We start from the raw sequence: 57,671 nt of genomic DNA on the forward strand, positions 1-57,671 counted from the left end.
CATTGCTAAAGTGCGGTAAATTTTTGAGCTGTTTTAATTAGTGACCGCCACAACCACAGCTGCCGTGATTATGTTCGTGATGATGACCGCTACAGCCACAACTGTGGCCTTCTTCGTCATCATCGTGGCTGTGCGCACCGTGAACGTGACCGTGTGCGATTTCTTCTAACGTTGCCTCACGTGTTGCGACAACTTCAACGGTGAAGTGTAATTCTTTACCCGCTAACATGTGATTTCCATCAACTACAACTTCATCGCCATCGATTTCAGTAATCACTACTGGAACTGGGCCAATGTCAGTATCCGCTAAGAAACGCATGCCCACTTCAAGTTCATCGGCACCTTGGAATACATCTTTTGGTACACGTTGAACCATATTTTCGCTGTATGCACCGTAACCTTCTTCAGGTTGAACGCGTACTTCAAATTTGTCGCCTACTTCTTTACCTTCAAGTGCTTTTTCAAGACCGGTTACTAAATTATTGTGACCTTGTAAATATTCTAGTGGTTGATTCGCTGGTGCTTCATCGACCAATACGCCATCTTGTGTGCGAACTTGGTAAGCAATGCTCACCACTACATTTTTTGCTACTTTCATTATGTTTTCCTTATAAAAAATCGGTTAAAAAAGTCGTACCATTGTAGCGAAAATTATTCCGCGCGCAAGGCTTTAAGGATTAATGCACACGAGTCTCTTCTTCTTCATCATCATCAAAAAATTCCCCATCATCGCCGTATTCATCGTCATCAGCATCAAAAAATTCCACATCATCGCCGTATTCATCGTGAGCAGCATTTGGGTCTTCAAAATAAGTTCCCCAACCATCATAAATGCCTTTATGTTTTTCTAATAATGGAAGGATTTTTTTTTGTTGAGCATCAATAATTTCCGCTTTTAATTCTACTTCACTGATAATGTCAAAGCAGAAAATTGGGCTGCCATCATCATCTTTAAATTCTTCTGCTTCGGACACTTCATAACCAGCTTTAAACGCATCTACGGCGATTTTTTCTAACAAATCAAAATCGTGGTGTGCGATGTGATGCTCAATAATGTAAAGCGCATTTGGATCACTGCCATCATTAAGTAAATCTTCGATAATTTCACGGGTTTCTGCTTGTAATTCAGCCAATTTTGACATAATAAAATCCTTCAACAAGAACAAAAGTGCGGTTATTTTAGTGGATAAATCACGAAAAGTCGCATAGAATTTCGCACAATTATTTTCGATAAAAAAGAGCCCTTAACTATGCTCGAACAACTCCCTTATTTGACATTAAAAACTCCGCCAAAAACCACCGCACTTTTAAAGGCTGAATGCGCGGATTTTATTGTAAAAGAGCATTTAGGCTATGAAATGTCGGGCGATGGAGAGTTTGTTGCGTTGTATGTACGTAAAACAGATTGCAATACCTTATTTGTTGGCGAAAAATTAGCTAAATTTGCCGGTGTTTCTGAACGCAATATGGGATATGCAGGGTTGAAAGATCGTCGAGCGGTGACAGAACAATGGTTTTGCTTGCAAATGCCAGGAATGAAAACGCCCGATTTCAGTCAATTTGAATTAGATGGCGTAGAGATTTTAACGGTTACTCGACATAACCGAAAAATTCGCACGGGTAGCCTTGAGGGAAATTATTTCGATATTTTATTACGTGGTGCAGAAGAATCTGATGAGCTTAAAGCGCGGTTGGATTTTGTGGCAAATTTTGGTTTCCCCAATTATTTTACGGAACAACGTTTTGGTCGGGATGGTCACAACCTCACGCAAGCATTGCGTTGGGCTCAAGGGGAAATCAAGGTAAAAGATCGCAAAAAACGCAGTTTTTATCTTTCCGCCGCACGTAGTGAAATTTTTAATTTAGTTGTGGCAGCACGTATTGCAAAGGGCGCAACAAATCAAGTTTTACCAAATGATATTGTGCAATTAGCAGGTTCGCATAGTTGGTTCAAAGCGGATGAAAAAGAAGACTTAAATGCCTTGCAAGTGCGGTTAGAAAATCAAGATATTTTGCTTACTGCCCCTTTAATTGGCGAAGATATTTTGGCAGCAAGCGATATTGAAAATGAAATCGTAAATCAACATTCAGTTTTCGATCCTTTAATGAAACAAGAAAGAATGAAGGCTGCGCGTCGCCCATTATTGATGAAAGCAAAAGGGTTTTCTTGGGCATTTGAGCCAGAAGGCTTACGTTTAAAATTTTATTTGCCAGCAGGCAGTTATGCCACGGCATTAGTTCGTGAGTTAGTAAATTACACAGAAGCATAAGGAAGTACAATGCGAATTTTAGTCAGTAATGATGATGGTTTTCACGCGGAAGGCATTCAGGTTTTAGCAACGGAATTAAGAAAAATTGCAAAAGTCATTGTTGTTGCCCCTGATCGTAATCGAAGTGCAGCATCTAGCTCGCTCACATTAGTGGAGCCACTTCGCCCACGCCATTTAGACAATGGCGATTATTGTGTGAACGGCACACCAGCAGATTGCGTACATTTAGCGTTAAACGGATTTTTATCTGGTCAAGTAGATCTAGTGGTGTCAGGCATTAATGCAGGTTGTAATATGGGCGATGATACGATTTATTCTGGCACTTTGGCTGCTGCCCTTGAGGGGCGTCATTTAGGTTTGCCCGCTATTGCGGTTTCGTTAGATGGTCGTCAGCATTATGAAACAGCAGCGCGAGTGGTATGTGATCTTATTCCTAAATTACAGCATCAATTATTAAACCCTCGTGAAGTGATTAACATCAATGTACCAGACTTACCTTTTGAAGAATTAAAAGGGTATAAAGTATGTCGATTGGGTTATCGTTCATCTTCCGTTGAAGTGATTAAACAAAGAGATCCGCGTGATGAAACCATTTATTGGATTGGTCCTTCAGCATTACCCGAAGATGAAAGCGAGGGAACAGATTTTTATGCAGTGAAGAATGGCTATGTGTCTATTACGCCAATTCAAGCGGATCTTACCGCGCATCATTCATTGCTTTCTTTACAAAATTGGTTAGATCAGGAATTTACCAAATAGAGAAAAATATGAAAATTTTCAGCACGATGTACGATAAAACGATGGAATGGTCAAAACATCGTTTTGCTGTTTTTTGGCTCTCTTTTGTCAGTTTTATCGAGGCGATATTTTTTCCTATTCCGCCCGATGTGATGTTGATCCCAATGTCTATGTCAAAGCCTAAAAGTGCAGTTAAATTTGCATTTTATACGGCAATTGCTTCTGTCATCGGTGGAGTGATTGGTTATGCAATTGGTTTTTATGCAACGGACTGGGTGGAAAACATTGTACAACAATGGGGATATGCTGTGCATTGGGCAAAAGCCGTCAGTTGGTTTAAGCAATGGGGCGTATTAGTTGTGTTTGTGGCAGGTTTTAGCCCAATTCCTTACAAGGTGTTTACGCTCTGCTCTGGCGTGATGCAAATGGCATTTTTCCCTTTTGTCATCACCGCATTTATTTCACGTTTAGCGCGTTTCTTGCTGGTGGCAAAATTAGCCGCATGGGGTGGGGAGAAATTCGCAGCAAAATTGCGAAAATCTATTGAGATTATTGGCTGGTCAGTGGTTGTACTGGCTGTCATCGCTTACTTTATACTGAAAAACTAGGATAGAAAATGAACAAATTAAGTCTTGTTTTAGTAGCTGGATTTCTTTTGGTTGGATGTGCATCAGAACCAGTTAAAGATCCAGATGCATTACCAAATGGCATTATGCAACCAGTAGAAGGCACAGGTGCCGTTGCTGGCGGTAGTTTTATGCCAGAAATTCAAAAAAATACGATACCAACACAAATGAAATAATAACGGAACAATAAGGAATAACTATGAACAAATCGTTTCTCTTACTCCCTTTAAGTCTTGTTGTATTATCGGCTTGTACCTCTAATTCTCCTGCACCTATTTCTGATGCAGATGGAAATCTTTCCCCTAGTGTAGTGCAATCTGTAAATGGCAGTAATGTAGGTGGTGCTTGGCAACCTGAAATTCAAAAAAATTCATTACCTACAATGGGAAATATGGTCACGCCACAACCAAATTTTCAACCGATTAATCAACAACCAGCAATGCCAACAGCACCTGCGCAACCTGCATTTCAACCCTCTCCGAAAACGGTAGTTAGCGTGCCGACAGTACAAACAAAAACAGTTACCAAAACAATTGCTGATTGTGTAGATGGACAGCATATTAATATCCCACGTAATCCAAATACCAATGCGCCAGATTACAGCAAAATTTCAAAAGGCTCTTACAAAGGCAATACCTATAAAGTAAACAAAGGCGATACAATGTTCTTGATTGCTTACTTAGCAGGAATTGATGTAAAAGAATTGGCAGCGTTGAATAACCTATCCGAACCTTATAATTTAAGTTTAGGGCAAGTTTTAAAGATTTCTAATTGTGGCACAAAAACGGTTACTACAACGGTTTCTGTAAAACAACCTGCAGTCACGGCATCAACAGCAATGCCAGCTAAACCAGCCGTCACTTATACTCCGGGCGCAAACGGTACTCAAATAGGATCTGACGGTACTATTATTGGCCCCATTAAATCAGAGGCTGGCATATCGTCTAGTGTATCTGTGGCAACTTCATCAACACAGGTTACATCATCTGTAAATAATGCGAATAGCACACCGATTAATGCAAATGTCGTTGCACCAATCGCCTCAAATGTTGCGTGGCAATGGCCGACTTCAGGTAATATTATTCAAGGTTTCTCAAGCACAGATGGCGGTAACAAAGGGATTGATATTAGCGGTTCACGAGGACAAGCTGTAAAAGCGGCTGCAGCAGGGCGAATAGTGTATGCTGGCAATGCTTTACGTGGTTACGGTAATTTAATCATCATCAAACATAATGATGATTTCTTAAGTGCTTATGCGCATAACGACAAAATTCTTGTCGCTGATCAACAAGAAGTCAAAGCTGGTCAAGACATCGCAAAAATGGGTAGCTCTGGTACAAATACCGTGAAACTCCACTTTGAAATTCGCTACAAAGGCAAATCAGTAGATCCAGTGCGTTATCTACCAAAACGTTAAGATCTCTTTAAAAAGTGCGGTAAAAAATCTCAACAAATTTTTACCGCACTTTTTTATTAAAAATATTCTGTGAGGAGTATCACAAAATCAAAAAATAATAGATGACAATGTTAAATTTTATATTATTCTGATAATGCTTCGTAGTTAGAAGTCAGTGTTAAGTTTTATTAAGTTTCTCTTCTCTTAAAAGGAGTTTAATATGCTCAACTTGCTCTCTCCTAACCAAACTTGGGTTCTTGTTGATCCAAGATTATCTTTTTATTTTCCCATAATTTATTAATCCTTTCTTATTAACCATCAAAGTGTTTTCATTTTAGAAAATCATTTTTTATTTAAACTAAGCAAATTAATTTTTGGGGATTTTGCTATGGAAAATTTTAAACATTTACCTGAACCTTTCCGCATTCGTGTTATTGAACCAGTAAAAAGAACTACTCGTGAGTATCGTGAGCAAGCGATCTTAAAATCAGGCATGAATCCATTTTTATTGGATAGTGAAGATATTTTCATTGACTTACTTACAGATAGCGGTACTGGTGCCGTTACACAAGATATGCAAGCTGCAATGTTACGTGGCGATGAAGCCTATAGTGGCAGTCGCAGTTATTATGCGTTAGCTAAAGCAGTGAAAGATATTTTTGGTTATGAATATACAATTCCTACTCATCAAGGCCGCGGTGCTGAACAAATTTATATTCCAGTATTGATTGCTAAACGTAAACGTGAGAAAGGTTTAGATCGCAGCAAAATGGTGGTTTTCTCTAACTATTTCTTTGATACCACACAAGGACATAGCCAAATTAATGGGGCAACGGTTCGCAATGTTTATATCAAAGAGGCATTTGATACAACAGCAAAACATCCATTTAAGGGTAATTTCGATTTAGAAAAATTAGAAAAAGGCATTCAAGAGGCGGGAGCACATAATGTACCTTACATTGTATGTACAATTACTTGTAACTCTGCGGGTGGTCAGCCAGTTTCTATTGCAAACTTAAAAGGCATGTATGAAATTGCGCGTAAATACGATATTCCAGTCATCATGGATTCAGCTCGTTTTGCAGAAAACGCCTATTTTGTTCAACAACGTGAAGAAGCTTATAAAGACTGGACTATTGAACAAATTACTTACGAAAGCTATCGCTATGCTGATGGTTTAGCGATGTCCGCCAAAAAAGATGCTATGGTGCCAATGGGAGGTATTTTAGCGTTTAAAGATAAATCAATGGAGGAAGTCTATCACGAATGTAGAACGCTTTGTGTTGTGCAAGAAGGGTTCCCTACTTATGGGGGTTTAGAAGGGGGGGCAATGGAACGCTTAGCTGTTGGCTTGCATGATGGTATGCGCCAAGAATGGCTGGCTTATCGTATCGCGCAAATTGAATATTTGGTTGCAGGCTTAGAAAAAATTGGTGTGCTTTGCCAACAACCAGGTGGCCACGCGGCGTTCGTAGATGCGGGTAAATTATTACCACATATTCCAGCCGACCAATTCCCAGCACAAGCACTTTCTTGCGAACTTTATAAAGTTGCAGGTATAAGAGCGGTAGAAATTGGCTCATTTTTATTAGGGCGAGATCCGAAGACGGGTAAACAACTACCATGTCCAGCAGAGCTTTTACGCTTAACTGTACCACGTGCAACTTATACGCAAACTCATATGGATTTCATTATTGAGGCGTTCCAAAAAGTGAAAGAAAATGCGGAGAATATTAAGGGTTTAACCTTTACTTATGAACCAAAAGTTCTCCGCCACTTTACGGCACGTTTAAAAGAAGTTGAATAATATCACGAAAAATGCAGTTCATTTTGAACTGCATTTTTTTATCAACAGCTAACTCAATAATTTGTTATTGATAAGGATGTTCTATGAAAAAACAACCTTCCATTTTTGGTGGTGCCTGTATTATTGCTAGTGTTTGTGTTGGGGCAGGAATGCTTGGTTTACCAACATCTGGTGCTGGAGCTTGGACAATATGGTCAGCATTAGCAATTTGCTTAACGATGATAATCATGACATTATCAGGCTGGTTATTACTTGAGGCCTATTCTACTTATGATTTAAGAGCATCATTTAGTACCGTAACTAAAGATATGCTCGGTTCAACTATCAATTCTATTAATAATCTTGCGGTGTATTTTGTCGGGGGTATTTTACTTTATGCTTATACCACTGCATCTGGAGGTATACTAGAAAACCTTATTAAACCGTGGATTGATTTTGGTTCATCTACATTGGCAATTTGCTCCACTGTATTTGTATTAGTCTTTTCCTTCTTTGTTTGGCATTCCACTCGCATTGTAGACAGAATATCTGTTTTATTGATTGTATTCATGGGGTTTACTTTTATTTTTAGTACTTATGGATTAGCAACTAATATTAGTTTAGATACTTTATTAGATATTGGTGGAAAAGATACAAACTATGCAAAATATGCGGTAGGGATGTTTCCTGTTGCATTAACATCTTTTGGTTACCATCATTCTGTTTGTACTATGCGAGCCTATTATGGAGACGAGAAAAAAGCTAAATATGCCATTTCAGGTGGAACAGCCATTGCTCTTACTCTTTATTTACTTTGGATTTTTTCAATTTTCGGAAATTTGCCTCGCAATCAATTTGCACCTGTAATAGCTAGTGATGGCAATCTAGATATATTACTTAACGCTTTAGGTAGAGTAATAGAATCTAACACGGTTAAACAAATGATTAATGCCTTTTCTATCGCCGCAATTTTGTCATCTTTTATTGGCGTAGGATTAGGCGTATTCGATTATCTCGCTGATTTCTTCAAATTTGATAATAGCAAAATTGGACGAACAAAGTCATGGGCTGTGACTTTCCTACCTCCACTAATTATGTCAATTTTATTTCCATTGGGTTTCTTAAAAGCCATTGGATATGCCGGTGCAGTAGCGACAATTTGGACTTGCATAATTCCAGCACTTCTTGCTTATAAATCTCGCAAAATAAATGCAGCAGCAACAACATTCCGAGTTTTTGGTGGAAATGGCTTAATAATCTTCATTGTATTATTTGGTGTTTTTGTGGCTATTTTCCATTTTCTAGCAATGTTTGACTATTTGCCTGTCTTTAAAGGATAAATATCAACTGAAAGTGCGGTAAAAAATCTCAATAAATTTTTACCGCACTTTTTTTATCTAGCTTTTTCCCCTTTCGGCACCTAAAATAGCCGCCACAAAACCTATCTTTATTCAGTTTCAAAGCAGGTAATTAGATGATTTCCGAAGAAAATTTCCAACAGCACACGCCAATGATGCAACAATATCTAAAACTCAAAGCAGAGAATCCAGATATTTTGTTGTTTTATCGTATGGGGGATTTTTACGAGTTGTTTTATGACGATGCGAAAAAAGCGGCGGCATTGTTGGATATTTCTTTGACGAAACGAGGGCAATCTGCAGGACAGCCCATTCCAATGGCAGGAATGCCTTATCACGCGGTGGAAGGTTATTTAGCAAAATTAGTGCAGTTAGGCGAATCTGTGGCGATTTGTGAACAGATTGGTGATCCATCTACAAGCAAAGGTCCTGTAGAACGTCAAATTGTGCGAATTGTTACGCCCGGTACGGTCAGTGATGAAGCACTGTTGCCAGAACGCCAAGACAATCTGATTGCTGCGGTATATCAAGAAAAAGAAAAATTTGGATTAGCCACTTTAGATATGACTTCTGGGCGTTTTCAGCTTTGTGAACCTGCAGATAAAGAAACATTGCGTGCGGAATTTCAACGTATTGCACCTGTGGAATTGCTGTATTGTGAAGAATTTAACGAAATGGCTGCGATTGAACATTGCAAAGGATTACGCCGTCGCCCGATTTGGGAATTTGAACTTAGCACTGCCATTACGTTATTAAATCGTCAATTTGGCACAAAAGATTTACGCGCCTTTGGTGTAGAAAAATCCCCTCTCGGCTTAAGTGCGGCAGGTTGTTTATTGCAATATGCAAAAGAAACACAACGTACTGCATTACCCCATATTCAAAGCATTAGCTTAATTCAAAATCAAGACTGCATTCAGTTAGATGCCGCCACGCGCAGAAATCTTGAATTGACGCAAAATCTTTCGGGTGGCACAGAAAATACGTTAGCCTCTGTCTTGGATAAATGCGTTACGCCAATGGGCAGTCGTTTGCTGAAACGTTGGATTCATCAGCCTATTCGTGATGTGGAAAAATTAAAACAACGCCAACAAGCGATTGCGGAAATTCTGAATTTTGATTTAGTCGATGAACTCCAACCTTATTTGCAATTAGTCGGCGATATGGAACGTATTTTAGCGCGTGTGGCTCTGCGTTCTGCTCGCCCTCGCGATCTCACTCGCTTACGCACAGCCTTAGAACAAATTCCTGCATTACGCACGATTGTTCAACAAAAAACACCGCCATTTTTAACCGCACTTTTCAGCCAAATTGCCGATTTCAGTGAGCAATGGGATTTATTGCAACGTGCATTGATTGAAACGCCTCCGCTTTTAATTCGGGATGGCGGCGTGATTGCTGAAGGTTACAATACCGAGTTAGATGAATGGCGTATGCTGTCTGATGGTGCAACGCAATATTTGGAAAATCTTGAAAAAAGAGAACGTGAAAACACTGGCATTGACACCTTAAAAATCGGTTTTAATGCAGTGCATGGTTATTACATTCAAATTAGCCAAGGCCAAGCGCATAAAGCACCCATTCATTATGTACGTCGCCAAACCCTGAAAAATGCAGAGCGTTACATTATTCCTGAGCTCAAAGAATATGAAGACAAAGTACTGAAATCGAAAGGTGCGGCGTTAGCATTAGAAAAGCAACTTTACGATGAATTATTTGATTTATTATTACCGCACTTAGGTGCGTTACAGCTGGCTAGCCTTGCACTTTCTGAATTGGATGTATTGGTCAATCTTGCCGAGCGCGCAAATACCCTCAATTACGTTATGCCAACATTCTGTGATGAAGTGAGTGTGAAAATTGAAAATGGTCGCCATCCTGTTGTGGAACAAGTATTGAAAGATCCTTTCATCGCCAACCCTGTGGAGTTAAATCACAACCGTCATTTGTTAGTTATTACCGGGCCAAATATGGGTGGTAAAAGTACTTATATGCGTCAAACCGCATTAATTACATTGCTTGCGTATATCGGCAGCTTTGTGCCGGCAGACAGTGCGCGAATTGGGCCGATTGATCGTATTTTTACTCGAATTGGTGCTTCCGATGATTTAGCCTCGGGGCGTTCAACCTTTATGGTGGAAATGACCGAAATGGCAAATATTCTTCATCAAGCTACTGAGCAAAGTCTCGTGCTTATTGATGAAATTGGTCGTGGCACATCCACTTATGATGGCTTATCCTTAGCTTGGGCTTGTGCAGAATGGTTAGCCCAAAAAATCCGCTCGCTTACATTATTTGCCACCCATTATTTTGAATTAACCGCATTGCCAGAACAGCTCGAAGGCATAGTCAATATTCATTTAGATGCCCTTGAGCATAACAACAGCATCGCCTTTATGCACGCCGTACAAGATGGTGCCGCAAGTAAAAGTTATGGTTTGGCAGTAGCGGCTTTGGCTGGCGTGCCACAATCTGTTATTAAACTGGCAAAACAGAAATTGACACAATTAGAAAAAAACTCAAGCCATTCAGCCGATCAACAAATTCAAGCATTGCGTGAAGCCAATCACAATCAGGGCGAATTATTGTTTGAACAAGAAACGGATGCACTAAGAGAGGCAATCGAAAAACTTGATCCTGATGATTTAAGCCCTAAACAAGCATTGGCATATTTGTATCAGTTAAAGAAAATGGTGGGGTAAATATTATATCCCAGCGATAAGTTCAAAGGCTTACGGTGCTTTATCCACCATACGCAATGATAAAGAGGTGTGTACACTGGGTTTTGCTGGTGGATTGTTTACGTGGATTTATGCAGGTTTATATGGATTGGCGTAGGGAATGGGAGTTGAATTTGAGTTGTAACTTTATGAAAAATAAGGATATTATTTTTTAGCATTAAAATTATGGTACAAAATATAGTACTAAAAAATTTTTTTGTTGATTTTTGATTGTTTTTTAATCAAGTTTGAAAGCACTCCTAAATGATGATTTGATAGTGTCCAAAATCAAACTTTAAACATCTTAAAGCCACCAGAAAAAAAGAAAAATGCGATCAATTTGACCGCACTTTATTGTTTGATATTTGCCTTAGCTGTTTTCCTTAATCCACGTTTGAAAATATGGGCTGTTTATTTTTATTGTGCCGTTTGCGTTACGTGTAATAAGCTCTTTTCTTTCTAGCTTTCTCACTTTCCCTTGTATTGTGCTTGAGCTAATATCTTCTATCCCTAACGCTTTAGCAAAATAGGCGCGTTTTTCTTTGCTATATAGTGCATTTTCGCCATTTACAACGCTCTTTAATATTTCCCGTTCTATTGAGCTTAATTCTTGCCATATCTTCACGCTGTCGCCTAATTCACTCATTTGAGTAATCCTATATTCTGATGCTTGCTTAAGTGATAGATTAGGGTTGATAATCATATCTTGAGCAATTGAACGCATATAAAGAGGGGTAAAATTAAATCGTTCAAAGAGTTCATAAAATTGATTCTTGTCGATTTCTTGCCCTGTTCTGCTGTGATAAATATCGGCTAGAAAATCCGTAAAATCTTTGCCTAAATTTGGAAAATATAAAGGATGTGCAAAATGAAAAAACGGTGCTTTGTTGTCATTAAACATTGCCCGCAATCCATTTGTGCTACTTCCTGTGAAAATCACTTTTATCTTTTGTTGATTTATATCTAAACCAGTACGCAATGAACGGATTAGCCCTATAGTATGGCTCACTCTTGCCAGTTCTTGAACTTCATCAAGTAACATTAAAACGGGTTTATCGCTAGATTCTGTAATGGCATTAATAATCTGAACAAGGCTTAGTTCATCAAGTTTAGTTTGATTTTTATCTTGTAATTCAACGCTTACGCCCATTAAGTCAATGGCTTTTAGTTTATCAAACAAGTTATTGGTTTTGCCGTCCACCACATCAAGAAAGTGTATTAGCTCACGTGTAAAAACATTGCTCAACTCGTTACTAGTCCTATCCATAAAACTAAAATAGAACACATTAAACCCTAATTTCTCTGCTTTCGGCTTTACGTCATTAAGTAAAAATTGGGTTTTCCCCATTCTGCGGGGTGCAAAAAGGGTTATGGCGTGTAATATTCCATCTTTTAGGCTTGATAGTAATCGTTCTGCTAATTCAGAACGGGGGAAATAAAGGGGATCTGCCTGTGTCATTTTTAGCCTCTTTATATTGTTTTATACTCTCTTTGTATAATTATACTTTTAATGTATAAAAATGTATAAGCCTTTATTCTGTTTCTGTTGGCTGTCGTGTGATCATGATGAAAGATGATTATCGCTAGTAGTTAGAAATTAAAAGGCTTGCGATGCTTTATCCACCATACGCAATGATAAAGAGGTGTGTACACTGGGTTTTTCTGGTGGATTGTTTACGTGGATTTATGTAGGTTTATATGGATTGGCGGAGGGGAATGGGAGTTGAACCCACCCAAGAACGCTGGCGTCCCCAACAGGATTTGAAATCCTGCCACCTCACCGGAGATGACGCCCCTCCGTGGTTGAAATTGCAGTTACTTTAGCGTAAATTAATCGGCAGTTCAACGTTATTTTAAACGGATTCAAAAATGACCGCACTTTTTCAACAACTCCCTTCCGTTGATAAAATTCTCAAAACATCTCAAGGCTCACAACTCATTACCGAATTTGGTCACACTGCTGTCGTGGCAACGTGTCGAGAATTATTAACGCAAGCTCGTCAATTTATTCAAAAAAATAATCAACTTCCTGAATATTTTTCTAATTTTGACCGCACTTTTGTAGAAATTCATTCTCGCCTACAAAAACAAAACCAAGTACAAATCAAAGCGGTGCATAATCTGACTGGTACGGTGTTACACACAAATCTTGGGCGGGCGCTTTGGTCTGAAGCAGCACAACAGGCAGCCCTTTCTGCGATGCAAAAAAATGTTTCGCTTGAATATGATTTAGATGAAGGTAAACGTAGTCATCGCGATAATTACATCAGTGAATTATTATGCAAACTCACTGGTGCTGAAGCAGCCTGTATAGTGAATAACAACGCCGCTGCGGTGTTGTTAATGCTGGCAACCTTTGCTCAAGGTAAAGAAGTAATTATTTCTCGTGGCGAATTAATTGAAATCGGCGGTGCATTTCGTATTCCAGATATTATGGAACAAGCTGGATGCCATTTAGTGGAAGTGGGCACCACTAATCGTACTCACCCGAAAGATTATCGTAATGCTATCACTGAAAATACGGCTTTTTTAATGAAAGTGCATAGCAGCAATTATCAAATTTGTGGTTTTACCTCTTCAGTTTCAGAAGAAGAACTATCAGAACTAGGGCGAGAAATGAATGTACCCGTAGTAACTGATTTAGGCAGCAGTGCATTGATAGATTTAAGCCAATATGGCTTGCCAAAAGAACCGACCGTGCAAGAAAAAGTCGCCCAAGGTGTAGATTTGGTCTCTTTCTCTGGCGATAAATTGCTTGGCGGTGTGCAAGCAGGCATTATTGTGGGTAAAAAAGAATGGATCGAACAATTACAAGCACATCCACTCAAGCGTGCATTACGTTGCGATAAAGTCATTTTAGCAGGCTTAGAAGCCACATTACGTTTATATTTAAATCCTGAAAAATTAACTGAAAAATTACCAACTTTGCGATTACTCACGCAACCATTAGAACAACTCAAAATAAATGCTATGCGTCTCAAAGAGCGGTTAGAATCTCGTTTAAATTCACAATTTGAGATTCAAATTGAAGCTAGCCAAGCACAAATCGGTAGTGGCTCACAACCAATGGAAAGAATCCCTTCTGTGGCTGTCACTATTGCAGAAAAAACAAACGTAAAACTTTCCGCACTTTTAGCTCGTTTTAAACAACTTTCTCAACCTATTATTGGGCGAATGGAAAACGGAAAAATTTGGCTAGATTTACGTAGCCTTGCGGATATTGAAACATTATTAAATACATTGGATGAACTATGATTATTGTTACTTCAGGTCACGTTGATCACGGCAAAACAGCATTATTAAAAGCATTAACTGGCAAAAGCACCGCCCATTTACCAGAAGAAAAAAAACGCGGCATGACCATTGATTTAGGGTATGCCTATCTGCCGTTAGAAAACAAAGTGCTTGGCTTTATTGATGTACCGGGACACGAAAAATTCTTATCAAATATGCAGGCAGGCTTAGGGGGTGTGCATTATGCAATGTTAATTGTCGCTGCCGATGAAGGCGTTGCAGCGCAAACAAAAGAACATTTAGCAATCTTACGCCAACTTCAATTCCACGAAATTATTGTTGTCATCACAAAAGCAGATCGTACAAATCTAGAGCAAATAGAATCGTTAATCCAAGAAATTAAACAAAATTATAGTTTTTTACGTGGTGCTAATTACTTCGTTACCTCAGCAGAAACGGGACAAGGAATTAATGAATTACGTCATTACTTAGCTAATCTATCTGAATTAGCTGATACCCAGAAACCTTTTCGATACGCAATAGACCGAGTATTCAACGTAAAAGGGGCAGGTACCGTCGTGACAGGCACAGCCTTTTCAGGAACAGTGAAAGTAAACGATGAACTTTACCTTTCCACTGGACAGAAAGTTCGTGTAAAAGCGATTCACGCACAAAATACATCAAGCGAACAAGGTATTGCGGGGCAACGTTTAGCGTTAAATTTAAATGCTGATTTAGACCGCACGCCAATGAAACGAGGCGATTGGTTATTGCAGAATGAGCCTCTTCCACCAACAGATCGCATTAGTGTACAAATTTTGGCTGAAGTACCATTAAATGAAAGCCAACCTGTGCATATTTATCACGGCGCAAGTCGCACTACGGGTAAGCTCACCTTATTACAGGGAAAAAATGCCGCAAAAAATGACCGCACTTTAGCTGAAATCATATTAGATTCGCCATTATTCTTGACTTTTGGAGACAAACTTATTTTACGCAGTGGCGATACAAAAACCTTAATTGCCGGCTCACGAGTATTGGAAATAAACTCGCCAAAACGTCATAAACGCACTGAAGTGCGGTTAAATTCCCTAGCAAATTTAGCATTGGCAGAGAACGCTTCGCAACGTATTGCACTTACCCTTCTACATAATGCGACAACAGCACGCCAATTAATGTGGACGGAACAACTGACTTCCTTGCAATTAGATAAAGCACTCGTCGAGCGAGACGCCGTACGTTATCAAGATTGGTGTTTTAATACTAATTACATACAAGAAAAAACACAGCAAATTTTAACCGCACTTAATACTTATCACGAGCAACATAATGATCAACTTGGAGTAAGCAAAGCCAGATTATATCGAATGACTGCCTTAAACCAGCCTGAAAACTTGATCAATCATTTTATTGATGAAATGTTAGAAGAGGGAAGATTACAGCAAACTCGAGGTTGGCTTCACTTACCCGAACATAAAATCCAATTTAGCCAAGAAGAACAAAAATATTGGTCAAGTGTACTCGATGAATTTGAAAAAGCCCAAGGTCAAGCCATTTGGGTACGTGATATGGCAAATGCTCTCGCTATTGATGAATCAATTATGCGTAATTTTATGTATAAAGCTGGGAAATTGGGTTACCTCACGCCAATCGTGAAAGATAGATTTTTCTTAACTGAAACCATCTATGCTTATGCGAGACTCATCAAACAAATCGCACAAGAACAAGGAAAAGTTTCCGTAAATGAAGTACGTGATAAATTGAATTTCGGACGCAAACTTACCGTTCAACTGATGGAATATTTCGACCGAATGGGATTTTTACGTCGCAAAGGCAATAGCCATATTCTACGCGATAAGAATGTTTTTGATTTATGATTTAAAAAGGAAAAAAGTATGAAAAAAACGCTCGTTGCTGCATTAATTAGTTCTGTCATCTTACTCACAGGCTGCCAAGATAAAGATACTGAAGCAAAAATAAAACAACTAAATCAAACAGTAGCACAACTTAGTGCTGAAAATACCAAATTAAAAGAGCAAATAGAAAAAACAGTCCCAGCAATTTTTGTGGAAAATGATGAAATATTTAATCAATCTGAAATTATTAAACATCCTAAATCGAAAGAAGATTACCAGCCTGAAGAAACCAAAATTGAGTATTCAATTTCAACAATAAAAACCAATATTGATTGGCTTAATGATCTATTGTGGAAAAAATTGACTGAAAATGAAGAAACGAAAAATATTTCTCGCGAACAATTTGTAGCACGTTATCAAACCGCTTTTGAGGAAGACAAAAAAGAGGCGAAAGAAACACCATCTTTTGGAATTTCTCATTCTATATGGACAAATTTTATCGGGCAAAAAGAAAAACTTGCAACCTTTGCGATTAGTTTTTATGACTATGAAGGCGGTGCGCACGGTATTGAAGGTAATCGCTATTTCACAATTGATCTAACTACACGCCATATTTTGACATTAAATGATTTATTTAATGAAAAAGATTTACCGAAAGTAAAAACGCTTTTATGGGAACAATATAATAATAGCAATAAGGAATATGAACCTATTATTGAAGCCGATAGTTTTAATTTATCGAACAATATTTACTTAGATTCAAAAGGTGTACATTTTATTTATGATGTTTATGAAATTGCCCCTTACGCAGCAGGAGAGCAAGATTTAATGCTCCATTTTGGGCAACTAGAAGAATTATTTAAACCAGAATTTAGACAGGGTAATGATATTTAAATCCTTTAACTTTTGAATAGCAATCAAAATCCCTAATTACATTAAAAATGAGAGACTATAGATTTTGCACTTCATTTTTATTATAATAGTCTTTCAATGTAATACTAGGGAGAAAAATTATGGCACTTACGAATTCCTCTATCAGCTTTAGAACAGTTGAGCAAACAAAATCAGAAGCTTATCAAGTTATTGAACAATATGGACTTACCCCATCACAAGTATTCAATATGTTTTTGGCTCAAATTGCCAAGACTCGCTCTATCCCTATTGATTTGAATTATCTTCGCCCAAATAAAGAAACCTTAGCAGCTATTGATGAATTAGATAGTGGTAACGCAGAGAGCTTTTTTATTGAAGCTAGTGAAAATTATTCTGCCGAAGAATTTACAAAACGCATTCTTAATGGTGGTCAATAATGTCAGAAGAGAAGCCATTAAAAGTAAGCTATTCAAAACAATTTGTAAGAGATTTAACTGATTTAGCTAAACGCTCCCCCAATGTGTTAATTGGCTCAAAATACATTACTGCAATATACTGTTTATTAAATCGTTTACCTTTACCCGAAAACTACCAAGATCACGCATTAGTAGGAGAGTGGAAAGGTTATCGAGATTGCCATATTCAAGGCGATTTGGTACTGATTTACCAATACGTTATACGCGATGAATTTGATGAATTGAAATTTTCTCGTTTAAATACACACTCACAAACCGCTTTAAAATAGAAGTAATCTTAAACAATAATCCGCACGTAAAATGTGCGGATTATTTTTTACATAGGATTAAAATTCAAACTGAACAGACATTCTGTAATTTCTGCCAGGTGCGTAGAAGCGGTTTAAGCCTTTACCTGTTTCTGTTTTTACTCGGTTAATCGTGCCGATATGACGAATAGAACGGGCAGAGTCCCAAGTGAGATATTTTTTATTGGTTAAATTATATACACCAGCGGTAAATGTAAGATTTTTAATTGGTTTCCAATAGGCAATCGTATCGATCACTGTATAGCGATTATTACGCCATAATCCGCGAGAATCTTTTACTTCTTTGCCGTTTGCTGTTGATGCTTTTATATCTGTTATGTCGGTATATTGCTTTTCTTTTCGTTCGACCATACTCGTCCATTGAGAATTAAAGCTATCTTTTGCTTTTTTGGCTGCAACATTAGTGATATACATATCCACGCCCCATTTTTGGCTTGGTGCATCATAGCCAATATTGTATACCGATGTGGTTGGTTGTAAGGCATTCATTGGTTGAGGTTTACGAGCAATGGCTTCGTATTCTGGATGTGTATCTCTATTCAATTCCAAAAATTCTTTATATTTTGGATGTAATCCATTGTCTTTAATTCTGCCTTTTTGATAGGTAAATTTATAGCCTAAATGGAAACCTTGTAGTTTTTCAAACAAATCACCCATTTCAAGACGTGAAGCAATTTCGATACCTCTGACTCTTGCTCGATCTCGATTTTGGTTTTGATGGAACGGATATTTTATTGCAGAGCCTTCTTCAATAGGACGTTCGCCTACTTCTACTAAGTCAATAAAATTACGGTAATCGTTTTGGAATGCATTTAACGTAATATAACTGCTATTTTTATAAAAAGTGAACGCGACTTCTTTTGTTTTAGAGGTTTCAGCTTTTAAATCCGTGTTAGGCTGAATGGAAAATTGCGGATGTTTAAATGTCATATAAATTTCATCAGAGGTTGGCGCACGAAAACCATTGGCGTATTTAAGCTGTACACGAAGCCAATCTGTGGGATCAAGATTTAACCCTAAATTGTAAGAATGATGTTTATAGTCAGTTTTGCGTAATAACAGGGCAAGATTGTCTTTAAAATTTTGTTGATAACAAGGTGTGGTGTAAGTGCAATTTTCATATCCTTTAGGCGTCGAATTTTTATTACCATAAACATAGTCGTTTTGGCGAAATTTCTTAAATAGCCCAGCAATTAATCCATTAGGAACGGGGATTTTTTCGTCATAACTAGGTAAATATTTTACGTGGTCATAGCGATAATTTAAATCTAGCCCTAGCCAAGAGGTAAGTTGCACATTATCTCCAAAATACAACACATTATTTTTAGTGGTAACAGGGATTAAATAGGTCTCTTTGCCTTTATCGGAATGAATTGGTGTACCATTGGCACAACCAGCTACGCTGATATTAGGTTGTGGTTTTTTCTCCACGCCAAGCTTTCCACCATCTGCTCTAGCACAGAAAAAGTAGTCAGCCCACCATTGCACATTGGCTGCAGTGTTGTATTGATGATTCACCATACTTTTTAGTGTTTTTTCATAAAAACCACCATATTTTAAACTGTGTTGGGTATGCCAAAGGCTAAATTCTTTATCTAAATCAAGTTTAATTTGTTGGGTGTTAGTGTTTAAATCACGATCATTGACGAAGTCTGTACTGTAGCCATGGCTTTTTGGAAAGAGAAAACGAGCTATTTCTTTTTGTAATTCACCTAGAAATTCTTTTTTCCCTTTTTTTAGTTCAATTTCCCCATATTTTTTACCATTGAAAGTTTTAATTTTAATCTCTCGGTCTTCATACTTATATTGGTCATCCCACTCTCCATCTTTTTCTTGATAAATTCTAAATTTTTTCCCTTCACAATTTAATTTTTCGCAATTAATTAAAACAGAATCAAGTGAACCGCCTTCTGAAATATCATTATCAGCATCTTCATCCTTACTATTCTTAAATTTACGAGACCAGCCACTTTCTTCGCTTTTAAGTTCATCTCCATATTTATCCTTAATTTTATAAACTCCACCTTCTTCTACTAAATTTAGCCCTTGCGGATTAAGTACACCAGGACAAGTGGATTGATGACAATATTCATCAGAACGTGCTTTATTGGTAATTTTTTGTGAGGAATAACTTAGTTTAATATGATCCCAAAAAGGGGTTTGACTGAAATTTTCATAACTAAATTGGATATTTTTTCTTTTAGATTGATCGTTAATAATACGCTCACCGTGTGTTTCCGCGCATGATGTAACCTTGCATGGCCTAAAAACATAAGACAAATCCATTCCTTTAGTTTCTAAAGTAGAATCATCTAATGCTACGCTCAAGCGATGGTTTTCATTAGGCTGAAAGCCCAGTTTTATTAATGTGCTTTGGCGGGTAATTTGATAAGGATCAGCTTTTTCACGGGTAGGACCAACCGCACTTAAATCCGCCTGTTTATTGGGATAAATTTTATAATCGTAGTTTTCTATTTCGTGCCCATCACGTTTTGTATCAACGACTAAAATATCAAATTTTTTAGAACGTCCTGCTAATGTAAGTGTCTTAAGGTTTTGATTATTCATTGTTTGATAACCACGTTTATAGGAAAGATAATAATCTTTATCTAGCAGATAATCTCGAGCATCTTTAGTTTCAAATATAACAGAGCCACCCAATGCACCACTACCAGATTTTAAGGAGTCAGCACCTTTGGTAATAGTTGCTGTTTTAACATTTTCAATTTCAATGCTATTACGAGTATTATTAAAATTGCCATAGCCTTCAAATAACTCTTTAAATCCTTGAGAGCTTAAGGTTTCAGCTTGACGAAGCCCATCAACCATAATACCTACACGGTTTTCATCAACCCCTCGAACTGCATAACCACTTGCGCCCGTTCTACCTGTTTCAACCACCGTAATACCTGTTTCATAGCGAACGAGATCACGAGAATCAGACGCCTGCTGTTTCGCTAATTTTTTGGCAGAAATTTGGGTTTCCCCGACTTTTTTCTCTTTCACATTAATTGTTTCTGTGCTTCCTGAAACATTAATTTGTTCTAGTTGTTCAGAAACATTACTATTTTGGTTGGTTGGTTGGTTGGTTGGTTGGTTGGTTGGTTGGGCTGCATAGACTGTGCTTGCATTTAATGCAAATGCAATAGAGCAAGCAAGCAGGCTGAATTTAAAGTTGGTCATAGGTTTCCTTATTTTTTAATGATAATAATTATTATACATATTAAATAATTGAATTTATTTAATCAATATCAAAAAAAAGTATAATAAGTACAAAATCCGAATTGCTTTGTATGAGCAGAAAAGAAAATCATTTTTGACCGCACTTTTGTTTGTAAGTCATATTTTAAAATCATCAAAATTTAATTTTTAATCACTCTTTTATCGACTGCGTAGATTTCTTTCGTTATAATTGAGTGTCTTTTTATTTAACAAACGTGTTCGGTGTGGATTTGACCGAGTGCAAATTAATTGAGGTAACAAATGTCATTAAATATTGAAACAACTCAAGGTTTAGAACGCCGCGTAGCGATTACCGTTCCAACTGAAATTGTCTCTAAAGCCGTTCGTGAAGAATTTAAACGTGCTGCAAAAAATGTGCGCGTAGATGGTTTCCGTAAAGGCCATGTTCCTGCCCATATCATTGAACAACGTTTTGGTGCGTCAATTCGTCAAGATGTATTAAACGATTTATTACCACGTCATTTTTTTGATGCTGTTATTGCAGAAAAAATTAATATTGCAGGTCGTCCAACTTTTGCTATTGAAACTTTTGAAGAAGGTAAAGACTTAGTTTTCACTGCAACTTTCGAGGTTTATCCAGAAGTTAAATTACAAGGTTTAGAAAATATTAAAGTTGAAAAACCAACTGTTGAAATCACGGAAGCTGACATTGATAAAATGATCGATGTGTTACGTAAACAACAAGCTACTTGGGCTGAAAGTCAAGATGTTGTAAAAGCAGATGATCGTGTCACTATTGATTTTGTTGGCTCTGTAGATGGCGAAGAATTTGAAGGTGGTAAAGCTACTGACTTCGTATTATTTATGGGTCAAGGTCGTATGATTCCAGGTTTTGAAGAAGGAATTGTTGGTCATAAAGCAGGTGAGCAATTTGATATTGATGTGACTTTCCCAGCGGAATACCACGCAGAAAACTTGAAAGGTAAAGCAGCAAAATTTGCGATCACTTTGAAAAAAATCGAAAATATGGTGTTGCCTGAATTAACAGATGAATTTGTTGCTAAATTTGGCCCTAATACTAAGTCTGTTGCTGATTTGCGTGCAGAAATCCGTAAAAATATGGAACGTGAATTGAAAAATGCGTTAGTTTCTCGTGTTAAACAACAAGTAATCAATGGTTTAATTGAACAAAATCCGATTGATGTGCCAGCTTCTGCAGTAGAAGAAGAAATTAATGTATTACGTAATCAAGCAGCTCAACGTTTTGGCGGTAATGCACAACAAACTGCACAGTTACCACGTGAATTATTTGAAGCGGAAGCAACTCGTCGTGTACAAGTGGGTTTATTATTCTCTGAAGTGATTAAATCTAATGAATTAAAAGCTGATGAAGAACGCGCTAAAGCAATGATTGCAGATATTGCATCAGCTTACGAGCAGCCAGCAGAAGTTGTGGAATATTACAGTAAAAACGAAGAGTTAATGAATAATATTCGCAATGTAGTATTGGAAGAACAAGCTGTTGATGCAGTACTTGCAAAAGCACAAGTAACAGAAAAAGTTTCTTCATTCGATGAAATTATGAATCCACAAGCATAATAAGTAATATTATTATGATTGAATAAAAGTGCGGTCGCTCTTTTTAATAAAAGCGATCGCATTTTTATTTGTGGGTTATTTACGATAAAATAATTAGCAGTTTTAATGAAAAAGGTAAGAAAATGAGTGTAATTCCTATGGTCGTTGAACAGACTTCGCGTGGCGAACGTTCGTACGACATTTATTCCCGTTTATTAAAAGAACGAGTGATTTTCCTAAGTGGAGAAGTGGAAGATCGTATGGCAAATTTAATTGTGGCACAGTTGCTTTTTTTAGAATCGGAAGATCCAACTAAAGACATCAATATTTATATCAACTCTCCAGGCGGTTCTGTGACCGCAGGTATGGCAATTTACGACACAATGCAATTTATTAAGCCAGATATTCGCACTCTTTGTATTGGTCAAGCTTGTTCAATGGGCGCATTCTTGCTTGCTGGCGGAACTGCTGGCAAACGAGCTGCATTGCCTAATGCGCGAGTGATGATTCATCAACCTTTGGGTGGTTTCCGTGGTCAAGCATCGGATATTCAAATTCACGCACAAGAAATTTTGAAAATTAAACACACCTTAAATGATCGTTTAGCATTCCATACTGGACAAAGTATTGAGCGTATTGAGAAAGATACCGACCGCGATAATTTTATGTCAGCTGAAGAAGCACAAGCGTATGGTTTGGTGGATGAAGTCTTAGTTAAACGTTAAGGGTATACAATGACAGACAAAGATAAAGATTTGCACTGCTCTTTTTGCGGAAAAGAAAAAGACGAAGTAGATAAATTAATTGCTGGCACAGACGGTTATATTTGTAATGAATGTATTGAACTTTGTCACTCAATGCTTGAAGAAAGTAATGATGAAAATTTAGAGGAAAGTGCGGTCGAAAATAAAGATAAATTGCCAACGCCTCACGAAATTCGCGCCCATCTGGATGATTATGTTATTGGTCAAGATTATGCGAAAAAAGTGCTTTCTGTAGCGGTTTATAATCATTATAAACGCTTGCGAACTAACTATGAAAGCAATGATGTAGAGCTTGGCAAAAGTAATATTTTACTTATAGGGCCTACAGGTAGCGGAAAAACGTTACTTGCGCAAACATTAGCTCGTCGTTTAAATGTACCCTTTGCGATGGCGGATGCAACCACATTAACGGAAGCTGGTTATGTGGGAGAAGATGTGGAGAATGTATTACAGAAACTTTTGCAAAATTGTGAATACGATACTGAAAAAGCAGAGAAAGGCATTATTTATATTGATGAAATTGATAAAATTAGCCGTAAATCGGAAGGCGCATCAATTACTCGAGATGTTTCAGGGGAGGGGGTGCAACAGGCTTTATTAAAACTTATTGAAGGTACAATCGCTTCAATTCCACCTCAAGGCGGTCGTAAACATCCACAACAAGAAATGGTAAAATTGGATACGTCTAAAATTCTCTTTATTTGCGGCGGTGCATTTGCAGGATTAGATAAAATTATTGATAAACGCACTCAAACCAGTACGAGTATTGGTTTTAATGCCAAAGTTGAAAAAGATGAAAAAAAACAATCTCTTTCTGAATTATTCCGTCAAGTTGAACCTGATGATTTGATGAAATTTGGTTTAATTCCAGAATTTATCGGACGCTTGCCAATGATTGCCCCATTAAGTGAATTAGACGAAGATGCACTGATACAAATTCTCACAAAACCAAAAAACGCATTAATTAAACAATATCAAGCCTTATTTGGATTGGAAAAAGTAGAATTGGATTTCACACCAGAAGCATTAAAAGCAATGGCGAAAAAAGCACTTGAAAGAAAAACAGGTGCGCGTGGCTTACGTTCTATTGTAGAAGCAGTGTTGTTAGATACAATGTATGATCTACCGTCTCTTGAGAATTTACAAAAAGTTATCGTTGATGAATCGACAATTGTAGATAATCTTGCACCAAAATTAGAATATTAGATTTAATCGCAAAAGTGCGGTTGTTTTCGCCAGATTTTCTATGTTGATGCTTATTTTCAATAGGCAAGGCGAAAAGAAAATGCTACAATCGCACGTTCTTATGGCATTATTCTTACATTTCCATTTAAAACGGATTCAATTCTATGGCAACCGAAATTGTTGATAAAAAGAAAAATACGCAAGAAGTGATCGTTGAAGGCAAGTCTAAAGGTTTAAATACATTCCTTTGGGTTTTAGCTGTGATCTTTTTTGCTGCTGCGGCAATTGGGAATATTTATTTCCAACAAATCTATTCTTTACCGATTCGTGTTATTGGTATGGCTATTGCATTAGTCATTGCATTTATTTTAGCGGCAATTACTAATCAAGGAACAAAAGCACGCGCATTCTTTAATGACTCTCGCACAGAAGCGCGTAAAGTCGTATGGCCAACCCGTGCTGAAGCACGTCAGACAACATTGATCGTTATCGGGGTAACAATGATTGCTTCTCTCTTCTTTTGGGCAGTAGATTCGATTATTGTGACAGTAATTAATTTCTTAACTGATTTGAGATTCTAAAATGACTGAAGAAACAACAGTATCAAAAAAACGTTGGTATGTATTACAAGCGTTTTCTGGCTTTGAAAGTCGTGTAGCTCTAACTTTACGTGAATACATCAAACAACAACAAATGGAAGATCAATTTGGTGAAGTTTTAGTGCCAACTGAAGAAGTGGTGGAAAATGTAGCAGGAAAACGTCGCAAAAGTGAACGTAAATTTTTTCCAGGTTATGTACTTGTAGAAATGGAAATGAATGATGAAACTTGGCATCTAGTAAAAAGCGTGCCAAGAGTGATGGGTTTTATCGGTGGTACACCAGATAAACCTGCGCCTATTTCTAAACGTGAAGCGGATACTATTTTAAATCGCCTTGAACAAAATACTGATAAACCTCGTCATCGAAATGAATATCATCCAGGCGAGGAAGTTCGTGTGACTGAAGGTCCATTTGCTGATTTTAATGGTACAGTAGAAGAAGTAGATTATGAAAAAGGTCGCTTAAAAGTGTCTGTATCAATTTTTGGTCGTGCAACACCAGTTGAGCTTGAATTTGGTCAAGTTGAAAAAATACACTAAGAAATAATTAAAAGATAACCGCACTTTTATAGTGCGGTTTTTTGTTTTTATTTAACAAATTAGGTAGAATAATCCCATATTTATGTAAGGATCAAAAATGAAAACAAAGGCAATTTTGACCGCACTTTTGGGTGCCATTGCACTAACAGGTTGTGCAAATAACAACGACACGAAACAAGCGAGTGAGCGTAATGATTCTCTTGAAGGCTTCAATCGAACTATGTGGAAGTTTAACTATAATGTGCTAGATCGCTATGTATTAGAACCTGTTGCAAAAGGTTGGAACAACTATGTGCCTAAGCCGATTTCTTCTGGTCTTGCTGGCATCGCAAATAATCTTGATGAGCCAGTCAGTTTCATAAACCGCTTAATTGAAGGCGAACCGAAAAAAGCATTTGTTCACTTTAATCGCTTTTGGATTAACACTGTATTTGGACTAGGTGGTTTTATTGATTTTGCGAGCGCAAGCAAAGAATTACGCATAGATAATCAACGTGGATTTGGGGAAACTTTAGGTAGCTACGGCGTAGATGCTGGCACTTATATTGTGCTACCGATTTATAATGCAACAACGCCACGTCAATTAACAGGAGCTGTGGTTGATGCGGCTTATATGTATCCATTCTGGCAATGGGTTGGTGGCCCATGGGCATTAGTGAAATATGGTGTGCAAGCAGTGGATGGCCGTGCGAAAAATCTCAATAATGCAGAATTGTTACGTCAAGCTCAAGATCCATATATCACGTTCCGAGAAGCTTATTATCAAAATTTACAATTCAAAGTAAACGATGGGAAATTAGTCGAAAGCAAAGAATCACTTCCCGATGACATACTAAAAGAAATTGATTAATAAACAGAAAAGTGCGGTAAAAAAGAACCGCACTTTTTATCAACTAAGGAGAAAATAATGACTCAAATTATTCATACTGAAAAAGCACCTGCGGCCATTGGTCCTTATGTTCAAGCGGTTGATCTTGGCAATTTAGTTTTAACCTCAGGGCAAATTCCCGTGAATCCTGCAACAGGCGAAGTGCCTGCGGACATCGTTGCACAAGCACGCCAATCTTTAGAAAACGTGAAAGCGATTATCGAGAAAGCGGGTTTAACCGCCGCAGATATTGTAAAAACAACGGTTTTTGTGAAAGATCTTAACGACTTTTCAGCAGTTAATGCAGAATACGAACGTTTCTTTAAAGAAAATAATCATCCTAACTTCCCTGCTCGTTCTTGTGTGGAAGTTGCGCGTTTACCAAAAGATGTGGGATTAGAAATCGAAGCGATTGCAGTGAGAAAATAATTTTCTATTTTGAACCCTTGTTTAAAAGTGCGGTCATAAACTCGCAAGTTTTTGACCGCACTTTTTGTTTATCTGCTGATAACAAAAATTTTACATTACACCTTGAATTTTTTGTGAATTTTCCCCACAAAGGAAATACTTAACCCTAACTTTGAGAGAACACATTATGATGCGAATTCTTCTTTTCTTGGCAACCAATATGGCTGTAATGCTGGTATTGGGGATTATTTTAAGTGTGACTGGTATTGCAGGAAATAGCACTGGCGGCATTTTAATTATGGCTTTGCTATTTGGTTTTGCTGGTTCATTAATTTCCTTATTCCTGTCTAAAACAATGGCATTACGTTCTGTAGATGGAGAAGTGATTACTCAACCTCGTAATCAAACTGAACGTTGGTTAATTGATACCGTTAGTCGCCAAGCACAGAAAGCGGGTATTCCCATGCCAGACGTGGCAATTTATCATTCACCCGATGTGAATGCTTTTGCTACAGGCGCGACAAAAAGCAACTCTTTGGTAGCAGTGAGTACGGGATTATTAAACAACATGACGGAGGCTGAAGCTGAAGCTGTTTTAGCACACGAAATTTCTCATATTTCCAATGGCGATATGGTGACGATGGCGTTATTGCAAGGCGTATTGAATACTTTTGTAATTTTCTTGTCTCGCGTTATCGCAACGGCGGTAGCAAGTTCGCGTAACAATAATGGAGAGGAAACGCGCAGTTCAGGTATTTATTTCTTGGTTTCTATGGTATTGGAAATGCTCTTTGGTGTGCTTGCGAGTATTATCGCAATGTGGTTCTCACGCTACCGCGAATTTCGTGCAGATGCTGGTTCCGCAAGTTTAGTAGGCAAAGAAAAAATGATTATGGCACTGCAACGTTTGCAACAACTTCACGAACCACAAAATCTCGAAGGTTCTTTAAATGCCTTTATGATTAATGGTAAACGCAGTGAACTCTTTATGAGCCATCCACCACTCGAAAAGCGTATTGAAGCCTTACGCAATCTTTAAAAATTATAAAAAATAACCGCACTTATATATCAAAGTGCGGTTATTTTTTGAGTTATTTTCAGTTTATATTAGAACAATAAAAACGGTGCTATTTCAGCACCGTTCTTTGTTATTGCATCACATTTTAAAGAATAATGTGAGAAAGACCTAAACCGATTAACAAACAGAAAAGCATACTTAATAAACCCGGAAGCATAAAGCTGTGGTTTAAAATGTATTTACCGATTTTGGTTGTTCCAGTGGTATCGAAGTCAAGAGATGCGATGATTGGACCGTAGTTAGGAATAAAGAAGTAACCATTTACAGCAACAAATACACCGATTAATACTGGCGCAGGAATACCTAATGCAATACCAAGTGGGAACAATGTTGCTACTGTTGCACCTTGGCTGTTTACTAATACAGAAAGTACAAATAGCGCGAAAGCAAATGCCCATGGTGCAGTTTCAACTAAGCCTTTTACCATTTCTTTTACTTCAGTAATGTGTGCCTGCATTAAGGTGTCACCTAACCAAGCAATACCGAAGATTGCGATTACTGCGCGCATACCTGCATGGAATACAGAACCTTTGGTAATCGCTGTGCCATCTGGTTTACAAGTTAAGATAATCAATGCACCAATTGAAAGCATAATAATTTCAATGGTATGTGCCATTCCCATTGGTTTTCCATCAAAAACAGGTCGAATAGAAGGAACTGCCCCCATTAACACGACAAGTAAAGCACCAAATAAGAATAAAGAAACGGAAATTTTAGCTGTTTTGCTCACTTCTACTTCTTTGACTGAAGTGGTAGAAGCAAAAATATCTGCATATTTTGGATCATTTAAACGACGTTGATATTCTGGATCATCTTTTAACTCTTTACCCATTTTATTAACAAATAAGCAAGCAAGGAAAAGTCCTAGAATAGTTGAAGGAATGGTTACCATTAAAACATCGCCAAGATGAATGCCTTGTGGCTCAAGGTAAGCAACCACAGCCACCACCGCTGCAGCGATTGGGCTTGCTACGATAGCAAATTGTGATGCAATTACCGCCATTGACATTGGGCGTTCAGGACGGATACCGTTTTGACGGCTCACTTCAGCGATAACTGGCAATACAGAATATGCCACGTGACCAGTACCCGCTAAGAGAGTGAATAACCAAGTTACTGCTGGTGCAATAAACGTAATGTGTTTAGGATTACGACGTAAGATTTTGGTTGCGATTTTGATCATGTAGTCTAAACCGCCAGCTGCTTGCATTGCTGCCGCGGCTGCCACTACAGCCATAATCATAAACATAACATCAATAGGTAAACCTGCTGGTTTCAAGCCAAAGCCAAAAGAAAGAATGGCAAGACCTAAACCACCAAATACACCTAAACCGATACCACCTACACGCGCACCCACAAAGATACACAATAATACGATGGCAAATTGTAGTAAAAACATTGCAGACATACTGCCCCCTAAGTTAATAAAAAAACACTTTGTTTTATTTGTTGAAACGGCGTGTAATATAGCAACAAATAGGTAGAGATTCCATAACTTGGATCAATAAATTATGGTCAAAAGTGCGGTTATTTCGAGCCGCACTACCGTTACTATTAATCTTAAAAGTCTTCGAAATATTGTTGAATTACGTTTGGATCTTTAGTTTGAGTTAAAGCTAATTGTAAGAGAACTCGTGCTTTTTGTGGATTTAAAGTACCTGATGCTACAAAGCCATATTTACTATCATCAACTTCAGCGTCACGAGTTGTATAGCCAGTTGGTACACGAGAAGAACGAACTACAACGACGCCATCTTTCGCAGCTTTTTCTAAGCGATCTAAGTGTGCAGCATTAACATTTCCATTGCCAACTCCAGCTGATACAATCCCTTGATAGCCAGCATCTAGCAATGCGTTTAATGGTTCAACTGGTGCATTTGAATAAGCATAAATAATCCCCACTTTTGGTAGGTGGTCTAATTTTTCTATGTTAAATGGAGTGTTGATGGTATGTTTGCTTTCTGGGGAACGTTCATAGTCCACTTTGCTGTTATGAATATAGCCTAGAGAACCATAATTTGGCGAATGGAAAGTTTGCACTGCGGTAGTACTGGTTTTTGTGACATCACGAGCACCTAGTACTTCATTATTCATTGCGACTAAAACACCACGACCACTCGATTTTTTGTCTGCCGCGACGACGACAGCATTGTAAAGATTTAATGGGCCATCAGCGCTTTTTTCTGTCGCAGGACGCATAGCCCCTACGAGAACAACCGGTTTTTCACATTTTACGGTTAAATCTAAGAAATAAGCCGTCTCTTCCATGGTATCTGTACCATGGGTAATGACAAATCCATCAGTACTTTTACATTGAGCATTGATGGCTTTTGCCAGTTTTAGCCAGACTTCGTCATTCATGTCTTGTGAACCTATTTTTACAATTTGCTCACCTTTAATGTTGGCAATATTTTTTATTTCTGGTACGGCTTCAATTAAAGTATCAATACTTAATTGTCCAGCTTTATACGCAGAATTTACTGAACTTTGCCCGCTTCCTGCAATGGTACCACCCGTTGCCAAGATTGTAATATTTGGCAAGTCTGCTGCATTTGCTATTGAAATACCTAGACCAAATAAAGTACATAAGGCTAATTTAGTTAATTTCATAGATTTCTCCTAAGATGAATAAAAATTTCTCCAAAGTAGTCTAACTAAATTAAGTTATTTATAAACAATGGAAAAACAAATTTATGATCTCGATCACATAATTTTTTTGTTGATTGTATAACCTTTATGCAAGTACGGAATTTAAGCATAATTTTTTTGAAAGATAACCCAAGTGCGGTTATACTTGAGCCCTATTTTGACGTACTTAATCAGTAGAGAAAACAATGCAAGAATTTATCTCAATGGCAACAGAGTTTGCTCAAAAACATACTCTTTTAGCGGTTTCTTGGTTTGCGATTTTCGTGATGGTGATTTATACCTTCTATAAAGGCGCAACGAGTAAATTTAAAGTAATTACGCACAATGAAGTTATTCGGTTAATAAATTCCGATGAAGCCATTGTGGTAGATTTACGTAGTCTTGAAGAATTTCAACGTGGACATATCATTAATAGTATTAATGTGCTTCCAAGCGAAATTAAAAATCAAAATATCGGAAAATTAGAGTCGCATAAAGAGAAAGCTCTTATATTAGTCGATACAAATGGTACTTCAGCCTCTGCTTCTGCAGTATTTTTAACCAAACAAGGTTTTAATTCTGTATTTGTGTTGAAAGAAGGCCTTTCCGCGTGGGTAGCAGCAAATTTACCTTTAGTTAAAAAACATAAATAATAAGGAATAGAAAATGTCAGAACAAAAACAAGACGTTGCAGCAACAGAAGAACAACAACCCGTTCTTCAAATTCAACGTATTTATGTGAAAGATGTGTCTTTTGAAGCACCAAATCTTCCGCATATTTTCCAACAAGAATGGAAACCAAAACTTGGTTTTGATTTAAGCACTGAAACGACTCAAGTTGGTGATGACTTATATGAAGTGGTATTAAACATTTCTGTTGAAACTACACTTGAAGATAGTGGCGATGTAGCATTTATTTGCGAAGTTAAACAAGCAGGCGTGTTCACTATTAGTGGTTTAGAAGATGTTCAAATGGCACATTGTTTAACCTCTCAATGCCCGAATATGCTTTTCCCTTATGCACGTGAATTAGTGTCTAACTTAGTAAATCGTGGTACGTTCCCTGCATTAAACTTATCTCCAGTAAACTTTGATGCATTGTTTGTTGAATATATGAATCGCCAACAAGCAGAAAATGCAGAAGAAAAACCTGAAGAAGAACAAACTAAACATTAATTAAATAGCAAAACAAAAGGCAAGTTAGAAATCCTAGCTTGCCTTTTTTGTTGCTAAAGTGCGGTCAATTAATAGCTTGAATTAATTAACACTTCTTCGCCATAGCCGCCTAAAGTTGGCATTGGTTGATAAGTTGAGTTTGCGGCACGCATTAAACGAATACCACGAACACCTGCTTCTTTAGCTGCTAGTACATCATCATCGCTATCGCCATAGTGAATACTCACTTTATGTGAAATGATTGCAGGCGTTTTGTTATATTTTGTTGTACGTTCACGGCTGCCCATAAATTCAACTGGGTGCATATTCTTAATATTGAACGTTTTTTCTAAAATTGGTGTTACGCCATCTACTTTACCTGCAGTACGGCCAGTGAAAAAGTAAACTTGGTCGCCACGTGCTTGATGCATATTAATTAAATCTATGGCAATTTGTTTAGGAATAGAATATTTATCGCAACCTGCGTTTACTTCATTCCAGAAATCTTGATTTTTCAAATAATCGTGTTTACCTGGTGAGAATTTTTGTTGTCCGTGGTAGAAGCAAGGGCTGCTGAAAAGCACAGTATCATCAATATCAAAGCTTACATTAATTGGTGCTTTACCTTCTAAACTTTGCTTGATTTGATCAACACTAATCCAATGAATTGCTTGCTCTTGTAACATTTCACGAGCATTAGTGCCAGATTGAGTATAAGGTTCAGTTTTGCCTGCCATCGCTGGAACTGCAGCTGCAGTTAAAAGTGCGATTACAGATAATTTCATGATGTTTTTCATTGTGTTTCCTCACAAATGTTGATTTAAAAATCGTCCGCATCATACACTTTTTTAATATGCATTCAATGACTAGCAATCGTTTGCTAGTTCAAAGTATGATCCAGTTCACATTTTTATTTATGAGTGAAGAATAAATCGTCAATATAAATTTTCCTCTTGAATTTAATCAATTTGTCGCCATATAACGAACAACTTTTCACTTTATAAAAAGGACTGAATAATGACAACGATTGTAAGCGTACGTCGCAATGGACAAGTCGTCGTGGGTGGTGATGGACAAGTTTCTTTAGGCAATACCGTAATGAAAGGTAATGCCCGTAAAGTACGCCGTTTATATAATGGCAAAGTGCTTGCTGGTTTTGCAGGTGGCACGGCTGATGCATTCACGCTTTTTGAATTATTTGAACGTAAACTTGAAATGCATCAAGGGCATTTGCTAAAAAGTGCGGTGGAATTAGCGAAAGATTGGCGTACCGATCGCGCACTTCGTAAGTTAGAAGCGATGTTAATTGTGGCGGATGAAAAAGAAAGTTTAATCATCACGGGTATTGGCGATGTGGTTCAGCCCGAAGAAGATCAAATTTTAGCAATCGGATCGGGTGGTAACTATGCGTTGTCTGCAGCACGTGCATTGGTAGAAAATACCGAACTTTCTGCTCGTGAAATTGTTGAAAAATCTTTGAAAATTGCGGGTGATATTTGCGTGTTCACAAATACCAATCTCACTATTGAAGAATTACCGAATTAAGGAAAAAGCTATGTCTGAAATGACTCCTCGTGAAATAGTTTCTGAATTAGATCAACATATTATTGGTCAAGCCGATGCAAAGCGTGCAGTGGCGATTGCGCTGCGTAATCGCTGGCGTCGTATGCAGCTTCAAGAACCTCTGCGTCACGAAGTAACCCCAAAAAATATCCTGATGATTGGCCCAACTGGTGTGGGTAAAACTGAAATTGCGCGCCGTTTGGCAAAATTAGCTAATGCACCATTTATCAAAGTAGAAGCAACGAAATTTACCGAAGTGGGTTACGTGGGGAAAGAGGTGGATTCCATTATTCGTGATTTAACGGATAGTGCGATGAAGCTTGTTCGCCAGCAGGAAATTGCGAAGAACAGAGCAAGAGCTGAAGACGCGGCTGAAGAGCGTATTTTGGATGCTTTACTTCCTCCAGCAAAAAATCAGTGGGGCGAAGTTGAAAGCCATGATAGTCACAGCAGTACTCGTCAAGCGTTCCGTAAAAAATTACGTGAAGGTCAATTAGATGATAAAGAAATCGAAATTGATGTGTCTGCTGGCGTATCTATGGGGGTTGAAATTATGGCTCCTCCAGGCATGGAAGAAATGACAAATCAACTGCAATCATTGTTCCAAAATTTGGGTTCAGACAAAACGAAAAAACGCAAAATGAAAATTAAAGATGGGTTGAAAGCGTTGATTGATGATGAAGCCGCGAAATTAATTAACCCTGAAGAACTTAAACAAAAAGCCATTGATGCTGTGGAACAAAATGGGATCGTCTTTATCGATGAAATCGACAAAATTTGTAAGAAAGGTGAATACAGTGGTGCTGATGTATCGCGTGAAGGTGTGCAACGTGATTTACTTCCGTTAGTAGAAGGCTCGACAGTTAGCACCAAACACGGAATGGTTAAAACTGATCACATTTTATTTATTGCATCGGGTGCATTCCAAGTTGCTCGTCCTTCAGATTTAATCCCTGAACTACAAGGGCGTTTGCCGATTCGTGTTGAACTTACCGCATTAAGTGCGGCGGATTTTGAGCGCATTTTAACAGAACCTCACGCCTCTTTAACCGAACAATATAAAGCGTTGATGGCAACAGAAGGCGTGAATATTGAATTTACAACAGAGGCGGTTAAGAAAATTGCTGAGGCTGCATTCCGTGTGAATGAAAAAACGGAAAATATCGGTGCACGCCGTTTGCATACGGTAATGGAGCGTTTAATGGATAAAATTTCTTTCAGCGCAAGCGATATGAATGGTCAAACGGTCAATATTGATGCGGCTTATGTTGCGGATGCACTTGGCGAAGTGGTTGAAAATGAAGATTTGAGCCGTTTTATTCTTTAAAGATAAAAATTTTACATATAAAAGTGCGGTAAATTTTTACCGCACTTTTTTGTTTTCTAAATTGAGAAACTAATTAGTTTTTAATTTACTCCAATATTTTTCATAAATATCGACCGCTTCTCCTACATCGCCTTGCATAATTCCTTTTTCTACTTCTTCCGCTGGTGGGAATAATTTTGGATCATTAGCAACTTCCGCGCTTAGCAATGTTTTCGCCCCATTATTTGGCATAGAAAAGCCCATGCGTTCGATAACAATTTTTGCATTTTCAGGGCGAAGTAAGAAGTCAATGAACTTATGTGCGCCTTCCACGTTTTGAGCGGAATTCGGAATAGCATAATTATCCATCCAGAAAATAGCCCCTTCTTTTGGATAAACAAATTGCAAAGATGGATTTTCTTTCTGTGCTAAATAAGCAGAACCATTCCAAATCATACCAATTGCAACTTCGCCTTGTACGTAAGGGACTTCAGGAGAATCAGAGTTAAAAGTCGCTACATTTGGTAACAGTTTTTCTAAACGCTCATAAGCTGTTTTGATGTCTTCTTCATTGGTGGTATTTGGCGATTTACCATCCAGTAATAATGCTACGTGGAACACTTCACGTGCATCACTGGTCATGAGAACTTTGCCTTTAAATTCAGGTTTCCATAAATCCGCCCAGCTAGTGATGGTTTTAGGATCAATCTCATCCGCATTAACTTCAATACCAGTTAAGCCGTAAACGTAAGGTAATGAATATTTATTTTCTGGGTCGAATTCTTTATTTAATAAATGTTTAGGGATTTGATGAATATTGGTCAATTTACTTTGATCAATCGGTTGAAGCATCTTTTCCTTAATCATTTTATTTACGTAGTAACTTGATGGAAACACCAAATCATAGCCAGAACCAGTATTCTGAGTAAGTTTAAGTTTCGCATACATTTCTTCGTTGCTTTCAAAGGTAGAATAAATTACCTCGATGCCAGTTTCTTTAGAGAACTGTGCGACTAAATCAGAAGGCACATAGTCTGTCCAGTTATAGACGTAAAGTTTGTTATTGGCAAAAGCGGAAGCCGCAAAAAGTGCGGTGGTGGAAAGGAAAAGATTTTTGAGTGAGTGAGCAAAGAATTTTTTCAATTTATTGACCTCCGAGGGTTATCGTTCATCATAAAACACGCAAATTTTGCGCGCGCGCAGTATAGCATTTTTTTCTAAAAGGTTTGACATATTTCCCTTTCGGGGTAAGATTTTGCCAGTTTTTTCCTAAGGGATTTTTTATGCTTAATTTTGCCTATCAAGAACACGTTCGCTCTTATTATTTCGACTCTCGTAACCAAGATTTTCAATTCCCGCCGCTCACTCAAATTGAACATGCTGATGTATGTGTGATCGGGGCTGGATTTTTTGGTTTATCTGCAGCATTAGAACTAGCGGAAAAAGGAAAAAAAGTCATTGTCTTAGAGGGCGCAAGAGTAGGATTTGGTGCTTCTGGTCGTAGTGGCGGGCAGGCAATTAATGGCTTTGAAGAAGGCATTGATGAATACGTTAAACAAGTTGGCGAAGATAAAGCACATAAACTTTGGAATATGTCATTAGAGACCATTGATATTATTGATGAACGTATTGAAAAATATAGCATTCAATGCGACTGGAAAAAAGGCTATGCCACATTAGCATTAAATGAACGCCGAATGGATGACTTAATTGAAATGGAAAAAGAAAGTCATAAAAATTTTGGCTATCAGAATATGCAACTTTGGGATAAAACTAAATTAAAACAGCACTTAGGCAGTGATATTTATGTCGGCGGCTTATTTGATAGTAACTCAGGGCATTTGCATCCACTTAATTATTGTTTAGGTTTAGCGAAAGCTTGCGTCGATCTGGGTGTTCAAATTTTTGAACAATCTCCTGTCGTGGATATGGTTGAGAAAAATGGTTGCGTTGAGGTTAAAACAGCTAAAAGTGCGGTTATTTCTCAAGACGTTATTTTAGCCACCAATGCTTATATTGATGCGCTCCCGAAATCTATTCATCACGGAATTAATCGTAAAATATTACCTGTGGAAAGTTTTATTATCGCCACAGAGCCGTTAAGCCAAGCGGTTGCTGATTCTGTCATTAATAATGGCATGTCAGTGTGCGATAACAATTTATTATTAGACTATTATCGTTTAAGTGCTGACAATCGCTTGCTTTTTGGTAGTGATTCTAGCTCAGAAAAAGATATGGTCGCGGTTATGCGGAAAAATATGTTGTGTGTATTCCCGCAACTTGAAAATGTAAAAATCGATTATGGCTGGGCTGGCCCGATTGATATGACATTAAATTCAACGCCACATTTTGGTCGTATTTCTCCGCACATTTATTTTGCTCATGGTTATTCTGGTCACGGTGTTGCTTTGACTGGTCTTGCAGGACGAATTGTAGCGGAGGCGATTTTGGGCGACGATGAACGTTTATCTATTTTTGAAAGCCTGAAAGTCCCCTCTGTTTATGGTGGTCGAATTATCAAAGATCTTGCAACAAAGATTGGTGTACAGTATTACAAGTTTTTAGATAAATACCGTTAAAATACAACAATGTTTTTCTAAAGCATTGCCATCAAAATTGACTAGAATAATTAATTTTTGTATGGGCATAAATTCTAAATCAGTTAAAAAATTTACCGCACTTTAAAGCAGAATTAAAATAATATTTTTCACTACAATTTGTGTTTTCCATTAAGAGAGAGATATGTCAGAAAATTTCTTACTTTTCAGCTTGTTAGCTGTTGTTATTATATTGATTTTATTACTTATTCTACGCCAGCAAAAATATACACATCTTCATCAAGAATTATCGAAAACGACTCAAGATTATAATCAGCTTGCAAGTAAATTTGATGAACTTAGTAGCATTAGAAACCAGTTTGAACAACAAATAATTAAGGTACAGACTGAAAATCAAGGGCTGCAATATCGTTTAACTGAACGTGATGAACAAATACATCATCTCACACAAGAACGACAAAATTTGACCGAAAAATTAACCGCACTTTCTCAAGAATTAACGGGGTTACAAACAACCTTAGCAGAGAAAGAAAAACATTTTTCAGAGCAACAACAGAACTTTGAACAATCTAAACAGCAGTTGGGCGTGGAATTTCAAAATCTAGCCAATCGGATTTTGGATGAAAAAAGTCGATCATTTAGTCAATCAAATCAAACTGCTTTGGAAACCTTGCTCAAGCCTTTCCGTGAGCAAATTGAAGGTTTCCAAAAACGGGTCAATGAAATTCACTCCGAATCCGTGAAAGGTAATGCAGGCTTGGAAGCTGAAATCAAAAAAGTCCTGGAAATTGGTCTGAATATGTCGCAAGAGGCGAGTAATTTAACTTCTGCACTGAAAGGCGAAAAGAAAACGTTAGGTAACTGGGGCGAAGTGCAATTAGAACGCGCGTTGCAACTGGCTGGGCTTGAAGAAAATGTGCATTACCGTGCTCAAGCGCATTTTAAAGATGAACAAGGTGGACGCAATTACCCTGATTTTGTGTTGAATTTACCCGATGATAAACATTTAATTATCGACAGCAAAATGTCGTTGGTGGCTTATGAAAGTGCGGTAAATTCTGACGATGATTTTGAACGTGAGCGTTTACTCAAAGAACATATTTCCGCATTGAAAAGTCATATTAACGATCTGCATAAAAAAGATTACAGCAATCTGATTGGTATGCGTAGCCCAAATTTTGTTCTTATGTTTATTGCGGTAGAACCTGCGTATATTGAGGCTTTAAAAGCTGATCCTGCTTTATTTAATTATGGTTATGAACGTAACGTAATTATGGTTTCTCACACTACGCTAATGCCGATTTTACGTACCGTAGCAAACCTGTGGCGTATCGAACGTGGTAATGCTGAGGCAAAAGAAATTGCTGAAAAAGCGGGCGAAATCTATAACCAAATTTGTTTGGTGGCAGAGCGTTTAAACAAACTCGGCAATACGCTTTCTACCGTCAGCAACCAATACAACAGCACAGTAACCGCACTTGTTGGCCAACAAGGTTTAGTTGGCAAAGTAGAACGATTTAAAACCCTTTCCGCAAAAGCCAATAAAACAATGCCCGATGTGGAGTTGTTAAATAATCAGGTGGATTTGGTGAGGTTGAATGTCTTAAATCAAGAAAATCTTCAATAATTTATTCTCCGATTGAATGCAAATTTGGTTGGAGAATTTTTTGTCCTATCTAGAAATTTTGTGATCAATATCCCAAATTTGAAATTTCTTAGTTGTTTTTCTATTTTTGTTATCTATATTTGTCTTATCGAAACGTTTCGATAACAAAAAAGGAGCTTTTAGATGAAAAAAACAGCTTTATTGAATGCGCAACTTTCGCATTGCATTGCTACACTTGGTCATACGGAAAGTTTGACGATTTGCGATGCGGGACTTCCAATTCCGTTAAGTGTGGAACGTATCGATCTCGCATTAACTGCAGGTGTACCAAGTTTTCTACAAACGTTGAATGTAGTAACGAATGAAATGTATGTTGAACGCGTTGTTATTGCAGAAGAAATTAAAGAAAAAAATCCGGAAATATTGACCGCACTTTTAACACAACTTCAACAACTTGAAAGTCATCAGGGTAATCAAATACAAGTGGAATTTGTATCGCACGAAACTTTTAAAAAATTTACCCTCGAAAGTAAAGCTATTGTTCGTACTGGCGAATGTTCACCTTATGCCAATGTCATTTTATATTCTGGTGTACCATTTTAATTAGAGTGAAATTATGGAAACTTTACTCAAAATTAGTGGTGTTGATAAGTCATTTCCGGGTGTGAAAGCCTTGAATAATGCCTGTTTATCTGTTTACGCTGGACGCGTAATGGCATTGATGGGGGAAAATGGGGCGGGTAAATCAACTTTGATGAAAGTGCTTACTGGTATTTATTCCAAAGATGCAGGTACGATTGAGTATCTTAATCGATCAGTTAATTTCAATGGACCTAAAGCCTCACAGGAAGCTGGTATTAGTATCATTCACCAAGAACTTAATTTAGTTGGCAATCTCACTATTGCGGAAAATATTTTTCTTGGTCGTGAATTTAAAACCCCTTGGGGGGCAATTAATTGGCAAAAAATGTATACCGAGGCAGATAAGCTGTTAGCTCGTTTAGGTGTAACCCATAGTAGTAAAAAATTATGCTCAGAACTTTCTATTGGTGAGCAACAAATGGTGGAGATAGCCAAAGCTTTAAGTTTTGAATCCAAAGTTATCATTATGGATGAACCAACCGATGCGCTCACAGATACGGAAACTGAAGCCCTATTCAATGTGATTCGTGAACTCAAAGCAGAAAATCGTGGCATTGTTTATATCTCTCATCGTTTAAAAGAAATTTTCCAAATTTGTGATGATGTGACGGTTTTACGCGATGGTCAATTTATCGGTGAACGCGTTGTGGCAGAGATTACAGAAGATGATTTAATTGAAATGATGGTTGGTCGTCGTCTTGATGAACAATATCCGCATTTATCACAAGAAAAAGGCGAATGTGTATTGGATGTGAAACATGTGAGCGGAAGCGGCATTGATGATGTTTCCTTCAAATTGCATGCCGGTGAAATTGTCGGCGTATCAGGCTTAATGGGCGCGGGTAGAACGGAACTCGGCAAGCTACTTTACGGTGCTTTGCCAAAAACAGCGGGAAAAGTGCGGTTAAAAAATCAAGAGATTGAGAATCGTAGTCCGCAAGATGGTTTGGATAATGGCATTGTATATATTTCTGAAGATCGTAAAGGTGATGGCTTGGTTTTAGGCATGTCGGTGAAAGAAAATATGTCGCTCACATCGCTCGATCATTTTTCACAAAAAGGCAGTATTCGCCATCAAGCGGAAAAAATGGCAGTAGATGACTTTATTTTGATGTTTAACATTAAAACACCTAACCGTGATCAACAAGTAGGTTTGCTATCTGGTGGAAATCAACAAAAAGTGGCAATCGCTCGTGGATTAATGACTCGCCCAAATGTGTTGATTTTAGATGAACCAACTCGTGGCGTAGATGTTGGCGCGAAGAAAGAAATTTATCAGCTGATTAACGAATTTAAGAAAGAAGGGTTGAGTATTTTAATGATCTCATCTGATATGCCAGAAGTGCTTGGTATGAGTGACCGCATTTTGGTTATGCGAGAAGGCAGAATCAGTGCAGAATTTTCTCGCAAAGACGCAACTCAAGAAAAATTATTAGCAGCAGCTATCGGTAAATAAGCGTAGGTAAATATGATGAAAACTGAAACATCTTCTATCCAAATAGGCAAATTTTTGATTGAACAACGATCTTTTATTGCATTGATTATTCTTATCGCAATTGTATCGGTAATAAATCCCGATTTTTTCAGTGTAGATAATATTTTGAATATTTTACGTCAAACTTCGGTTAATGCGATTATTGCAGTTGGGATGACTTTCGTTATTTTAATTGCAGGTATAGATCTTTCTGTGGGGTCTGTATTGGCATTGACTGGCGCTATTGCAGCCTCAATGGTAAGTATTGAATTGCCTATTTTTTTAGTAATTCCTGTGGTTTTATTGATTGGAACACTTCTTGGTAGCATAAGTGGTGCAATTGTGGCGAAAGGGAAAGTTCAGGCGTTTATTGCTACCCTTGTTACGATGACATTATTACGTGGGGTGACAATGGTTTATACAGACGGTCGTCCTATTACGACAGGTTTTTCGGATAATGCTGATCTATTTGCTAGCATTGGTACAGGCTATTTTTTAGGTATCCCAGTACCAATTTGGATTATGAGTATCGTGTTTGCTGTCGCTTGGTATATTTTAAAACACACGCCTATTGGTCGTTATATCTACGCGCTCGGTGGTAATGAATCAGCAACTCAACTTTCTGGTATTAATGTCAATAAAATCAAAGTATTTGTTTTTGCTGCCAGTGGATTTCTTTCTGCATTAGCAGGTTTAATTGTTACTTCACGTTTATCTTCTGCTCAACCCACTGCTGGCGTATCTTATGAATTAGATGCAATTGCTGCCGTGGTAGTCGGTGGAACCAGTTTGATGGGAGGAAAAGGTCGTGTAATGGGAACTCTCATCGGTGCATTAATCATCGGATTTTTAAACAATGCATTAAATTTATTAGATATTTCATCTTACTATCAAATGATAGCAAAAGCGTTGGTTATTTTGGTTGCTGTTTTAGCCGATAACTATCTTGGTACAAAAAAACTGTAACTCACTTTAAGGAGAAACTATGAAAAAACTAACTGCACTTACTTCTGCTGTATTATTAGGTTTGGCTGTTTCTGGCTCTGCTTCTGCACAAGACACAATCGCTTTGGCAGTATCTACATTAGATAACCCATTTTTTGTAACGTTAAAAGATGGCGCACAGAAAAAAGCGGATGAATTAGGTTATAAGTTAGTGGTGCTTGATTCACAAAATGACCCAGCTAAAGAATTAGCTAATGTTGAAGATTTAACTGTGCGTGGTGCAAAAATATTATTGATCAATCCAACTGATTCTGAAGCAGTTGGCAACGCAGTGGCGATTGCAAACCGTAAGCATATTCCAGTAATTACATTAGATCGTGGCGCAGCTAAAGGAAACGTAGTGAGCCATATTGCATCTGACAATATCGCAGGTGGTAAAATGGCAGGTGATTTTATCGCACAGAAATTAGGCGATAATGCCAAGGTGATTCAACTTGAAGGTATTGCGGGAACATCTGCAGCACGCGAACGAGGCAAGGGTTTCAAACAAGCTATTGATGCTCATAAATTCAATGTGCTTGCCAGTCAGCCAGCAGATTTTGATCGAACAAAAGGTTTGAATGTAACGGAAAATTTGTTGGCATCTAAAGGTGATGTTCAAGCAATTTTTGCGCAAAATGATGAAATGGCATTAGGTGCATTGCGTGCGGTGAAAGCAGCAAATAAAAAAGTCCTTATCGTAGGTTTTGATGGTACCGATGATGGAGTAAAAGCTGTAAAAAGTGGCAAAATGGCGGCAACTATCGCACAACAACCCGAGCTTATTGGTTCATTAGGTGTTGTTACCGCTGATAAAATCTTAAAGGGCGAAAAAGTTGAAGCGAAAATTCCAGTAGATTTGAAAGTAATAAGCGAATAATCTATCTACTGAATAAGCTCGTTATATAACATTATGGGGCAAATTATATTTGTCCCATTGTGTAGAAAGAAAAAATATAACAATACAGGATAAAATAATGAGAAAAACCCTCACGGTTCTCGGTAGTATCAATGCTGATCACGTTATTTCTGTGCCTTACTTTGCTAAACCCGGTGAAACGCTAACTGGTCAAAATTATCAAATTGCCTATGGTGGCAAAGGTGCCAATCAAGCAGTGGCGACTGCTCGCTTAGGGGCAAAGGTAGCGTTCATTAGTTGTATTGGATCAGATAGCATTGGCGAAACAATGAAAAATGCCTTTGCGCAAGAAGGAATTGATACAACCCATATTAATACTGTTTCACAGGAAATGACAGGAATGGCATTTATTCAAGTTGCCCAATCGGGCGAGAACAGTATTGTGCTGGCTAGCGGTGCAAATGCACATTTAGGTGAAATGGTTGTTCGTCAAAGTGAGGCGCAAATTGCACAATCGGATTGCTTATTAATGCAATTAGAAACCCCACTTTCTGGTGTGGAGCTGGCTGCTCAAATCGCTAAGAAAAATGGTGTTAAGGTTGTGCTAAATCCTGCTCCAGCGCAGATTTTATCGGACGAATTATTGAGTTTGATTGATATTATTACACCAAATGAAACAGAAGCTGAAATCTTGACGGGGGTAACGGTAACCGACGAGCAAAGTGCGGTGAAAGCTGCGAGTGTTTTTCACGATAAAGGTATTGAAACCGTGATGATTACCCTTGGTGCGAAAGGCGTGTTTGTCAGTCGAAAAGGTAAAAGCCGCATCATTAAGGGCTTTTGTGTGCAAGCAATAGATACTACCGCAGCTGGTGATACATTTAATGGCGGTTTTGTTACGGCTTTATTGGAAGAAAAATCCTTTGATGAAGCCATTCGTTTTGGGCAAGCTGCCGCTGCGATTAGTGTGACGAGAAAAGGGGCTCAATCCTCTATTCCAACGCGTCAAGAAACTTTAGATTTTCTTGAATACGCTTAAAGTGCGGTGAATTTTTAGGGTGTTTTTATGGCGACAATGAAAGATATTGCACGACTGGCGCAAGTTTCGACTTCTACAGTTTCACATGTCATTAATGGATCGCGTTTTGTTAGCGATGAAATTCGTGAGAAAGTGATGCGTATTGTCGCTGAACTGAATTACACCCCCTCAGCTGTTGCACGAAGTCTTAAGGTGCGCGAAACCAAAACTATCGGGCTACTTGTCACCGCAACAAATAATCCATTCTTTGCAGAAGTGATGGCTGGCGTGGAGCAATATTGTCAGCAGCATCAATATAATCTTATTATTGCTGCCACTGGTGGCGATGCCAAACGCCTACAACAAAATCTGCAAACTCTAATGCACAAACAAGTGGATGGTTTGCTTTTGATGTGTGGTGATAGCCGCTTTCAGGCTGATATAGAGTTAGCCATTTCGCTGCCACTCGTTGTGATGGACTGGTGGTTTACTGAGTTAAATGCAGATAAAATACTCGAAAATTCAGCACTTGGTGGCTATTTGGCGACAAAAGCATTAATCGATGCAGGACATCGTAAAATTGGCATTATTACGGGAAATCTCAAAAAATCTGTCGCACAAAATCGTTTGCAAGGTTATAAAAATGCGCTGTCGGAAGCAAAAATTGCGTTAAATCCTCATTGGATTGTCGAAAGTCATTTTGACTTTGAAGGCGGTGCCCTTGGTATACAATCTTTACTTACTCAATCTTCACGTCCAACAGCAGTTTTTTGTTGTAGTGATACTATTGCTGTTGGTGCATACCAAGCTATTCAGCAACAAGGCTTACGTATTCCGCAAGATCTTTCAATTATGGGCTATGATGACATTGAATTGGCTCGTTATCTCTCACCTCCCCTTTCCACCATTTGCCAACCGAAAGCTGAACTTGGCAAACTTGCTGTAGAAGCACTATTGCAACGAATTAAAAATCCTAATGAAAATTACCGCACTTTAGTGTTAGAGCCGACCTGTATTTTGAGAGGATCAATTTCTACCCCTTCAAACATATAAATAAAATAAGAATAACTCAATTTCCTTATTGCTATTTTCAAAAAAACTGCTATTTTTTTGCGGTTTTTTTGTTTATTTAACCCACTGTTTAATTTAGGAATAAAATCTTATGGAAGAAAACAAACCTGTTGATCCTTATGCGAAATATAACGAACAATCGAATATTATCGCGAAAATAATTTTTGCTAGTCGCTGGTTGCAAGTGCCGATTTATTTGGGCTTGATTGTAACCCTTGCAATCTACTCTTATAAATTTATCAAAGGCTTATGGGAGTTAGTGATTAATGTCAATGAGATGGATTCCAATACAATTATGTTAGGTGTGTTGAATTTAATTGATGTTGTAATGATCGCTAACTTGCTTGTGATGGTAACCATTGGCGGTTATGAAATCTTTGTCTCTAAATTGCGTACGCGTAATCATCCTGATCAACCTGAATGGATGAGCCACGTAAATGCCACCGTGTTGAAAGTTAAACTTTCTATGTCTATTATCGGCATTTCATCTATCCATATGCTGCAAACCTTTGTGAATGCAAGCAATATGCCTGAAAAAACGATGATGTGGCAGTTATTGTTGCACTTGGGCTTTTTAGTGTCGGCAATTGCTTTGGCTTATACGGACAAAATTTTGTATAGCACGAGCCATAAAACGCATTAAAAATTTACCGCACTTTTAACCCCGTTCAAATTGAACGGGGTTTTATATATCATATAGTTATAATTTAATTTTTTAGTATGATACGCAGTCTAGAATGGGAAAGCTTAAATAAGATGCTAATCAAATAGAAATTAATCTTCTAAATCTAGAGGCTCTTGCGAAAGTATAATTCCTGTCAGATCTGCGTAAATATAATCTTCTGGGAAAAAGGTTACGCCACCAAAATTCACAGGGATATCACTTTCTCCAATACTGCTTTCATCTACACTAACTGGAATTGGCGCAAGGGCATGAATACCAATATCGAGGTTTTCTAATTGCTGAATTTGGCGTACTGCACCATATACAATAATGCCCTCCCAACCATTATCAACAGCAAGCTGAGCCAATTCCGCATCAATCAAACCACGGCGTACCGCACCACCGCCATCAACGACAAGCACTCGACCTTCGCCGTTTTCTTCTAATACTTCAGCAATTAATCCATTACTTTCAAAGCATTTTACCGTAGTGACTTTACCGTAAAAATGACTTACGCCACCAAAACTTGAAAAAATTGGCTCCACGACATCCACTTGTTCTGCATAAAGATCGCAAAGTTCTGAAGTATCAATAAACATAACTTTCCCCTATAGATTGTTGAAATTTTGTTTGCTTTAGTATATGCCGATTTAGCCGATAAGCAAGCCTAAACTAAACAAGATATTGATTAATAACGAAATCATAGACATTTGAGCCAACATTGGACGCAATTCACTTGGCTGCTGACTGCGATAAACAAAGATCGCATGTTTAGCTAACAATGGCATTGCCAATACAAATAAATAATTTGTCCAAGAAATGGCTGTTGCCACCGCAAATGCTAAATAACATAGAGCAGCCACACTTAATAAAATACAATGATGAACACGCCCTTTATACGCACCTAAACGAACAGCTAAGGTATTTTTGCCAGCTTTCGCATCCTGTTCAATATCGCGTAAATTATTGATATTTAATACCGCACTTGCCAATAAACCAGAACCCATAGCAGGCAAAATAATGTGGCTATCAATACTGTGAGTTTGCAAATAATAAGTGCCGCCAACGCCAAGCAAACCAAAAAATACCAATACAGAAATATCGCCCAATCCCATATAGCCATAAGGTTTTGCGCCAACCGTATAAGTAATGGCAGCAACAATAGCTAAAATGCCAAGCCCAGCGAAAGCGAATAAATCGGAGAGGCTTTGATAAGCGATTCCAATCAAGAAACTTCCTGAAAGAAAACTTGCCACCACCATTAGAATTAATCCCCATTTCAGTTCTTTTGCTGAAATGGCTCCTTTTTGAATGCCACGTAATGGCCCAATACGCTCTTCAGTATCTGAACCTTTTTGATGATCCCCATAATCATTGGCAAAATTAGAAAGTACCTGTAATAAAATTGTCGTGAGTAAACAAAGCACCATTACAAGCCCATTAAAACCTTGTGGATTCGCCCAATAACCTAATGCCGAACCAGTGAAAATCGATGCCAACGCTAAGGGCAAAGTTTTTGGTCGAGCCGTTTCCCACCACATTTTCAATTTTTCATTTGTCATTTTTTTTGACCGCACTTTTGATTACAATAGACCGCGTATTCTACACTAAGACACCCAATTTATGAATGATTTAACCTTATCGCCCATCGCCATTATCCACACGCCTTATAAAGAAAAATTCTCCGTACCACGCCAACCCAATTTAGTTGAAGACGGAGTCGGCATTATAGAACTCTTACCGCCTTATAATTCGCCTGAAGCTGTGAGAGGATTGGAACAATTCAGTCACCTTTGGTTAATTTTTCAGTTCGACCAAATCCAACAAGGAAAATGGCAACCCACCGTACGCCCTCCGCGGTTAGGCGGTAATCAACGCGTTGGCGTGTTTGCTTCACGCGCAACTCATCGCCCAAATCCTCTCGGTTTATCCAAAGTCGAATTACGTCAAGTAGAATGCATCAACGGTAACGTATTTCTCCATTTAGGTGCGGTGGATTTAGTGGATGGCACGCCGATTTTCGATATCAAACCCTATATTGCCTATGCGGATAGTGAGCCAAATGCGCAATCGAGCTTTGCCCAAGAAAAACCACCAGCAAAACTGACAGTTGAATTTACCGAACAAGCCAAAAGTGCGGTAAAAAAACGAGAAGAAAAACGACCGCACTTAAGTCGTTTCATTCGCCAAGTGCTAGAGCAAGATCCGCGCCCAGCCTATCAACAAGGTAAACCGAGTGATCGTATTTATGGAACGAGTTTGTACGAATTTAATGTGAAATGGCGAATTAAAGCGGGTACGCTTGATTGCGTAGAAGTAATTGAAATAGAAAAAGACAAATAGATGGAATAGATAAGGCAGGGAACCCCTACCTTAGTCAATTTAAATGCCCTATTTTAAGAAAAACTGCCCTTTAGCTAATTTATAGATTGTCATTAAAACTAATAAGCCAATCATTACATTTGAGAAAACAAAGACAAAAATAGACACGCCTTGTAAAACATCGCTGTGATAAAAAACAGTCGCGCTATTTGCCATAGACGCCAATCCGAATGAAAATCCCCATAAACCAACATTAAGCCCTTTTTCTACAATCCAAGGGAATAATCGCAATAAGAAAAATAATTGCAAAAACCCATATCCCCAAAGAATTTTAGCTAAAGTATCTACTTCGCCGTGATTGATCGATAAATAAGCAGATACACACACAAACGCAGGTGCTAAAACAATCCCCATTGTGGCTCTAAATTGTGGCTCAAGAGATGAAATACGTAAATGTTGTAATAATACAGGTTCAAAAATAATCCAAGCAATCATTCCTGCGCCAAAGAATAAATGGCCTAAATCATGATAGCCAAGTAATGCTAGTGAACTTGCACTGGTGAAATTTGCAGCTACCGCAGGCAAATAAAACGGAGGATGAGTAGATTTTTGCTCAAATACACCACCTTGCCATAATTCACTGACACGTAATATTGAGAAAAGTAATTGACCAATCGTTCCAATCCAAATTAAAACTTCAGCAATTAAAGGATTCCAACGATAAAGAATATCGCCTACCAACATAGTTGTAATAGGAATCAATGCAATAAAGGAAAAACGAACTGGGCTATGATACTCTGCACGAACTTCCTCAAAGTAATAACGAAGTTTATACGCATACATTAAAATAAATAAAATCCAGACCGCACTTGCTACAATGCCAAGAACATCACTTACCATTCGCGCAGCAGGAAATAAGTTTTCTAAATGAAACCAAGCTAAAGATAAGGCTGCCAAACCAAGAGGAATACCGAAATATCCTGTTGGAAGAGGAAAAGGCTTTGTTATATTCATAGTATGATCCTTATTTTGAAAAATATGAGCAAAGTGTAACATAACTATCAACAACAGACTTTTCTAAAAGTCTCAAATTTTTGTGAATTTCTATGAAGAAACATACTTGTTGTTCTGGCATAAAACCTCTACCCATTTTCATAAAAATAAAAAACCCGAACTTTCATTCGGGTTTTCTCATACAGGGAATTAATTATTCCGCATCATCTGCCATGTTAAGCATTTCAGCTAAGTTCGCACTTGCATCATCTGCAGTCATAACAAATTCATCAGCGATAGCAGCTTCATCTTCTTCAGATAATTTCGCTACGACATCATCAACTAAGCGATGTTTGTGACGATTTTGATGATACGCAAAACCTGTACCCGCAGGAATTAATCGACCTACTATTACGTTCTCTTTCAAGCCACGTAATTCATCACGTTTACCTGCCACTGCTGCTTCGGTAAGAACACGAGTAGTTTCTTGGAACGATGCGGCAGAGATGAAGGATTCAGTCGCAAGAGACGCTTTGGTGATACCCAATAATTCACGTTCAAATTCAACTGGTGGTTTACCTTCTGCTTCACGTTGGCGATTAACAATTTTCACGCGAGCCACTTCGACTTGTTCTCCCTCAAGGAATTCTGAGTCGTAAGATTTAGTAATTACCGCTTTACGTAACATTTGACGAACGATAACTTCGATATGTTTATCGTTGATTTTTACCCCTTGTAAGCGGTAAACATCTTGCACTTCGTTCACGATGTATTCAGTTACTGCACGCACGCCACGTAAACGTAAAATGTCGTGTGGTGTTTCAGCACCATCAGAAATTACATCGCCACGTTGTACCATTTCGCCTTCAAATACGTTGAGCTGACGCCATTTTGGAATCATTTCTTCGTAAGTTTCGCCTTCCGCAGGAGTAATTAATAAACGGCGTTTACCTTTGGTTTCTTTACCGAAAGACACGATACCAGAAATTTCAGCCAAGATAGCGGGTTCTTTTGGTTTACGTGCTTCAAATAAATCCGCAACGCGTGGTAGACCACCAGTAATATCTTTAGTACCCACAGATTCTTGTGGAATACGTGCTAATGGTTCCCCTACTTTCACTGCTGCGCCATCATCTAAACTTACGATTGATTTACCCGGTAAGAAGTACTGTGCAAGAACATCAGTTTCAGGTAAGAAAATATCGTTGCCATTTGCATCAACCAATTTAATAGTTGGACGTAAATCTTTACCCGCAGTTGCACGTTCCCCTACATCTTGAACGACGATTGATGATAAACCTGTTAATTCATCAGTTTGACGAGTCACAGTTAATCCATCAATAATGTCTACAAATTTCACAAAACCAGATACTTCAGAGACAACTGGCATTGTGTGTGGATCCCAATTTGCGATAGTTTCGCCAGCTGTTACAGCTTGACCGTCACCTTTACTTAACACCGCACCGTAAGGCACTTTATAGTGTTCTTTAGTACGACCAAATGCATCGGTAATAGTTAATTCCGTGTTACGAGAAGTTAATACTAGTTTTCCTTCATCGTTAGTGACGAATTTTGCATTCATTAAATGCACCGTACCAGTGTTTTTAATTTGCACACTAGATTCTTTCGCTGCCGCAGATGCCGCACCACCAATATGGAACGTACGCATTGTTAGCTGTGTACCCGGCTCACCGATAGATTGAGCGGCAATAACGCCCACCGCTTCGCCTTGGTTAATTAAATGACCACGAGCAAGATCACGACCGTAACATTTCGCACACACGCCAAAGTTAGTATTACAAGTTACAACAGAACGTACTTTTACGCTGTCCACAGAGTTTGCATCCAACACATCACAGAGTTTTTCATCTAATAACGTGTTACGAGGAATTAATACTTCTTCTGTACCTGGTTTTAAAATATCTTCTGCAGCAACACGACCTAATACTAATTCACGAAGTGGCACTTTTTCATCTCCACCTTCGATTAATGGAGTCATTACTAAGCCTTCGTGCGTACCACAGTCATCTTCTACAATCACTAAATCTTGTGCTACATCAACTAAACGACGAGTTAAGTAACCAGAGTTCGCTGTTTTTAATGCGGTATCCGCCAAACCTTTACGCGCACCGTGGGTTGAAATAAAGTACTGTAATACGTTCAAACCTTCACGGAAGTTCGCTGTAATTGGGGTTTCGATGATCGAGCCATCTGGACGTGCCATCAAACCACGCATACCAGCTAACTGACGAATCTGCGCTGCAGAACCACGCGCACCAGAATCCGCCATCATAAAGATACTGTTAAAGGATGCTTGTTTTTCAGGATTACCTTCGCAATTGATGACTTCTTCTTGAGATAAGTTTTCCATCATCGCTTTCGCTACGCGCTCATTCGCCGCAGCCCAAATATCGATTACTTTATTATAGCGTTCGCCTGCAGTCACAAGACCTGATTGGAATTGTTCTTGGATCTCTGCCACTTCTTCTTCCGCCGCAGAAATAATTTCATATTTCTTCGCTGGAATTTCCATATCATCAATACCAACTGATGAACCAGAACGTGCCGCATACGCAAAACCGGTATACATAATTTGGTCAGCAAACATTACCGCTTCTTTTAAACCTAAACGACGATATGCTTCGTTAATCAGTTTAGAAATAGCTTTTTTACCTAATGTTTGGTTAAACAATGAATAAGGCATACCTTTTGGTGCAATCATCCATAAAATCGCACGACCGATAGTTGTATCAGTCAGCGTGGTTTTCGCATCAAATTCGCCAGCTTCATTTTTCACATATTCAGTAATACGTACTTTAACGCGAGAATGTAATTCTGCTTCACCAGTACGATATGCTTTTTCAGCTTCGCGAGGATCTTGCAATAACATACCTTCGCCTTTACCGTTCACTTTTTCGCGGGTCATATAATAAAGACCTAATACCACGTCTTGTGATGGAACGATAATTGGATCACCGTTTGCTGGTGAAAGCACGTTGTTAGTGGACATCATCAACGCACGAGCTTCTAATTGCGCTTCAAGGGTTAATGGAACATGTACCGCCATTTGGTCACCATCGAAGTCCGCGTTAAACGCTGCACAAACAAGTGGGTGTAATTGAATCGCTTTACCTTCGATTAAGATTGGTTCAAAGGCTTGGATACCCAAACGGTGAAGTGTTGGCGCACGGTTCAATAGAATTGGGTGTTCACGAATAACTTCTGCAAGAATATCCCAAACGATCGCATCTTCACGCTCAACCATTTTCTTCGCCGCTTTGATTGTCGTTGCATAACCACGGCTTTCTAATTTAGCGTAGATAAACGGACGGAATAATTCCAAGGCCATTTTCTTCGGCAAACCACATTGGTGTAAGTGCAAGTATGGGCCAACAGTGATTACTGAACGACCAGAATAATCAACACGTTTACCTAATAAGTTTTGACGGAAACGACCTTGTTTACCTTTGATCATATCCGCTAATGATTTTAATGGACGACGGTTAGAGCCCGTAATTGCACGACCACGACGACCATTATCTAATAAGGCATCAACAGATTCTTGTAACATACGTTTTTCGTTACGCACAATAATATCTGGCGCAATTAAATCTAATAAACGTTTTAAACGGTTGTTACGGTTGATCACACGACGATATAAATCGTTCAGATCTGAAGTCGCAAAACGACCACCATCAAGTGGTACTAATGGACGTAAATCTGGTGGAAGAACTGGCAATACCGTCATAACCATCCATTCTGGCTTATTACCAGATTGAACAAATGCTTCTAATAATTTCAAGCGTTTAGTGATTTTTTTACGTTTAGTTTCAGAGTTAGTTTCTTGTAATTCTTCACGTAATTTTTCACATTCAGCTTCAAGATCCATACCTTTTAATAGATCTTGGATGGCTTCAGCACCCATTTTCGCTTCAAATTCATCTTGCCAACGATCTTCAGCGTCAAGATATTGTTCTTCAGTTAATAATTGACCGCGCTCTAAATCCGTCATACCTGGTTCGGTCACGATGTACATTTCAAAGTAAAGTACACGTTCGATATCACGCAATGGCATATCTAAAAGTAAACCGATACGAGATGGTAACGATTTTAAGAACCAAATATGCGCAACTGGCGATGCAAGTTCAATGTGACCCATACGTTCACGACGAACTTTAGTTTGGGTAACTTCAACACCACATTTTTCACAAATCACACCACGGTGTTTTAAACGTTTATATTTACCACATAAACATTCGTAATCTTTTACAGGCCCGAAGATACGCGCACAGAAAAGCCCATCACGTTCAGGTTTGAACGTACGGTAGTTAATGGTTTCAGGTTTTTTCACTTCACCAAATGACCAAGAACGGATCATATCAGGGGAAGCTAACCCAATTTTAATCACATCAAAATCTTCACTGGTTTTTGACTGTGCTTTTAAAAACTTAACTAAGTCTTTCACAAATGTTCTCCTGTCGGAGTTAAAGGTTTAAAGTGCGGTTAAAAAATCTCGGAGAATTTTGACCGCACTTCGGCGATTTATTGTTTCGTCATTCTTTCTCTTCGCTCCCCCTGTTTACGGGGGGAGCTGCCGCAGGCTGAGGGGGGAATTGCCCCCTTCCGCCCTTCGGACACCTTCCCCCGCAAGCAGGGGAAGGCAAGAATGAAATTACTCTTCATCTAACTCGATATTTAAACCAAGTGAGCGGATTTCTTTCATAATTACGTTGAAAGATTCTGGTGTGCCTGGATCCATATGTTGGTTGCCACTTACGATATTTTTATACATCTTCGTACGACCATTCACATCATCGGATTTCACAGTTAGCATTTCTTGTAAGGTGTAGGCTGCACCATATGCTTCAAGAGCCCATACCTCCATCTCACCGAAACGCTGACCACCAAATTGCGCTTTACCACCCAATGGCTGTTGTGTAACAAGGCTATAAGAACCTGTTGAACGAGCGTGCATTTTATCATCAACTAAGTGGTTCAATTTGAGCATGTACATATAACCCACGGTTACTGGACGTTCAAATTTCTCGCCAGTACGACCATCGTAAAGGGTAATTTGACCTGAAGTTGGTAATCCACCAAGTTTTAATAGCTCTTTGATTTCCGCTTCGTCTGCACCATCGAACACCGGCGTTGCAACTGGTAAGCCCTTACGTAAATTTCCCGCTAAACGCAATACTTCTTCATCAGTAAAGGTGCTTAAATCCACTTTTTGTGAACCATTACCTAATAAATCGTATGCTTTTTGGATATAGCTACGTAATTTTTCCACTTCTTGTTTTTGTTTAAGCATTGCATTGATTTGATCACCAATACCTTTTGCTGCTAAACCTAAGTGAGTTTCAAGGATCTGACCGATGTTCATACGAGACGGTACGCCCAGTGGGTTTAATACGATTTCAACTGGCTGACCATTTTCATCGTATGGCATATCTTCAACTGGGTTAATTTTTGAGATAACACCTTTGTTACCGTGACGACCCGCCATTTTATCGCCTGGTTGGATTTGACGTTTCACTGCAAGGTAAACTTTAACCACTTTTAATACGCCCGGTGCAAGATCATCGCCTTTAATGATTTTCTTACGTTTCACTTCAAGTTTATGTTCAAACTCTTTACGAAGTTCTTCGTATTGCTCAGCAAGCTGTTCTAATTGATTTTGTTTTTCTTCATCTGCAATGGTTTGTTCTAACCATTTAGTACGCTCTACTTTATCTAATTGCACTGCATCAGCACCACTAGAAATAAGAAGATTACGCACACGAGCAAATAAACCAGCTTCTAAAATCTCTAACTCTTCAGTTAAATCTTTTTTCGCTTCACGAAGTTGCATTTCTTCGATTTCTAATGCACGTTTATCTTTTTCTACGCCATCACGAGTGAAGACTTGAACATCAATAACCGTACCTGATGTACCATTTGGCACGCGTAATGAAGAATCTTTCACATCAGAAGCTTTTTCCCCAAAGATTGCACGTAAAAGTTTTTCTTCTGGGGTTAATTGCGTTTCGCCTTTAGGGGTTACTTTACCTACTAAGATGTCGCCACCTTTAACCTCAGCACCGACATAAACGATACCAGATTCATCAAGTTTACTTAATGCAGACTCCCCTACGTTTGGAATATCTGCCGTAATTTCTTCTGAACCTAATTTAGTATCACGGGCAACACAAGATAACTCTTGAATGTGAATTGTAGTAAAACGGTCTTGTTGAACAACACGTTCAGAAACTAACATTGAGTCTTCAAAGTTATAACCATTCCAAGGCATAAACGCCACACGAATGTTTTGACCTAATGCAAGTTCCCCTAAATCCGTTGAAGGGCCATCTGCTAATACTTCGCCACGATTAATTGGATCGCCTAAATTCACACAAGGAATTTGGTTAATACAAGTATTTTGGTTAGAGCGGGTATATTTGATTAAGTTATAAATATCAATACCTGCTTCGCCTGCAATGGTTTCGTCTTCATTTACTTTAATCACGATACGAGACGCATCGACGTACTGAACTGTACCACCACGTTTTGCAACAACCGCAACACCTGAGTCAAGTGCAATTGGTTTTTCCATACCTGTACCAACTAATGGTTTGTCCGCACGTAATGTTGGAACTGCTTGACGTTGCATGTTCGCCCCCATCAACGCACGGTTCGCATCGTCATGCTCAAGGAATGGAATTAATGCAGCCGCAACAGATACTACTTGTTGTGTCGAAACGTCCATATAGTGAATATCTTCAGGTTTATATAAACCAGATTCGCCACGTTCGCCACGAGCAGTAACAAATGCATCTGTAAAGCGGTTATTTTCGTCTAAGTTTGAGTTTGCCTGTGCGATGATATAGTTTGCTTCATCAATTGCAGATAAATATTCAATTTCTTCAGTAACTTGACCATCAACCACTTTACGATATGGTGTTTCTAAGAAACCATAATCATTAGTACGTGCAAACGCAGAAAGTGAGTTGATCAAACCGATGTTTGGACCTTCAGGGGTTTCAATCGGACATAAACGACCATAGTGAGTATTATGTACGTCACGCACTTCAAAGCCTGCGCGCTCACGCGTTAAACCACCCGGACCTAATGCAGAAATACGACGTTTGTGTGTCACTTCTGACAATGGGTTGTTTTGATCCATAAATTGCGAAAGCTGTGAAGAACCAAAGAATTCTTTTACTGCCGCAGAAATCGGTTTCGGGTTAATTAAGTCTTGTGGCGTGATTGCATCTAAATCGCCTAAAGATAGACGTTCTTTGACCGCTCTTTCAACACGCACTAAACCGATACGGAATTGGTTTTCAGCCATTTCGCCCACGCTACGGATACGACGGTTACCCAAATGGTCAATATCGTCTACTTCGCCACGACCATTACGGATGTCAATCAATTTACGCATTACCGCAATAATATCTTTATTGCTTAAAATACCTGCACCTTCCCCTTCTGGAAAAGCTAAAGAACGGTTAAATTTCATACGACCTACTGCAGATAAATCATAACGTTCTGCAGAGAAGAATAAATTATTGAATAACGCTTCTGAAGATTCTGGTGTTGGCGGCTCGCCCGGACGCATCATACGATAAATTTCGTAAAGCGCACTGGTTTTATCATAAGTAGGATCGACACGTAGCGTTTCAGAAATATATGGGCCATAATCTAAATCGTTAGTAAATAGAGTTTCGATCGTGGTGTAACCAGCTTGTGCTAATTTTGCGAGGGTTTCTAACGAAATTTCGCCATTTGCAGGACAAATAATTTCGCCAGACTCTAAATCAACATAATCTTTAGATGCAACTTTACCTAAAATATATTCAGAAGGCACAACCACTTGTGAGATATTATCTTTTTCTAATGCTTTGATATGACGTGCGGTAATACGACGACCACGTTCAACATAAACTTTGCCATTTGCTTCAATATCAAAAGAAGCTGTTTCACCACGTAAACGTTCTGGCACTAAAGTCATTAATAATTTATCGCTAGCGATCTCAAAGGTAATTTTATCAAAGAATAGATTTAAGATTTCTTCAGTGGTGTAACCTAATGCACGAAGAATGATTGTTGCCGGTAATTTACGGCGACGGTCAATACGTGCAAATAAGTTATCTTTTGGATCAAATTCAAAATCTAACCAAGAACCACGGTAAGGAATAATACGTGCGTTATAAAGCACTTTACCTGAAGAATGGGTCTTACCTTTGTCAGAATCGAAGAATACGCCTGGACTACGGTGTAATTGTGAAACGATAACACGCTCGGTACCATTAATTACGAAAGTACCGTTATCCGTCATTAATGGGATTTCCCCCATATAAACTTCATTTTCTTTAATATCTTTAACTGCGCGTGAAGAAGATTCTTTATCGTAGCTCACTAAACGTAATTTTACACGTAAGCCTGCTGCATAAGTTGATCCACGAATTTGGCACTCACGTACATCAAATTCAGGTTCTTCTAAACGATAATCTACATATTGTAATTCTGTGTAGCCATTATTGCTTACAATAGGGAATACAGAACGGAATGCCGCTTCTAAACCTTGCTGACCTTCAGGATCTTTTTGAATAAATTTATCAAAAGAATCCAACTGAATGGTTAATAAATAAGGAACATTTAAAACTTGCGGACGTTTACCGAAATCTTTACGAATTCGTTTTTTTTCAGAATAGGAGTAACCCATTGGTTTTCCTCTGCTAACTGTTCAGTGACCTAGCCACAAACTAACTGTGACGTGAATGACCGTTAAAATGACCGCACTCTGAACCTTACTTCTGTAGTGGGGTGACAACTCAAATTACATAGAACGACAACTTGAGCAAAACAACGACAAATAACGGTGAATTTGTCATTGTATGGATGTGCTTTCTATCAAAAACACGGTTAAATTAAACAATAAAAGGTCAAAATTGATTAAAAATCAATCTAAATCTTTGCTAATTTTAAGGCGGTAAATTTTAAA

49 protein-coding genes and 1 tRNA gene are annotated in these 57,671 nt (G+C 38.3%); 36 read left to right on the forward strand and 14 right to left on the reverse strand.

The window, feature by feature from the left end; genetic code table 11:
* Positions 1-37: 37 nt before the first annotated feature.
* Both slyD and rraB read right to left on the reverse strand, forming a co-directional pair.
* A complete protein-coding gene (slyD, locus tag DQN24_RS01165) occupies positions 38-598 on the reverse strand; it encodes a peptidylprolyl isomerase (RefSeq protein ID WP_105894840.1) in 561 nt (186 codons plus the stop codon).
* A 79-nt stretch (positions 599-677) separates the two neighbouring features.
* The gene (gene rraB / locus DQN24_RS01170; protein ID WP_111695268.1) at positions 678-1,142 is read right to left on the reverse strand and encodes a ribonuclease E inhibitor RraB; all 465 of its coding nucleotides are present in this window, start codon (positions 1,140-1,142) and stop codon (positions 678-680) included.
* A 108-nt stretch (positions 1,143-1,250) separates the two neighbouring features.
* Here rraB and truD point away from each other — a divergent pair, with 108 nt between their 5' ends.
* The 9 genes from truD to mutS all read left to right on the forward strand — a co-directional run bounded on the left by truD (position 1,251) and on the right by mutS (position 10,876).
* Complete coding sequence (gene truD, locus DQN24_RS01175) at positions 1,251-2,270, forward strand: tRNA pseudouridine(13) synthase TruD (RefSeq protein WP_111695269.1); 1,020 nt, start codon at positions 1,251-1,253, stop codon at positions 2,268-2,270.
* Between the two features lie 9 nt (positions 2,271-2,279).
* Positions 2,280-3,029: a 5'/3'-nucleotidase SurE gene (gene surE, locus DQN24_RS01180; protein WP_021034643.1), complete on the forward strand. Its 750-nt coding sequence runs from the start codon at positions 2,280-2,282 to the stop codon at positions 3,027-3,029.
* A gap of 8 nt (positions 3,030-3,037) precedes the next feature.
* Positions 3,038-3,616 (forward strand): YqaA family protein, encoded by a 579-nt coding sequence (locus DQN24_RS01185; RefSeq protein WP_050846519.1) that lies wholly within the window; start codon positions 3,038-3,040, stop codon positions 3,614-3,616.
* 8 nt (positions 3,617-3,624) lie between these two features.
* On the forward strand, positions 3,625-3,810 hold the full coding sequence (locus DQN24_RS01190; protein ID WP_005654318.1) for a hypothetical protein: 186 nt from the start codon (positions 3,625-3,627) through the stop codon (positions 3,808-3,810).
* 23 nt (positions 3,811-3,833) lie between these two features.
* Complete coding sequence (gene nlpD / locus DQN24_RS01195) at positions 3,834-5,051, forward strand: murein hydrolase activator NlpD (protein WP_111691053.1); 1,218 nt, start codon at positions 3,834-3,836, stop codon at positions 5,049-5,051.
* Between the two features lie 199 nt (positions 5,052-5,250).
* Complete coding sequence (gene tnaC / locus DQN24_RS09260) at positions 5,251-5,331, forward strand: tryptophanase leader peptide (RefSeq protein WP_074031114.1); 81 nt, start codon at positions 5,251-5,253, stop codon at positions 5,329-5,331.
* An 87-nt stretch (positions 5,332-5,418) separates the two neighbouring features.
* Entirely contained in the window at positions 5,419-6,837 is a 1,419-nt protein-coding gene (gene tnaA / locus DQN24_RS01205) for a tryptophanase (RefSeq protein WP_111695270.1), read from the forward strand.
* Between the two features lie 83 nt (positions 6,838-6,920).
* Positions 6,921-8,156: an aromatic amino acid transporter gene (locus tag DQN24_RS01210; RefSeq protein WP_038439561.1), complete on the forward strand. Its 1,236-nt coding sequence runs from the start codon at positions 6,921-6,923 to the stop codon at positions 8,154-8,156.
* 134 nt (positions 8,157-8,290) lie between these two features.
* A complete protein-coding gene (gene mutS, locus DQN24_RS01215) occupies positions 8,291-10,876 on the forward strand; it encodes a DNA mismatch repair protein MutS (protein ID WP_111695271.1) in 2,586 nt (861 codons plus the stop codon).
* 388 nt (positions 10,877-11,264) lie between these two features.
* Here the strand turns inward: mutS and DQN24_RS01220 are convergent, their stop codons facing one another.
* A complete protein-coding gene (locus DQN24_RS01220; protein ID WP_005687868.1) occupies positions 11,265-12,353 on the reverse strand; it encodes an ATP-binding protein in 1,089 nt (362 codons plus the stop codon).
* A 245-nt stretch (positions 12,354-12,598) separates the two neighbouring features.
* Positions 12,599-12,693 (reverse strand) — tRNA-Sec (locus tag DQN24_RS01225).
* A gap of 70 nt (positions 12,694-12,763) precedes the next feature.
* On the opposite strand from DQN24_RS01225, the gene selA reads away from it, so the two are divergent.
* The 5 genes from selA to DQN24_RS01250 all read left to right on the forward strand — a co-directional run bounded on the left by selA (position 12,764) and on the right by DQN24_RS01250 (position 17,602).
* A complete protein-coding gene (selA, locus tag DQN24_RS01230; RefSeq protein WP_111695272.1) occupies positions 12,764-14,149 on the forward strand; it encodes an L-seryl-tRNA(Sec) selenium transferase in 1,386 nt (461 codons plus the stop codon).
* Positions 14,146-16,005, forward strand: coding sequence for a selenocysteine-specific translation elongation factor (gene selB, locus DQN24_RS01235; protein WP_111695273.1), 1,860 nt, complete (start codon positions 14,146-14,148; stop codon positions 16,003-16,005). Before selA ends, selB begins: the two co-directional genes overlap by 4 nt.
* A gap of 18 nt (positions 16,006-16,023) precedes the next feature.
* Positions 16,024-16,878 carry a DUF3298 domain-containing protein gene (locus tag DQN24_RS01240; RefSeq protein ID WP_050951468.1) on the forward strand — a complete coding sequence of 285 codons (855 nt, stop codon included), beginning with the start codon at positions 16,024-16,026 and terminating at the stop codon, positions 16,876-16,878.
* Between the two features lie 119 nt (positions 16,879-16,997).
* A complete protein-coding gene (locus DQN24_RS01245; RefSeq protein ID WP_005692346.1) occupies positions 16,998-17,294 on the forward strand; it encodes a type II toxin-antitoxin system RelB/DinJ family antitoxin in 297 nt (98 codons plus the stop codon).
* Positions 17,294-17,602, forward strand: coding sequence for a YafQ family addiction module toxin (locus DQN24_RS01250; RefSeq protein ID WP_050948779.1), 309 nt, complete (start codon positions 17,294-17,296; stop codon positions 17,600-17,602). Before DQN24_RS01245 ends, DQN24_RS01250 begins: the two co-directional genes overlap by 1 nt.
* A 57-nt stretch (positions 17,603-17,659) precedes the next feature.
* Here the strand turns inward: DQN24_RS01250 and DQN24_RS01255 are convergent, their stop codons facing one another.
* Entirely contained in the window at positions 17,660-20,824 is a 3,165-nt protein-coding gene (locus DQN24_RS01255; protein WP_111695274.1) for a TonB-dependent hemoglobin/transferrin/lactoferrin family receptor, read from the reverse strand.
* 300 nt (positions 20,825-21,124) lie between these two features.
* Between DQN24_RS01255 and tig the strand changes: the two genes are divergently transcribed.
* The 8 genes from tig (at position 21,125) to htpX (ending at position 27,806) form a co-directional block, all read left to right on the forward strand.
* Positions 21,125-22,423, forward strand: coding sequence for a trigger factor (tig, locus tag DQN24_RS01260; RefSeq protein ID WP_006995277.1), 1,299 nt, complete (start codon positions 21,125-21,127; stop codon positions 22,421-22,423).
* A gap of 92 nt (positions 22,424-22,515) precedes the next feature.
* The gene (gene clpP / locus DQN24_RS01265; protein ID WP_257003823.1) at positions 22,516-23,127 is read left to right on the forward strand and encodes an ATP-dependent Clp endopeptidase proteolytic subunit ClpP; all 612 of its coding nucleotides are present in this window, start codon (positions 22,516-22,518) and stop codon (positions 23,125-23,127) included.
* 9 nt (positions 23,128-23,136) lie between these two features.
* Entirely contained in the window at positions 23,137-24,372 is a 1,236-nt protein-coding gene (clpX, locus tag DQN24_RS01270; protein ID WP_111695275.1) for an ATP-dependent protease ATP-binding subunit ClpX, read from the forward strand.
* 143 nt (positions 24,373-24,515) lie between these two features.
* A complete protein-coding gene (gene secE, locus DQN24_RS01275; RefSeq protein WP_005648602.1) occupies positions 24,516-24,932 on the forward strand; it encodes a preprotein translocase subunit SecE in 417 nt (138 codons plus the stop codon).
* Between the two features lies 1 nt (position 24,933).
* Positions 24,934-25,491, forward strand: a complete 558-nt coding sequence (gene nusG, locus DQN24_RS01280) for a transcription termination/antitermination protein NusG (protein WP_005648601.1) — start codon at positions 24,934-24,936, stop codon at positions 25,489-25,491.
* A gap of 97 nt (positions 25,492-25,588) precedes the next feature.
* A complete protein-coding gene (locus tag DQN24_RS01285; RefSeq protein WP_111695276.1) occupies positions 25,589-26,341 on the forward strand; it encodes a VacJ family lipoprotein in 753 nt (250 codons plus the stop codon).
* Between the two features lie 57 nt (positions 26,342-26,398).
* Positions 26,399-26,788 carry a RidA family protein gene (locus DQN24_RS01290; protein WP_012055182.1) on the forward strand — a complete coding sequence of 130 codons (390 nt, stop codon included), beginning with the start codon at positions 26,399-26,401 and terminating at the stop codon, positions 26,786-26,788.
* 163 nt (positions 26,789-26,951) lie between these two features.
* Positions 26,952-27,806: a protease HtpX gene (htpX, locus tag DQN24_RS01295; RefSeq protein ID WP_162837812.1), complete on the forward strand. Its 855-nt coding sequence runs from the start codon at positions 26,952-26,954 to the stop codon at positions 27,804-27,806.
* Positions 27,807-27,930: 124 nt separating this feature from the next.
* Here htpX and DQN24_RS01300 read toward each other — a convergent pair whose 3' ends face one another.
* Positions 27,931-29,253 carry an anaerobic C4-dicarboxylate transporter gene (locus DQN24_RS01300; RefSeq protein ID WP_050848036.1) on the reverse strand — a complete coding sequence of 441 codons (1,323 nt, stop codon included), beginning with the start codon at positions 29,251-29,253 and terminating at the stop codon, positions 27,931-27,933.
* Positions 29,254-29,405: 152 nt separating this feature from the next.
* Positions 29,406-30,455: an L-asparaginase 2 gene (ansB, locus tag DQN24_RS01305; protein WP_021034628.1), complete on the reverse strand. Its 1,050-nt coding sequence runs from the start codon at positions 30,453-30,455 to the stop codon at positions 29,406-29,408.
* Positions 30,456-30,679: 224 nt separating this feature from the next.
* Here ansB and DQN24_RS01310 point away from each other — a divergent pair, with 224 nt between their 5' ends.
* The gene (locus DQN24_RS01310) at positions 30,680-31,126 is read left to right on the forward strand and encodes a rhodanese-like domain-containing protein (protein WP_005648518.1); all 447 of its coding nucleotides are present in this window, start codon (positions 30,680-30,682) and stop codon (positions 31,124-31,126) included.
* A 13-nt stretch (positions 31,127-31,139) separates the two neighbouring features.
* Entirely contained in the window at positions 31,140-31,649 is a 510-nt protein-coding gene (secB, locus tag DQN24_RS01315; RefSeq protein ID WP_048946741.1) for a protein-export chaperone SecB, read from the forward strand.
* Between the two features lie 68 nt (positions 31,650-31,717).
* Here secB and aphA read toward each other — a convergent pair whose 3' ends face one another.
* Positions 31,718-32,425 (reverse strand): acid phosphatase AphA, encoded by a 708-nt coding sequence (gene aphA / locus DQN24_RS01320; RefSeq protein WP_005630577.1) that lies wholly within the window; start codon positions 32,423-32,425, stop codon positions 31,718-31,720.
* Positions 32,426-32,645: 220 nt separating this feature from the next.
* On the opposite strand from aphA, the gene hslV reads away from it, so the two are divergent.
* The gene (gene hslV / locus DQN24_RS01325; RefSeq protein ID WP_065245049.1) at positions 32,646-33,173 is read left to right on the forward strand and encodes an ATP-dependent protease subunit HslV; all 528 of its coding nucleotides are present in this window, start codon (positions 32,646-32,648) and stop codon (positions 33,171-33,173) included.
* A 10-nt stretch (positions 33,174-33,183) separates the two neighbouring features.
* Positions 33,184-34,518: an HslU--HslV peptidase ATPase subunit gene (hslU, locus tag DQN24_RS01330; protein WP_065245050.1), complete on the forward strand. Its 1,335-nt coding sequence runs from the start codon at positions 33,184-33,186 to the stop codon at positions 34,516-34,518.
* A 69-nt stretch (positions 34,519-34,587) separates the two neighbouring features.
* Here the strand turns inward: hslU and DQN24_RS01335 are convergent, their stop codons facing one another.
* On the reverse strand, positions 34,588-35,640 hold the full coding sequence (locus DQN24_RS01335; protein ID WP_042611148.1) for an extracellular solute-binding protein: 1,053 nt from the start codon (positions 35,638-35,640) through the stop codon (positions 34,588-34,590).
* A gap of 140 nt (positions 35,641-35,780) precedes the next feature.
* On the opposite strand from DQN24_RS01335, the gene DQN24_RS01340 reads away from it, so the two are divergent.
* From DQN24_RS01340 to DQN24_RS01380, 9 genes are all read left to right on the forward strand, one after another.
* On the forward strand, positions 35,781-37,076 hold the full coding sequence (locus DQN24_RS01340) for an NAD(P)/FAD-dependent oxidoreductase (RefSeq protein ID WP_111695277.1): 1,296 nt from the start codon (positions 35,781-35,783) through the stop codon (positions 37,074-37,076).
* A 163-nt stretch (positions 37,077-37,239) separates the two neighbouring features.
* Entirely contained in the window at positions 37,240-38,682 is a 1,443-nt protein-coding gene (gene rmuC, locus DQN24_RS01345) for a DNA recombination protein RmuC (RefSeq protein WP_111695278.1), read from the forward strand.
* A gap of 162 nt (positions 38,683-38,844) precedes the next feature.
* Entirely contained in the window at positions 38,845-39,264 is a 420-nt protein-coding gene (rbsD, locus tag DQN24_RS01350; RefSeq protein ID WP_005639835.1) for a D-ribose pyranase, read from the forward strand.
* 13 nt (positions 39,265-39,277) lie between these two features.
* The gene (rbsA, locus tag DQN24_RS01355) at positions 39,278-40,759 is read left to right on the forward strand and encodes a ribose ABC transporter ATP-binding protein RbsA (RefSeq protein WP_111695279.1); all 1,482 of its coding nucleotides are present in this window, start codon (positions 39,278-39,280) and stop codon (positions 40,757-40,759) included.
* Positions 40,760-40,774: 15 nt separating this feature from the next.
* Positions 40,775-41,743 (forward strand): ribose ABC transporter permease, encoded by a 969-nt coding sequence (gene rbsC, locus DQN24_RS01360; RefSeq protein WP_050837867.1) that lies wholly within the window; start codon positions 40,775-40,777, stop codon positions 41,741-41,743.
* Positions 41,744-41,762: 19 nt separating this feature from the next.
* Positions 41,763-42,641: a ribose ABC transporter substrate-binding protein RbsB gene (gene rbsB, locus DQN24_RS01365; RefSeq protein WP_050837866.1), complete on the forward strand. Its 879-nt coding sequence runs from the start codon at positions 41,763-41,765 to the stop codon at positions 42,639-42,641.
* A gap of 97 nt (positions 42,642-42,738) precedes the next feature.
* Complete coding sequence (gene rbsK, locus DQN24_RS01370) at positions 42,739-43,659, forward strand: ribokinase (protein WP_111695280.1); 921 nt, start codon at positions 42,739-42,741, stop codon at positions 43,657-43,659.
* 27 nt (positions 43,660-43,686) lie between these two features.
* Positions 43,687-44,691 carry a substrate-binding domain-containing protein gene (locus DQN24_RS01375; RefSeq protein ID WP_050837864.1) on the forward strand — a complete coding sequence of 335 codons (1,005 nt, stop codon included), beginning with the start codon at positions 43,687-43,689 and terminating at the stop codon, positions 44,689-44,691.
* 109 nt (positions 44,692-44,800) lie between these two features.
* Positions 44,801-45,352: a TIGR00645 family protein gene (locus tag DQN24_RS01380; RefSeq protein ID WP_050837863.1), complete on the forward strand. Its 552-nt coding sequence runs from the start codon at positions 44,801-44,803 to the stop codon at positions 45,350-45,352.
* 131 nt (positions 45,353-45,483) lie between these two features.
* Here the strand turns inward: DQN24_RS01380 and rraA are convergent, their stop codons facing one another.
* A complete protein-coding gene (gene rraA, locus DQN24_RS01385; protein WP_111695281.1) occupies positions 45,484-45,972 on the reverse strand; it encodes a ribonuclease E activity regulator RraA in 489 nt (162 codons plus the stop codon).
* A 51-nt stretch (positions 45,973-46,023) separates the two neighbouring features.
* The gene (gene menA, locus DQN24_RS01390; protein WP_111695282.1) at positions 46,024-46,935 is read right to left on the reverse strand and encodes a 1,4-dihydroxy-2-naphthoate octaprenyltransferase; all 912 of its coding nucleotides are present in this window, start codon (positions 46,933-46,935) and stop codon (positions 46,024-46,026) included.
* 61 nt (positions 46,936-46,996) lie between these two features.
* On the opposite strand from menA, the gene tsaA reads away from it, so the two are divergent.
* The gene (gene tsaA / locus DQN24_RS01395) at positions 46,997-47,716 is read left to right on the forward strand and encodes a tRNA (N6-threonylcarbamoyladenosine(37)-N6)-methyltransferase TrmO (protein ID WP_111695283.1); all 720 of its coding nucleotides are present in this window, start codon (positions 46,997-46,999) and stop codon (positions 47,714-47,716) included.
* 48 nt (positions 47,717-47,764) lie between these two features.
* Here the strand turns inward: tsaA and tehA are convergent, their stop codons facing one another.
* The 3 genes from tehA to rpoB form a co-directional block, all read right to left on the reverse strand.
* The gene (gene tehA, locus DQN24_RS01400) at positions 47,765-48,709 is read right to left on the reverse strand and encodes a dicarboxylate transporter/tellurite-resistance protein TehA (RefSeq protein WP_172453969.1); all 945 of its coding nucleotides are present in this window, start codon (positions 48,707-48,709) and stop codon (positions 47,765-47,767) included.
* A 193-nt stretch (positions 48,710-48,902) separates the two neighbouring features.
* A complete protein-coding gene (gene rpoC / locus DQN24_RS01405) occupies positions 48,903-53,153 on the reverse strand; it encodes a DNA-directed RNA polymerase subunit beta' (protein ID WP_111695285.1) in 4,251 nt (1,416 codons plus the stop codon).
* Between the two features lie 207 nt (positions 53,154-53,360).
* Positions 53,361-57,392 (reverse strand): DNA-directed RNA polymerase subunit beta, encoded by a 4,032-nt coding sequence (gene rpoB / locus DQN24_RS01415; protein ID WP_111695286.1) that lies wholly within the window; start codon positions 57,390-57,392, stop codon positions 53,361-53,363.
* Positions 57,393-57,671 lie beyond the last annotated feature (279 nt).

Source organism: Haemophilus influenzae (genome assembly GCF_900475755.1).
In the GTDB taxonomy this organism is placed as follows: Bacteria; Pseudomonadota; Gammaproteobacteria; order Enterobacterales; family Pasteurellaceae; genus Haemophilus; species Haemophilus influenzae_D.

Bases quoted from the DNA above. Each gene is read 5' to 3' on its own strand.
- tehA (WP_172453969.1), bottom strand. From the start codon at position 48,709: ATGAATATAACAAAGCCTTTTCCTCTTCCAACAGGATATTTCGGTATT.
- DQN24_RS01220 (WP_005687868.1), bottom strand. From the start codon at position 12,353: ATGACACAGGCAGATCCCCTTTATTTCCCCCGTTCTGAATTAGCAGAA.
- clpX (WP_111695275.1), top strand. From the start codon at position 23,137: ATGACAGACAAAGATAAAGATTTGCACTGCTCTTTTTGCGGAAAAGAA.
- aphA (WP_005630577.1), bottom strand. From the start codon at position 32,425: ATGAAAAACATCATGAAATTATCTGTAATCGCACTTTTAACTGCAGCT.
- DQN24_RS01240 (WP_050951468.1), top strand. From the start codon at position 16,024: ATGAAAAAAACGCTCGTTGCTGCATTAATTAGTTCTGTCATCTTACTC.
- mutS (WP_111695271.1), top strand. From the start codon at position 8,291: ATGATTTCCGAAGAAAATTTCCAACAGCACACGCCAATGATGCAACAA.
- tig (WP_006995277.1), top strand. From the start codon at position 21,125: ATGTCATTAAATATTGAAACAACTCAAGGTTTAGAACGCCGCGTAGCG.
- slyD (WP_105894840.1), bottom strand. From the start codon at position 598: ATGAAAGTAGCAAAAAATGTAGTGGTGAGCATTGCTTACCAAGTTCGC.
- DQN24_RS01290 (WP_012055182.1), top strand. From the start codon at position 26,399: ATGACTCAAATTATTCATACTGAAAAAGCACCTGCGGCCATTGGTCCT.
- DQN24_RS01310 (WP_005648518.1), top strand. From the start codon at position 30,680: ATGCAAGAATTTATCTCAATGGCAACAGAGTTTGCTCAAAAACATACT.
- rbsA (WP_111695279.1), top strand. From the start codon at position 39,278: ATGGAAACTTTACTCAAAATTAGTGGTGTTGATAAGTCATTTCCGGGT.
- DQN24_RS01380 (WP_050837863.1), top strand. From the start codon at position 44,801: ATGGAAGAAAACAAACCTGTTGATCCTTATGCGAAATATAACGAACAA.
- DQN24_RS01285 (WP_111695276.1), top strand. From the start codon at position 25,589: ATGAAAACAAAGGCAATTTTGACCGCACTTTTGGGTGCCATTGCACTA.
- rbsB (WP_050837866.1), top strand. From the start codon at position 41,763: ATGAAAAAACTAACTGCACTTACTTCTGCTGTATTATTAGGTTTGGCT.
- hslU (WP_065245050.1), top strand. From the start codon at position 33,184: ATGTCTGAAATGACTCCTCGTGAAATAGTTTCTGAATTAGATCAACAT.
- DQN24_RS01255 (WP_111695274.1), bottom strand. From the start codon at position 20,824: ATGACCAACTTTAAATTCAGCCTGCTTGCTTGCTCTATTGCATTTGCA.
- rraB (WP_111695268.1), bottom strand. From the start codon at position 1,142: ATGTCAAAATTGGCTGAATTACAAGCAGAAACCCGTGAAATTATCGAA.
- hslV (WP_065245049.1), top strand. From the start codon at position 32,646: ATGACAACGATTGTAAGCGTACGTCGCAATGGACAAGTCGTCGTGGGT.
- DQN24_RS01250 (WP_050948779.1), top strand. From the start codon at position 17,294: ATGTCAGAAGAGAAGCCATTAAAAGTAAGCTATTCAAAACAATTTGTA.
- rpoB (WP_111695286.1), bottom strand. From the start codon at position 57,392: ATGGGTTACTCCTATTCTGAAAAAAAACGAATTCGTAAAGATTTCGGT.
- rraA (WP_111695281.1), bottom strand. From the start codon at position 45,972: ATGTTTATTGATACTTCAGAACTTTGCGATCTTTATGCAGAACAAGTG.
- secE (WP_005648602.1), top strand. From the start codon at position 24,516: ATGGCAACCGAAATTGTTGATAAAAAGAAAAATACGCAAGAAGTGATC.
- nlpD (WP_111691053.1), top strand. From the start codon at position 3,834: ATGAACAAATCGTTTCTCTTACTCCCTTTAAGTCTTGTTGTATTATCG.
- tsaA (WP_111695283.1), top strand. From the start codon at position 46,997: ATGAATGATTTAACCTTATCGCCCATCGCCATTATCCACACGCCTTAT.
- rbsK (WP_111695280.1), top strand. From the start codon at position 42,739: ATGAGAAAAACCCTCACGGTTCTCGGTAGTATCAATGCTGATCACGTT.
- menA (WP_111695282.1), bottom strand. From the start codon at position 46,935: ATGACAAATGAAAAATTGAAAATGTGGTGGGAAACGGCTCGACCAAAA.
- DQN24_RS01210 (WP_038439561.1), top strand. From the start codon at position 6,921: ATGAAAAAACAACCTTCCATTTTTGGTGGTGCCTGTATTATTGCTAGT.
- ansB (WP_021034628.1), bottom strand. From the start codon at position 30,455: ATGAAATTAACTAAATTAGCCTTATGTACTTTATTTGGTCTAGGTATT.
- tnaA (WP_111695270.1), top strand. From the start codon at position 5,419: ATGGAAAATTTTAAACATTTACCTGAACCTTTCCGCATTCGTGTTATT.
- selB (WP_111695273.1), top strand. From the start codon at position 14,146: ATGATTATTGTTACTTCAGGTCACGTTGATCACGGCAAAACAGCATTA.
- rmuC (WP_111695278.1), top strand. From the start codon at position 37,240: ATGTCAGAAAATTTCTTACTTTTCAGCTTGTTAGCTGTTGTTATTATA.
- tnaC (WP_074031114.1), top strand. From the start codon at position 5,251: ATGCTCAACTTGCTCTCTCCTAACCAAACTTGGGTTCTTGTTGATCCA.
- surE (WP_021034643.1), top strand. From the start codon at position 2,280: ATGCGAATTTTAGTCAGTAATGATGATGGTTTTCACGCGGAAGGCATT.
- rbsC (WP_050837867.1), top strand. From the start codon at position 40,775: ATGAAAACTGAAACATCTTCTATCCAAATAGGCAAATTTTTGATTGAA.
- rbsD (WP_005639835.1), top strand. From the start codon at position 38,845: ATGAAAAAAACAGCTTTATTGAATGCGCAACTTTCGCATTGCATTGCT.
- DQN24_RS01245 (WP_005692346.1), top strand. From the start codon at position 16,998: ATGGCACTTACGAATTCCTCTATCAGCTTTAGAACAGTTGAGCAAACA.
- DQN24_RS01190 (WP_005654318.1), top strand. From the start codon at position 3,625: ATGAACAAATTAAGTCTTGTTTTAGTAGCTGGATTTCTTTTGGTTGGA.
- selA (WP_111695272.1), top strand. From the start codon at position 12,764: ATGACCGCACTTTTTCAACAACTCCCTTCCGTTGATAAAATTCTCAAA.
- DQN24_RS01340 (WP_111695277.1), top strand. From the start codon at position 35,781: ATGCTTAATTTTGCCTATCAAGAACACGTTCGCTCTTATTATTTCGAC.
- DQN24_RS01375 (WP_050837864.1), top strand. From the start codon at position 43,687: ATGGCGACAATGAAAGATATTGCACGACTGGCGCAAGTTTCGACTTCT.
- DQN24_RS01300 (WP_050848036.1), bottom strand. From the start codon at position 29,253: ATGTCTGCAATGTTTTTACTACAATTTGCCATCGTATTATTGTGTATC.
- secB (WP_048946741.1), top strand. From the start codon at position 31,140: ATGTCAGAACAAAAACAAGACGTTGCAGCAACAGAAGAACAACAACCC.
- truD (WP_111695269.1), top strand. From the start codon at position 1,251: ATGCTCGAACAACTCCCTTATTTGACATTAAAAACTCCGCCAAAAACC.
- DQN24_RS01185 (WP_050846519.1), top strand. From the start codon at position 3,038: ATGAAAATTTTCAGCACGATGTACGATAAAACGATGGAATGGTCAAAA.
- nusG (WP_005648601.1), top strand. From the start codon at position 24,934: ATGACTGAAGAAACAACAGTATCAAAAAAACGTTGGTATGTATTACAA.